Here is a 55,861-nt window from a genome sequence, read left to right as displayed (position 1 = left end):
GCGTCACACTCAGTCCGGCCAGCCACAACGTATTCGTAAAACGCGTGGGGAAGGCCGACGCCTGTGCGTCATCGACGAAATCCCCCGCGCCGCTCAGAAACGCCGTCTGCTGGGCGATCTTGTGCCACGTCGTGGGGGTTTTCGATTCACGGGTAAAGAGGCTGATCGCCAGCGGCGTACCGGCGCGCACGGCGAACGGCACCGGATCGCTCTCGAGCGATGCGCCCGGCGCAATGCGCGCGACTGGCTGGCCGCCGAACGTCAGACTTCGCAGGCTCGCGGCATCGATGCCAGCGCCGCGCGCCGAGACCGCCAGCGTTGCACGCTCGATGACCAGCGGCTGCGTGCCGAAGGTGTTCGAGAAACGCACGCGCGCTTCGTTACCGGATAGCGTCGGGAAAACGATTTGACGGACGGTGCGCCCGCCGGCGGCCGGGGCACGATTGAACGACGGCGCAGCGGGATGTTGTGCGACTGCCTGCGGCGCCGTCGCCCAGGCACCGACCCGGGCGTTCCCGGCAACCGCAGGCGTCGCCCCATTGGGCGCGCCCTGTGCGAACGCCGACGATGCCGCACCTGCGACCCCGGCAACGGCGCAAGCCGCGACGATATGCGTCAGCGTGGTCATCGTGAAGCGCGCGACGGTGCGCAGCGCAGCATGCCGGGCACGATGCCTTTGCGGCAAGCCCTCGGTAGCGGAAAACCGCTGGAACCGGTGGTTCAGGAACGTCGGGAACATCGAAAGCATCAGGGACAGCGGAGGCGATCCGCGAGTCGGGGCAGCAGCCGCCATTGTGCCTCATTGTGGTCGCTGGCAAGGGCTTACGTTGCCTTTCGGGTCATTCGCGCCGTCCCGGCGGTGTTTTGCTTTATTGCGCGAAACACCGCACGAGGCAGAGGAGACTGCCTGCAATGCCTAGCGCGTCGAAATGACGATGGCGACACGCCGGTTCTGCGCCCGTCCGGCCGGTGTGCCGTTATCGGCCACCGGGTTGCGCTTGCCTGCACCGATCGTCTGAATGCCGGCCCGCTGCATGCCGGCGTCCACCAGCACGCCGGCGACGGCATCGGCACGGCGCGCGGAGAGTTGCTCGTTATAGGTGTCGCTGCCGACCGAGTCGGTGTAACCGTAGACACGCACGGCATCCAGTCCGACTTTCACGAGCGTGTGACCGATGCGCGACACGGTGTCGCGGGCCGTATCGCGCACCACGAACTTGTCCGTGTCGAACAGTACCGTGTCCGAGAGCCCGAACTCCCAGCCTTCGTCCGTCTGCTTGAAGCCTTCGGCCTTGAGCGCGGCGATCTGCTCGGGCGTGAGGCCGTGCACCGGCGCGGTCTGGCAGCCGGCCAGCGCGCCGACGCCGAGCAGGCAGACCAGCAGGAGCATCCGGCGAACGGACGCTTTCAATGATGTCACCGTGCGCGCCAGCGTGGCGGCGAAACCTTCGAATGCTTCGCACCCTTCGTCGAGGCGACGGGCGTGGAGGATGAAAGCGCCAGTCGAAGCGCGTTCACGTGTGTGATGAGTGCTCAAAACCAATCCCCATTGCGGTGTGAAATCCGGTCGTCGTTTCTGGTTGTCGTTTGTTCAGCTTAGGTGTTGCCAGCCGCCTTATCTCTTGGGGCTTTCCGCAACATGCCAGGTGCCCTGGCCGGCACGCTTGGCCTGATACATCGCCGCGTCCGCCGCACGCAACAGCGCGGGCGCGTCGTCGGCATGCGTCGGGTACAACGCGATACCGATGCTCATCGAGGTGACGAGTTCGCCGCCATTGATGCCATCAGGCAGTGCGATCGGTCGTTCCATCGAGGCGAGCAGCGTCTGCGCGAGGCGCACGGCATTGGAGGTCTGACGCACGCCGCGCAGCATCACGGCAAACTCGTCGCCACCGAGACGCGCCACCAGATCCCCCTCACGCAACGGCTGACGCAGCCGCCCCGCGATGGCCACCAGCACGGCGTCGCCGGCGTCGTGTCCGAGCCGGTCGTTGATGTCCTTGAAACGATTGCCGTCGAGATACAGGAGTGCGACGTGGGTGCCCAGCTCCCCCGCCTCTGCGAGCGCCTGCGCCAGACGCGACTCGAAGTACGCGCGGTTCGGCAGGCCCGTCAACGGATCGTGATTCGCCTGATGGGCGAGCGTAGCGTTCTGGGCGCGCAAGTGGTTCTGCCAGCCTTCGAATTCGTCGAGCAGCGCGTTGAAGTCGTCGCCCAGCTCTTTGAGCTCGGCAATCGGCGTGGCGGCCACGCGTTGATGGAACGCTCGTTCCTGACGCACCGCGTGGGCGACCTCCGCCAGCGCGCGCAGGGGTTTGACGATATCGCGGTGCATGCGCTTGGCCAGCAGGTTCGCCACCGCAAACGTCACCAGCAGACAGGCGAGCACGCCGCCGACCCCACTCATCAGAAACACGAAGAACTGGTTGCCCTGCCCCTGCACTTCGATCTGCCCGACGACATTGCCGTCGTGACGAATCGGCAGCGTCACGGGCCCCGGCATCGCGACATCGGCGACGGTACGCTCGATCCGCGACCACGTGCCGCCGTCGGGGCGGCGCCACATGGCGAACTGGACGTTGCGCGCATCGAGCACGCGCACTTGCACCACGTCTTCGTCGTTCGCAATCAGGGCAATGGCTTCCTGCGCAGCCACGCGATCACCGAACACGACGGCGGCTTCGGCCGTGTAGGCGAGCGAGCGTCCAATCAGCAGCAGGTTGTTCTCGGCGTAGGCGCGCAGGGCGATCCAGGCGACGATCGAGAGCGAGAGTGCCGCGAGCACCACGGCGGACACCGCCAGACGCAGGTGCGTGCGCCGCAGCACCCGTTGCAGCGAAGGTCGGCGACGACGCACCGGGGGAGATGCCGCCGATGCCTCGGCGCCCATATTGGGCGCTGCATCAGGTGCGGCGGTCTGCGCCTCATGCGTCGCCGCGCCAAACGCCTTGTCGACGGCACTTTGCGGCGGCATCAATCCGGCAACGGGCGCACCCGGTCCGTTCGGTGGGGGATGGGCTGGGGGGAATTGGGTTGTCATGGTGTCCCCGGCTTTCGTGCCAGCTTCAGCACGTTCGGGTGGACGCGTACGCCGCTGCGCGCGACGGTGTCGAGGTTGATATCGAAGGTCACCCGGTCGGCATCGACGTTCAGGCAGAACATCGTGCCGAGCGTGCAGGAGTCGTTGCGCTCGCTGATCGTGAGCACGGGGTGACCGGCGAGTGCGGCCAGGACCGCACGGCGTTCGGTGTCGCTCACCGCACCGAGATACAACGCATCGCACAACGAACCAATGGCGGGTTCTGCCGCGGACACGCGCTGCACATCGACGGGCGGCGTATTACTTGAAGGTTGCTCGGCAGGCGGTGCGAGCAGGTCGCGCGCGTAGTCGGTGTTGCCGACCACGCACAGGCGCACCTTCGCAGGCGGCGTGGGCCAGCGGGTGAAGCTGACGATACCCAGCACGACCTGTCGCACGTTGGCTTCGCGGGTACCCGCCGGCGAGGGCGCTGCGCCCGCACCGCTACTGGCGGACGTCTGCGCCATCGCGTCGCCAGGCATCAGCATGCACAACATCAGCGAACACAGCATCAGACGCGCGCGCCAATGCAGAACCGCGCGGCGCGCTCGCCGCGGGCCCCGTGTCGTGCCGCTCGTCTTGATCGAGACGCTATGCAATGCCGTCTTTCCTCTTTGCTGAAATGTCCGTTCTTCGCCGGAATCAGGCCGCATGATACCGAAGGGCTCTGCGTCGAGCCAGATACAAGGCCAGATGTAGCCCCGGCTCCAGGGCCGGATGCGGCGCCGGAGCCCTGGCCCCCACGCCGGGCCACAAGTTCACAGCATGCGCGTCCCGGCACATTTTCGAAACCCCTTCCGCCCCCGCGTTTTCCCTTGCACGAAAGGGCTTGCATCGTGGCAGAATGGCGCTCATAACCAATTGAAAATCAAAAGGAATCGAGCCATTCGATCGCTCGATCTTCGAGATAAGAATCGCGACGCCAGGGAGGTGTTGCATGACGTTCCTGAATTCCGGCCGGACCGGCTTTCGGGAGGTGCGGACGTGAACGATCCCGTGCCTCGTCGGGTGCCTGACGTACAAGCCGAATTGAGCCGCGCCGCGCTCGATAGCGCGCCCTATGCCATGTTCGTGTGCACGGACGACGGCATGCTCGAACGCATGAACACGGCATTCACGCGCCTGACCGGTTACCAGCCGGACGACCTGCTGGGCAAGCGCAGCTTCCTCTCGCTGCTCGATCCCTCCGAGCTTGCCCGCCGTCGCCTGCCGGCCCTCGCCAGCCTGTCGGCCATCGAACCGGTACCGTACGACGACGAGTGGCACCTGCTCACCCACATCCGCAGCTGGCTGCCGGTCCGTCTTGCACTCTCGTGCGTCGAGCACGCGCCGGGCGAGCGGCGTTGGGTCGGGATCGTGCTGGATCTCTCGCAACAGGTGCAGGTGGCCTCGCGCCTGTGGTACGTCACGCATCACGACCCGGTCACCAACCTTCCCAACCAGACCTTGCTCAACGAGCGGCTGGAACTGGCGATCCACCGCTGCGCGAATCAGCGGGTCGGGTTGACGGTGATGCTCGTCGAACTCGATCACCTGCGCAAACTGCGCAGCACCTTCGGGCCGCCGACCGCCGAACTGGCCCTGCGCATCGCGGCCGAACGCCTGCGCGAAGCCAGCGGGCCGGAAGACGCGCTCGCCTGTCTCGGCGGCAGCCAGTTCGTCATCGTCACCAACGAGACCGGCGACGGCGCCCGGATGCTCGCCGCGCGCATTCAGGCGCGGCTGGCACAGTGGGTGGACGTCGACGACAACACCGTCGCACTCGACGCGAGCATCGGCGCGGTCAGCTACCCCGATCACGGCAACACGCCCCAGACGCTGTTGCGGCGCGCCCATGTCGCGCTCGGCATCGCCAGCGCCGCCGGTGGCGGCTTGCGCTTCTTCAGCAGCGAGATGGATTCGCAGACACGGCGACGCAACGAGCTGGAGAGCCTGTTGCGCGTGGCCGTGCATGAGCAGGCGCACTCGCAGTTGCATCTCGTCTATCAGCCGCAGGTCACGCTTTCGACCGGCGAGATCCGTAACGCGGAGGCGCTGCTTCGCTGGCGTCACCCGACGCTCGGGGCTGTCGGTCCTGCCGAGTTCGTGCCGATTGCCGAGACCTCGGGGCTGATCCTGCCGCTGGGCGAATGGGTCATGCGCGCGGCCTGTCGCGAGGCGAGTCGGTTGTTGCGGCGCTGCGGCCATTTGCCGCGCGTGTCGGTGAACGTCTCGTCGCAGCAGTTCGCGCGGCAGGATGTCGTGGGGATGGTCGAGCGCGCACTGAACGTCAATGCGCTGGAGCCGCGCTATCTCGAGATCGAAATTACGGAAACGGTGCTGCTGGGCGACTCCAGCGCCGCCATCGGATGCCTGCGTTCGCTGCACGATATGGGCGTGGAGATCGCCGTGGACGACTTCGGCACCGGCTATGCCAGCCTCGCGTATCTCACGCGCTTTCCCGTGCATCGCCTGAAGATCGACCAGAGCTTCGTGCGCGACATGCTCACGCATGCGCCGAGCCATGCCATCGTGAGCGCCGTCATCGCCATGGCCCACTCGCTCGGCTTACGGGTGACGGCCGAGGGCGTGGAGACGCAGGCGCAGGCGCAGCGGCTCACCGAACTGGGCTGCGACGAGGCGCAGGGCTACTGGTTCGCCCGCCCCGTCGACGCGCAGGGCTTTTATCACATCGTTGCGCCCCTAGGCAGCGGCGCTCGCCGGTGACAGTGTCCGCTCATGCAGCGGCGCACGTCGCTGACGTCGTTTGATAAAGCAGTGGCGCCCCGCCGCTGACGCCCCGCCACCCCGGCGAATCATGTATCCGGTGCCGCCTTTTTTGTCGACATGGCGTGTCAAGACTCGCGCGTGACTTTAGAACGCGGTATGGTACGTCGCGAAGGGATTCCCCCGAACGACGTAGCAACGAGGAACATCGCCATGAAAACCAAAGCCGCCATTGCCTGGGAAGCGGGCAAACCCCTGACCATCGAAGAAGTCGATCTGGAAGGGCCGCGTGCCGGCGAGGTGCTGATCGAGGTCAAGGCCACCGGCATCTGCCATACGGACTACTACACACTCTCGGGCGCCGATCCGGAAGGCATCTTCCCCGCCATCCTCGGCCATGAAGGCGCGGGCGTGATCGTCGACGTCGGTCCGGGCGTCACCACGCTCAAGAAAGACGACCACGTCATTCCGCTGTACACGCCTGAGTGTCGTCAGTGCAAGTTCTGCCTGTCGCGCAAGACCAACCTGTGTCAGGCGATCCGCAGCACGCAGGGCCGCGGCCTGATGCCGGACGCCACGTCGCGCTTCTCGCTCGACGGCAAGCCCATCTTCCACTACATGGGCACGTCCACCTTCTCGAACTACATCGTCGTGCCGGAAATCGCCGTGGCGAAGGTCCGCTCCGACGCGCCGTTCGACAAGGTCTGCTATATCGGCTGCGGCGTGACGACCGGTGTCGGTGCCGTCGTGTACTCGGCGAAAGTCGAAGCGGGCGCGAACGTCGTCGTCTTCGGTCTGGGCGGTATCGGCCTGAACGTCATTCAGGGCGCGAAGATGGTCGGCGCCGACAAGATCATCGGCGTCGATATCAACCCGGGTCGCGTCGAACTCGCGAAGAAATTCGGCATGACGCACTTCATCAACCCGAAGGAGGTCGAGAACGTCGTCGACACCATCGTGCAGTTGACCGACGGCGGCGCGGACTACTCGTTCGAGTGCATCGGCAACGTGACGACCATGCGTCAGGCGCTGGAGTGCTGCCACAAGGGCTGGGGCCAGTCGTTCATCATCGGCGTGGCGGCTGCCGGTCAGGAAATCAGCACGCGTCCGTTCCAGCTGGTCACGGGTCGCGAGTGGAAGGGCTCCGCCTTCGGTGGCGCGCGTGGCCGGACCGACGTGCCGAAGATCGTCGACTGGTACATGGAAGGCAAGATCAACATCGACGATCTCATCACGCACACGCTGCGCCTCGATCAGATCAACGAAGGTTTCGATCTGATGAAGCGCGGCGAGTCCATCCGTTCGGTCGTGCTGTACTGAGGCTTTCGCCTGTGGTTCTGAGCGTGGGATCGGGTTGTCGATGCTGTAACACGCGGGAATATGGCAGCAACGTTTCGTTACGTGTTACAGCAAACCAACCGGCGCCACGACCGGTCGAACCGGCATGCAGAGGTTTGGGGCTGCACCTCGTCACCACAGGGAGAAGACCATGAACCAACGAACCTTGCCGCTCATTCTGGCGGGGACTGCCGTGCTGACCACGCTCGCGGCCCTGCCCGAAGTCGCGTCGGCGCAGTCGGGGCAAGCCGTCATCAACTCGACGGCCAATGTACGGGCGGGTCCGGCCTCCGATTACCCGATCGTCGCACAGGCGGCGCCCGGCATGCCGGTAACGGTCTACGGCTGCATCGCAGGCTATTCATGGTGCGACATCGGCCTGCCGGGCGCACGCGGATGGATCTATGGCGCGCTGCTCAGCTATCCCTATCAGGGCAATCCGGTGCCCGTGCTCAATTACGGGACGATGATCGGCTTGCCGATCATCACCTTCTCCATCGGCAATTACTGGGGCAACTATTACCGTAACCGTCCCTGGTACAACGACCAGCGGTATTGGCATCGTCCGCCGCCGGGTCCTCGCCCGCCGCATTGGGGCCCGGGTCCGGGACCGAGGCCACCGGGCGGTCACTATCCGGGGCCGGGACCGCGACCGCCGGGTGGTCACTATCCGGGACCGGGACCGAGGCCGCCGGGGCACGGCGCTGGGCCGGGTCCGCGCCCCCCGGGACATGGCGCCGGACCGGGTCCGGGCCCGAAGCCGCCGGGGCATGGGGGTCCGGGGGGACGTCCGCCGGGTGGAGGCGACGGGCACGGGGGTGGTCATGGCGGAGGTCATGGCGGGGGGCATGGCGGGGGTCATGGCGGGGGTCGTCCGCCGGGCGGTGGCCCGGGGGGTCCTGGAGGACCGAATCGCTGACATCGCAGAGGGTTTTCATTCGGGCAATGGTGTGGCGGGGTTATCGGTGCCGTGACGGAGCGACTTTCAGGTGGAGCGTAGTCAGGGCATCGGTAACCCCGCTGCCCGGAAGTCAGACAGAACGAAGCGGCAATCCCGGGATGTGGTGTGAATTAAGTTGATTTGAGTTGAGCCAAGCCCCAATATCCGCCCCTAATTCAGCACCCCCTGCACCCACTTCGCAAAAAACGCTTAAAATGTGAGCAATTCCGGCCAGGCGGAGGTGCCGAACTGGCGCTGATGGCCGGACCGCAGGACAGCGAGCCCTTGCACACATGACGTCGAACGACGTCGCCGTGCACCAACGTAGCAGACCCTTCAGCAGACCTATCTCCGGTGTGCCGCCGTGATGCCGAGCCATCGCGACGGTCACGGCAGTCCGGCAGGATCCTCAGTAAGTCTCGATCGTGTTCGTCCCGCTTCGATGCGCCCAACGGCGCGTCGTGGCATGCCTATCGCCCTGCCGCATCCGGCGCGTGCCATCCACGCTCGCCGGTGGCGGCCGATTTGCCCGGCTTCGCGCGGGGGCAGCGTTAGCGCATCGACGTGGTTCGTCAAACCCTGCGGGTGTCCGCCACGCATGGGGGACGAGCGGCCACAAGCCCGGGGCGCCCTTGCAGCCAGGTCGCGGGACACGTCTCCCGTGGATTCCCCGATGGCGCGTGACGCGCAGGCCAGGGGCACACGTTGCAGGAACCTTTTGCAGGCAATGAGTCTTTTTCGAACCAAAAACATCGAGAACATGCTGGCGGCTGGCCGCAGTGGCAGTCTCAAGAAAGTGCTGGGCCCGGTCGACCTCGTGCTAATGGGCATCGGCGCCATCATCGGCACCGGCATCTTCGTTCTCACCGGCACCGGCGCCTTGACGGCCGGTCCGGCGCTCACGCTCTCCTTCATCATCGCGGCCATGGCCTGCGGCTTTGCCGCGCTGTGCTACGCCGAGTTCGCGTCCACCATCCCCGTCTCCGGCTCCATCTACACCTACAGCTATGCCACGCTCGGCGAAATCGTCGCGTGGATCATCGGCTGGGATCTGATGCTCGAATACGGGCTGGCGTCGTCCGCCGTGTCCGTCGGCTGGTCCGGGTACTTCCAGTCGCTCGCCGCCGGCTTCGGTCTGCACCTGCCCGCGGCCATCACCGCAGCCCCCGGCAGCGTGCCGGGCGTGACGACCTTCGTCAACCTGCCGGCCGTCGTCATCATGCTGCTCATTACGTGGGTGCTGTCGTACGGCGTGCGCGAGTCCGCGCGCATCAACAACCTGATGGTCGCCATCAAGATCGGCGTCGTGCTGCTGTTCATCGCCGTCGGCGTCTGGCACGTCAAACCCGCCAACTGGACGCCGTTCATGCCCTTCGGCACCAGCGGCATGTTCAATGCAGCAGCGCTCGTCTTCTTCGCATTCATCGGCTTCGACGCCGTGACGTCCGCCGCCGAAGAAGTCCGCAATCCGGGACGCGATCTGCCCATCGGCATCATCGGTTCGCTCATCGTGTGCACGCTGCTGTACGTGGCCGTGGCCGCCATCATGACCGGCATCGTGCCGTTTGCGCAATTCGCCGGTGTGGATCACCCCGTCTCGCTCGCGCTGCAATACGCCGGGCAGAACTGGGTCGCAGGGTTCGTCGATCTCGGCGGCGCCATTCTCGGCATGACCACCGTCATCCTCGTGATGACCTACGGCCAGACCCGCATCACTTACGCCATGTCGCGTGACGGTCTGCTGCCGCCGCTGCTCTCGCGCATCCATCCGACGCACAAGACGCCGTTCGCGGGCACCTGGATCATCGGCGTGGTGTTCGCCGTCATCGCAGGTTTCGTGCCGCTGGGCGTGCTCGCCGAGCTGATCAACATCGGCACGCTGTCGGCGTTCGCGCTCGTGTCCGTCGCGGTACTCGTGCTGCGCCGCACGCGCCCCGACCTGCCGCGTGCGTTCCGCGTGCCGGGCGCACCGGTCGTGCCGCTGATTTCCGCCGGGCTGTGCCTGTTCCTGATGGCGCATCTGCAAGCCGCCACATGGATCGCCTTCGTGGTGTGGCTCGCCATCGGCATGGTGATCTACTTCACCTACGCGCGCCGCAACGCGCTGCTGCACAAGCACGGCGACACGCCACAGGTCTGATCTTCCGGACACGGGGCAAACCGACTAGCCCACCCGCACTCACTCGCGCCCCGGCGCGAGTGCGCGTATAGTCCGGTTCAGGAAACGCAGGGCCCGGAGAACACACGATGTTCTCCGGGCCCTTTGCCCATCCGCCGCATCATCTGTATCGCCAACACCCTTTGCATCACTCGCATCAAGCACCACGCATCACGTATTCCGCATCACGCAAATCGTTCGTCCGAGCTTCCGTTTGTCGTCGTCTCACTACGTCTTTGCCGAGGAAATAAGAACATGCGCCGTTATGTCCTGCTTGCCGCCGTACCCGCCGCCTTCGCTGCCGGCATTATTGCTCCCCATCTCGTGCCCAGCGCCATGGCGCAGGCCGCCCCGCTCACCCCGCAGATCATCGACGTCGGCGCCATGACCGACGAGCAGATCGGCAAGCTCGTGCCGAACGTGGGCACGCTGCGCAGCCGCACGCTGGTCGCGACACAGAACGGCACCGTCGCCGTGCAGAGCGGCAACGTGCCGCGCCACACCCATCAGGATGCCGATGAAATTCAGTATGTGATTTCCGGCAGCGGCACCTTCTGGCTGGGCGACCAGCAACGCGAAGTGCATCCGGGCGATCTGATCATCATTCCGCGCGGCACCGTGCACGCCGGGTCGCAGAACACCAGCGGTGAATTCAAGGTGCTCGCGATCAAGCTGCCGCCGCAAGCGCCGAACGATATCCAGTTCGTGAAGTGACGGACATGCCGGGATAGCCAGTCATGGCGGGCGCACGTCCCGCCATGCGGCCTATGTGGACATTGGTGAATCGGTAGACGTGGACCGCCGTCAGCCGAAATTGCGGTTCAGCCAGACTGCGCCGTAACCGAGCGCGAACATCGTCAGCAGCAGCGGCACCGAGATGCGGATGATCTGGATGACGAGCGGACGCGGCGGCAGGTCTTCGTCCTGCGGCGCACGCGCAGCCTCATGCAACGCCCCTGTGCACAGCGCCGCCGCCACCGCGCTGGCGAACACCCAGAACGTCTGGTTGTAGAGCAGCGCAACGAGCAGCAACGTGAGCGCCACGTTGCGTCCGTGATAGATCAGATTGACGGTATTGCGAAAGGCTTGCGGCGACATGTCGGAAAAGCACTGACGTGTGCATGGAGGCACCGCCTGCGCGAAAGGTCTTGTTATTTGTCTTTTGACCGGCAACACGCCTCACGGCGCATCGCGGCCCTCGAAAGCTGAGCAAAGCTTATCCACACTTAACGGCTTTTGCCACCGGAGTCTTTAACGTCCTGCATGACGTCCTGCATAACGTGCCGCGTTGAACAGGCCGTTGCACGGTACCGTCCACGCCACCACGCCCCGACGCCCGGCGTCATATGAATGGGGTATCCTCCCCCGCATGACAGCCCCCGCCTCTACCCGTATCCAGCACGCCGCGCCGGACACCCCCGACGGTGCGCCACAGCGCGCCGTCTATGTCATCGTGGCGCATCCGCGCTGGCGCGATTCACGCGTCAACCGGCGCCTGCTCGAAGCCGCGCGCGGCATCGACGGCGTCGACGTCAATGACCTTTACTCGACCTATCCCGACTTCAGTATCGACGTGGCCACCGAGCAGCAACGTGTCGCGCGCGCCGACCTGATCGTGCTCGTCCATCCGATCTACTGGTACAGCATGCCGCCGCTGCAAAAGCTCTGGTTCGACGAAGTGCTGTCGTGGGGCTGGGCCTATGGTCAGGACGGACACGCACTCGCGAACAAGGATCTCTGGCTGGTCGCCAGCACCGGCGGGCCGCTGGAGAGCTATCGTCCCGAGGGCTACAACCAGCACGAGTTCGCCGCGTTCCTGCCCGGCTACGAACAGACAGCACACCTGTGCGGCATGCGCTTCCTGCCGCCGCACGTGCTCTACGGCGCGCGACGCTGCGACGCCGCCGCCCTCGACGCCCACGTCGGCGAATTCGCCGGGCGTCTGGCCACGTACCCGCAATGGCCGGAATTGATCTCGATGGCCGACGCGCCGGAGTGTCAGGCGATCCCATCGACCGACCGTCCGCGCTGTGCGACAGGCGACATCTCCGAGGCCCCCGCCAACGCCGGCGACGCAGGCATCGACACCACCGCCGGGAGGGCCGTCTGATGGAACATGTCCCGTCGTGGCTACTCGCCAGTCTGATTTATCTGGCAGCCGCCGTCATCGTCGTGCCGCTCTCGCGCGCACTGGGTCTCGGCGCGATCATCGGCTACCTCGCGGCCGGCATTGCGATCGGCCCGTGGGGTCTCGGTCTCGTCTCCCGCGTGGAAGACGTGCTGCACTTCGCCGAGTTCGGCGTCGTGCTCATGCTGTTTCTCGTCGGCCTCGAACTGGAGCCGCGACGGCTATGGAGTTTGCGACGACCGATCTTCGGCTGGGGCTCGGCGCAGGTCATCGGCTGCGCGGTGCTCCTCTTCGCCGCCGGCGTGGCACTCGGCGCGCCGTGGCGCATCGCCCTCGTCGCGGCGCTGGGTCTGGCGCTGTCGTCCACCGCCATTGCCTTGCAGGTGATGGCCGAGCGCAACATGCTCGCCACCGCGAGCGGTCAGGCCGGTTTCTCGATCCTGCTGTTTCAGGACGTCGCGGCCATTCCGATTCTCGCGTTGCTGCCGCTGCTCGCAAACTCGTTCGACAGCCACACGATGACGGGCACGACGCGCGCGCTCGAAGCGTTGAAGATCGTCGGCGTGATCGCGGCCATCATCCTCGGCGGCCGACTCGCGTTGCGCCCGCTGCTGCGCTGGATCGCCAACAGCAAGACGCCGGAAATCTTCACGGCGGCGTCGCTGCTGCTCGTCGTGTCGATTGCGACGTTGATGCAACTGGTCGGTCTGTCGATGGCGCTCGGCGCATTCCTCGCGGGCGTGCTGCTCGCCGAGAGCGAATACCGTCGCGAACTCGAAACCGACATCGAACCGTTCAAGGGTTTGCTGCTCGGCCTGTTCTTCATCGCCGTGGGCATGAGCATCGATTTCGGCGTGCTGCTCGCACAACCACTGCGCATGCTCGCAGTCGTGGTCGGCTTCATGGCGCTCAAGGGGCTGGCAATCTACAGCCTGTCGCGGTTGATGCAACTGCCCTATCAGGAGCGGCCCATCTTCACGCTGCTGCTCGCGCAAGGCGGCGAATTCGCTTTCGTGGTGTTCCAGTCGGCAGGCCCGCAAGTGTTGCCGCCGGCGGTGTCGTCATTCCTGATCGGTGCGGTGGCGCTGTCGATGCTGCTCTCGCCGCTGCTGCTCGTGGCCATCGACAAGTGGCTGCTGCCGCGCTACAGCGTGAAGGGATCACCGCGCATGGAGGAGATATCCGAGCCGCAGTCGGCGAATGTGGTGATCTGCGGCTTCGGCCGTTACGGACAGATCGTCGGCCGTGCGCTCGTGCCGCAAGGGGTGTCGGTCACGGTGCTCGACCATGACCCCGATACCATCGAGAGCCTGCGTCAGTTCGGTTTTCGTGTGTTCTACGGGGACGCGACGCGTCTGGACTTGCTGCGCATCGCCGGCGTGGCGAATGCGCGGGCGGTGGTCGTCGCCGTGGACGACATCGATCAGTCGCTGGAAATCGTCGATCTGATGCGCGAGCACTTCCCCGACGTGCCGGTCGTGGCCAGAGCGCGCAACGTCGGACACTTGTTCCAGTTGCGCGACCGCGGCGTGCAGCACGTCGAGCGCGAACTCTTCGACGCCTCGCTGCGCAGCGCGCGCTCGGTGCTCGAAACGCTCGGGTGGCCGGCTGCCGAAGCCCGCGAGGCGACCATGGCGTTCAGACGCGCCAATGTGCAGTTGACGGACGAAATGTATCCCTCCTACCAGGATCGCAACAAGATGATCGCCACCGCGAAGGAAGGGCGTCGTCAGTTCGAGGAGCAGATGGCGCGCGAGCGTGCCACGCGCCGGGCACAGCATCAGGTCACCTTCGGCTGGGATGGCGACCGTGCGCCCGACAAGACACCTGCGCCTGCCGACGCCGACCCAGCGGCAGCGCAAGCGCAGACAGATCAGCACAACGGCGCGGCGCACGAGCCCCGCCCCTGAGCGTCAGACAGGCATCGACGTTCCCTATCGCGCCGATAGGGAACGCTTCCCTCATGCCAACGGTGTATGCGGATCGTGCGATCCGTGCGTGATCAGTCGAACGGCTTGAAATGGCCGTCGGCCGGCACACGGGCATCGGCGCGCAGACGCGTCTCTGCGTCCACACCGGCCAGACCGCGATAGTAGAGATGCACGGCAATGGCTGCCGAATACCGGCGGATTTCGACGAGCGTGAGATGCGCATGCTCGGCCGACGTGAACATCAGATACGGCGATTCTTCTTCGATCAGCCCGGCGACCTGATGCAGGCCGTGACGGTGCAGCACTTCCGTGAGTTCGTCGCGGCTGCGGTGCGTATTCGCATCGGTGGCCGGGTACATCATGCGAAGCAATGCGAGCGGATGATCGGCGACCGCGAGCGAGAGTGCCTGTACGACAGCATGACTGTCGAGCGCCGTAGCCACGGCTTCACCTTCGGGACGATGCTGCGGAAAAAGTTGCTCAAGGGTCAGCGACATGATGAGTCCATTGCAGAGTAGCTGCAAAAACTGCGGCAGCGGTTCTACAGTCTAGTCACGTCTGCGCACGCGATATAGCGCGTCGCGCGAATACCTGCGTTGCACGCGCCGCAACAATTACCAAATATTTCAAACGCCTCTCGCTTCCTGCCACAACTTCCGACGCATTGCCATTACGCAGTTTTACGTCATGCCCGCACGACTGTGCGATGACACAATGCATCGATTAATAAGTTAACAATGGAAGAGACAGTCGTGGTTAAAAGTATTTCCCGTTTTTTCACGCAGGTCGTGCACCGCTTTTTGCCCGACCCGCTCATCTTCGCCATCTTCCTGACGGTCATTACCTTTGCACTGGCGCTGGGCTTCACGCCCAAGACGCCGGGCGATCTCGTGCTGCTCTGGGGGTCGGGCTTCTGGAATCTGCTGGCGTTCTCGATGCAGATGGCGATGATTCTCGTGACGGGGCACGCCCTCGCCAGCTCCGGGCCGATGAAGCGTGCGATGGCCGCACTTGCCGGTGCCGCACGCTCCCCGGCGCAAGCCACGATGATGGTCGCGTTGCTCGCCGGTGTGGCCTGCGCGATCAACTGGGGCTTCGGTCTCGTGCTCGGCGCGATGTTCGCGCGTGAAGTCGCACGCCGCGTGAAGGGCACCGACTATCGTCTGCTCGTCGCCTGCGCGTACATGGGCTTTCTGACGTGGCACGGCGGCTTGTCCGGCTCGGTGCCGCTCGTCGCGGCCACGCACGGCAATCCGATGGAAAAGGTCGTCGGCCTGATCCCCGTCTCGCAGACGCTGTTTACCGGCTACAACGCTTTCATCACGGTGGGCCTGATCGTGATGTTGCCATTGCTCGCCCGCGCGATGATGCCGCGTCCGAACGAAGTGGTGACGGTCGATCCGAAGCTGCTCGTCGACGAACCGACGCATGAGCGCGTGCTCGGGCCGAACGCGACGTTCGCCGAGAAACTCGAAGAAAGCCGTCTGCTGTCGTTGCTGGTGTTCGCGCTGATCGCAGGCTTTCTCGTGTTGCGCACCGTCACGAAGGGCTTCACGCTCGACATCGATACCGTGAACATTGCGTTCCTCGGCATCGGCATTTTGCTGCATCGCACGCCGATGGCCTATGCCCGGGCCATCGCGAATGCCGCTCGTGGCGCGTCGAGCATCATGATCCAGTTTCCGTTCTACGCCGGTATTCAGGCGACGATGGATCACTCGGGGCTCGCCGGCGTCATCACGAACTGGTTCATCGAAATCGCCAACGCGCACACGTTCCCGCTGCTCGCCTTCCTCAGCTCGGCCGTGATCAACTTCGCGGTGCCGTCGGGCGGCGGTCACTGGGTCGTGCAGGGGCCGTTCGTCATGCCCGCCGCGCAGGCGCTGCACGCCGACCTTGGCAAGGCGGCCATGGCCATCGCTTACGGCGAAGCCTGGACCAACATGGCACAGCCGTTCTGGGCGCTGCCCGCCCTCGCGATTGCCGGGCTCGGCGTGCGCGACATCATGGGGTATTGCGTGACGGCGCTGCTGTTCTCCGGCGTCATCTTCGTCGCCGGGATGTATTTGTTCTGACGTTTCGCCCCTCGCGCGCCATGCAGGCAGACCGGACATTCGCCGGTCTGCACGGCGCGCGCGCAACGCCAATGGTATGATTTTTGCCGACGACGACATGACTCATACCGTATGCGATATCCCGATCAGATGTCCGACACGCTAGCGGCAGCCGTTGCGCAGGCCGACCATGTCATGCGCCATTGGCAATACGATGTCGATGGCCCCGTGAAAATTGGTTCGGACTCCCACAAACGCATGTTCTGCCGCATGCTGCTGGAGTCGCACAATCCCTACAAGCCGTCCGTCATCGAGTGGCCGACGCTGCCGCCCGATGCCCTCAAGCGTCTAACCGCACTGCCCATCTGGGACATTGCCGTGCAGACGGAAGGCCGTGCGTCCATTCGCGTGGCCACGTACGCCGCCACGATTCACGACCCGCTGCTGCGTGAAGCGCTCGTCATGGACGGCAACGAAGAAGCCCGCCACAAGGTCGTGCTCTCGAAGCTGGTGGAGGCCTACGGCATCGAACTCGCCGAGGAGCCCCCTTACCCGCCGCCCAAGGACGCCGAATGGGCGTGGATGAAAACGGGCTTCAGCGAATGCATCGACAGCTTTGTCGCCTTCGGTCTGTTCCGTTCGGCGCAGCGCTCGGGCTATTTCCCCGAGGCGCTGGTGGAAACGTTCGAGCCGGTGATTCAGGAAGAAGCGCGCCACATCCTGTTCTTCGCGAACTGGGTCGCGTGGTACCGGCGCACGCTGCCGTTCTGGAAACGTCCGTGGTTCTATGCGCGCGTGGCGGCCGTGTGGGTCACGCTGATCTGGGATCGCATGGCGATCGCGCGTGGCATCGACACCGACGGCGTGGCGCGCGACGCCAACTTTCCGGCGACCGGCACCGCCGACATCGGCGAGTCGCTCAAGCCGCGCGACCTGATTCTGCTCTGTCTCGAAGAGGACGCACGGCGCATGGACGGCTACGACAAGCGGCTGTTGCGCCCGACGTTCGTGCCGAGACTCGCCCGCATCGCGCTGCGCTTCATGAAGGCATGACGAGCAACGTCGTCGTCGCGCAAACGTGACGACACATGACGACAAACGAAAAAGCCGCCCCGGGGTTTCGCACCCGGGGCGGCTTTTTCTATCTTGCTACAACGACTTGTACTGCGACGGTGGCGACGATGTCGTCAGCCGTGTGGCGATCAGCTGCCCTGGAATTCGTCGAGTTGACCGGCAGCGCGAGCGCGGGCCAGTTCTTGCTTGACGTCGGCGCGCGACACGTTCGAGCTTTGCGCCACGGCGGCAACCGGGTAGTCGGTGTCGTTTTCGGCCAGCAGACCTTCAGCACGTGCCTGAGCCAGTTCCGTCTTCACTTCGACGCGGGTCTTGCTCGCACCCGAGGCGACGTACACCGGATAGTCGGCATCCCCTTGGGGGATCAGGCCGTTGGCGCGGGCCTGGGCCAGATCGGCCAGCACGGCAGCACGCGTGAGCGGTTGGCCTTGCGAGGCGACGTCGGGGTAGTTGTTAGCGTTTTCGGCAGCGTTGCTGGCAACAGCACCCAGCGAGGCAACAGCAGCGATAAGGGCGATAGCGATGTTCTTGCGGTTCATTTTGATAACTCCTGTCAGTTGCGACGACTTTGTTTTGAATTGCGCCGTCGATGGAAGGAAGTCTAGAACTCGCCATCGCGATGAAAAACGCGATATTTGTCGACGAACTATTGTGTGTTTTGATGAGAATCGAATGCACAACATTGGTGCGATCAAAATGCAAAACGCCGCAGTGACCGGAAAGACCGGCGAACTGCGGCGTCTGAAGCCACGGGAATCGGGGGACGGATGCTTAGTCGGTGAGCGATGCGCCAAGCGCGTCGAGCAGGAAATTCGTGCCGCGCTCGCGCGAACCGGCATCGTCGTACCCATCCAGGAATGCGCCCTGTTCGGTCATGACGAGATGCGTGCCGCCATCGCGTGCCTTGAGGTCGATGGTGGCCAGCGACACCGAAATCTTGCGCGTGTCGAGATGCATCTCGTAGGCGTAGACCACGCGCGTGTCCTTGACGACATCGTAGTAAAGCGCATCGAACGTCGACACCATGCCGCTTTCCCACTTGCCCTTCGCGACCTCACGTCCGCCGGGACGCACATCCATCGTGCGCTCGATAAGCGTCAGCCCATCGCTGCGCGCGAACCATCGGTCCTTCGCCTCGCGTTCGACCAACGCGCGAAACACGCGTGCGGGCGACGCCGGGTACTGACGTTCGATGCGAAACGTTCCGTGCACGACACTGCGGGCCGTCGGCGCCTCAGCTTCGCGCATGACTTCGCGCCCCAGCTTGTCTAGCGTTTGCGTCCAGCCCTGTCCGGCACCTTCCGGCATCCAGGCGAACGCAGGATCGAGCACCGTGTAGCGCTGTTCGACGTCCAGTTGCGTGCCTTGCGCCACGTCGGTGAAATTCGCCGTCGTCAACGCGCCGAACAGTGCATGCCCCTTCGCATCGGTCACGGTCATGTCGATGACGAGACGCGCGGGGGCATCGACTTCCACGAAACGCCCGCGAATCCAGTGCGACTCACCTTCGGGCGACTGCATGCGCAACGCGAATACGCCGCCCTCGTGCGCCTCGATCTGCGCCTCGGGAATCGTGTAACCGGCCGGGCAGAACCAGCGTTTGACCGCTTCGGTCGAGGTCCATGCCGAGAACACCACCTCGCGCGCCACGGCGTAAGTGCGGCCGACGGTCAGCGGTCGGGGTTGTCCTGTTGCTTTTGCTTCACTTGCGGTCGTCATGAAGGTCTCCTTCGGGCGGCAGGCTGGCCAGATACTCGCCCAATCGGTCGAGGTGGCCTTCCCACTCGTGACGGCGCTGGTTGATCCATCGCTCGGCAAGGCTCAGCGCCTGGGGTTCGATCCGGCACGTGCGCACACGTCCGGCCTTTTCGGTACGCACCAGTCCGGCGTTTTCCAGCACGGACAGATGCTGCATGACCGCCTGCAACGACATCGACAGCGGTTGCGCCAGTGCGCTCACCGACGCCGGCCCCTGTGCCAGCCGCACGAGCATGGCCCGGCGCGAAGCGTCGGCCAGTGCCTGAAAAGTCAGATCGAGGGTGTTGTCATGGTCAAGCATGTGCTTGAGTATAGTCGCGCCAGAAACTAAAGCAAGTACTTTAGTATTAAAAACGTCAGGTAATGATGTGGTGTTCGCGGGCGCGCACCTTCGCCGTATGCTGGCGATGCAGAATTTCCCGCAGCGACTGCTCGATGGTCTCGGACATGGCGTCGAGCGCCAGATCGTTCGGCTCCAGCCCGAACGGCTCTTCGATCTCGGCGCTCACCGCTTCCAGCGCGAAGAACGTGTACGAGATGAACGCGACGATCACCGGCGTCATCGGGCCGATGGAGTCGACCAGCCCGAACGGCAGCAACAGGCTGTAGAGATACGTCACCCGGTGCAGGATGACGCCGTAGGTGAAGGGAATCGGCGTCGTGGCGATACGCTCGCAGCCGCCGATGGCTTCACCGAGACGGTCCAGATGCATCTCCATCACCTGCGCCAGCGGGGCGTCGAGCTGACCGCGCATGCGGCGCTCGCGCAGCCACTCACCGGCCATCAGGAGAAGGGTGATCGGCTTGAACTGCTTGCGCTTGAGGCACGCCACGTCTTCCTTATCGAGCAGACGTTCGAAGTCTGCCTTCGGGTCGGTGCCGCGCAATTGATGGCGCATGCCGTGCACGAAGGCAATCAGATAGGCGACGAAGCGCGGCGAATCGGAGGTGTCCGAGACCAGCGTCATCGACTGACGCGACAGCGCACGCGTCTCGTTGAGCACACTGCCCCAGAGCATGCGCGCTTCCCAGTAACGGGCGTAGCTGGTGGTGTTACGGAAGCCGAGGAAGATCGCGAGCGTAATGCCGATCAGCGAAAACGGGATGAACGTGAGCGGGATCTTCCATTCGAAGATGCGCCCGTGCGCGAGCGTGACGGCAATCGAGATGATCGTGGTGAAAACGAGCTGCGGAGCGATCTTGGGCAAGATCGAGCCGCGCACGACGAATAGCATGCGCAGCCAATGCAGGTTGGGACGGACGATCATGGTGACGAAGGCGCTCGCAAGCGCTGTAAAACCGGCTGTGGGGGTAGCCGTTGGGGCCGGATGATACGCCGATATTCACGGCATTGAAACGGCTTCGACGCCCCGGACAGGTGGACCGCGTCAAATCGTCGCAATGGGCGGGAGGACCAGAGGGCGGGATAGCGGGATAGCGGGACAGCGACGCGCCATGAAACGACGAACGCCCGACGGCGGCGAGCCGACGGGCGTCCGGACACGGGGTTGCGGACAACGCCCGCGATCGGCTTACTTCACCTCCAGCGCCTGCGCGAGCGTGACCGGGTCCTGGAAGATGCTGGAAAAGTCGAGCCCGCCATGACCGTTCGCACGATGCACTTCGAAGATCCGGCGCGCCAGATCGCCCAGCGGCGTCACCACGTCACTCGACTCGGCCGCCCCGTGCGCCAGGCGCAGATCCTTGGCCATCAGATCCGTGGCGAACCCGCCGGTGTACCCCCGCGACGACGCCGCATTCTCCATCACGCCCGGACACGGGTTGTACACCTCCAGCGTCCAGTTGCGCCCGGAGCTTTGCTGCATCACGGCCGAGAGCACCTTCGGGTCGAGCCCGTTGGCGATGCCCAGACGCAGCGCCTCGCTCGTGCCCGCCATCAGAATGCCGAGCAGCATGTTGTTGCATAGCTTGAGCGTCTGACCGGCGCCGAGCGGGCCGCCGTGGTGAATCGCCCGTCCCATGTTGCTCAGCAGCGAACGCACGCGCTCGACCAGCGCCGCGTCGCCACCCACCATGAACGTCAGCGTGCCGGCCGCCGCGCCCGCCGTGCCGCCCGAGACCGGCGCGTCGAGCAACAGCGTGCCCGGGCGGGCGATCTTCGCCAGTTGACGCGGGATCTCCGGCGGCACCGTGCTGCTGTCGATGAGCACAGCCTCCGGTGTCGCGTTCGCAAGCACGCCGTCGGGGCCGTCGTAGGCGGCGAGCACATGTTCACCGGCAGGCAGCATCGTAATGACGACCTGTGCATCGCGCACGGCATCGGCAATCGACTTCGCGGCCTTGCCGCCCGCCGCCGCGAGCCGTTCCACCGCCGAGTCCGAGAGGTCGAAGCCGCGCACCGCGTGCCCCGCCTTCACGAGATTCGCCGCCATCGGCCCGCCCATGTTGCCCAGGCCGATGAAGCCAATGCGCAGCGTCCCTTGTTGAGTTTCCGTAGCCATCGTCTGTCTCCGAAATCTGCGATCTGAGGTAAGCGGGACGCGCTTACTTCAGCGTAATGGTCGTATTCACGCCCGCCGGGCCGGTGCCACGCGCTTGCCAGCGTGCGGTCACGGTCTTCGTCTGCGTCCAGAACAGAATCGCCTGCTTGCCGTTCGGTCCCAGATCGCCAAGCTTCGACGCGCGCGAACCGGTGAAGCTGAACCACGCGACCGGCACCGGAATCGGCAGGTTGATGCCGACCTGACCGACGTCGATCTCGTTCTGGAACTGGCGCGCCGCGCCGCCATCCTGCGTGAACAGCGCCACGCCGTTGCCATTCGGATTCGCGTTGACGAAAGCGATCGCCTCGTCGAGCGTCTCGGCGCCTGCCATGCACAGCACCGGTCCGAAGATTTCATCGCGATAGATGGACATCTCGGCCGTCACGCCGTCGAAGATGGTCGGGCCGACGAAGTTGCCGTCCGGCGCTTCCTTCACCGCGTGACCGCGCCCGTCGAGCAGCAGCTTCGCGCCCTCTTCCACCCCGGCGCCGATGAGCTTCTCCACACGTGCTCGCGCCTGTTTCGACACGAGCGGCCCGACGTCCGCCTTGCGGTCCGTGCCCGGACCGACCTTCAGCGCACGCGCACGCTCGACCAGCTCCGGCACCCACTCGCGCGCTTCGCCCACCAGCACGGCCACCGACGTCGCCATACAGCGCTGCCCTGCCGCGCCGAACGCCGCGCCGAGCAGATGGTTGATGGCCTGTTCGCGGTCGGCATCCGGCAGGATCACGCAGTGGTTCTTCGCGCCCATCATCGCCTGACAGCGCTTGCCCGCTTCCGAAGCGCGACGATAGATATGCGTGCCGACGTGCGTCGAGCCGATGAACGACACCGCCTTGATGTCAGGGTGATCGCAGATGCCGTTGGCCGTGTCCGGCCCGCCGTGCACGACGTTGAGCACGCCCGGGGGCAGGCCCGCTTCGAGCGCGAGTTCCGCGAGACGCAGCGAGGCGCTCGGGTCCTGCTCCGACGGCTTGAGCACGAACGTATTGCCGGTCGCCACGGCCAGCGGGAACATGAAGCACGGCAACATCACCGGGAAGTTGAATGCCGTGATGCCCGCGCACACACCGAGCGGCTCGATGAGGGTGTAGACGTCGACGCCACCAGCCGCGTTTTGCGCGTACTCACCGAGTTGCAGCGACGCGATCGAACACGCATGTTCAACGACTTCGAGGCCGCGTCCGACTTCCCCTTCGGCGTCGGGCAGCGTCTTGCCGTGCTCGCGCGTAATCAGCTCGGCAAGCTCACCCGTGTGATCGCGCAACAATTGCTGGAAGCGCAGCATCACGCGCATGCGATTGGCTTGCGACGTGTTGCGCCACGACTTGTAAGCGGCCTTCGCCGACGCCACGGCGGCGTCGAGTTCTTCAGCGGTGGCAAACGGCACGCGCGCGACGACTTCCTGCGTGGCAGGGTTCACGACATCGCGCCACTGCGACGTCTTCGATTCAACACGCTTGCCGTCGATGAGCAGCGGAATGGTAGGTAGGGACATGACACGCTCTCCAGATCGAAACGAATACGGATGAAAGAATTCGGGGCTGAAAACTGGCTGAAACTTACTTCGCTGCCGTGTTCGTCTTCACGAGCGAACAGGTCGATTTCGACAGCGGCTGGAAGGCTTCCGTCGCGGGGACGGTGGCCACTTTAGTGTAGTAATCCCACGGGCCTTTGGACTCGGCGGGCGACTTCACGCGGAACAGATACATGTCGTGAATCACGCGTCCGTCCGGGCGAATCGACGCGTTATGCATGATCGGATCGCGAATCGGCAATTCACGCATTTTTTGCGCAACGACCTTGGCGTCGACCGATTTCGCGGCCGCTACCGAGCGCAGGTAGTGCAGCACGCTCGAATACACGCCCGCCTGCACCATCGTCGGCTTCAGGTTCTTGTACTTTTTCTGGAAGCGGTCGGACCATTGGCGTGAGGCGTCGTCGTAGTCCCAATAGAAACCGTCGGTAAAGAGCAGTCCCTGCGCGGTATTCAGCCCCAGCGCGTGAACGTCCGAGAGGAACACCAGCAGCGCCGCCAGCTTCTGCCCGCGTTGCACGATGCCGAACTCGCGCGCCTGCTTGAGAACGTTGACCGTGTCCTGCCCGCCGTTGGCGAGCGCCACGACCTGCGCTTTCGAGCTTTGCGCCTGCAACAGGAACGACGCGTAATCGGACGCATTGAGCGGGTGCCGCGACTGACCGACGACCGTGCCGCCGAGCGTCTTCACGATATCGGCAGCGTCTTTTTCCAGCGAGTGCCCGAAGGCGTAATCGACGGTGATGAAGTACCAGGATTTCCCGCCGTCACCCACGACGGCGCGCGCCGTGGCGGCCGATTGCGAGTACGTGTCGAACATCCAGTGAAAGCCGGTGGGGGAGCAGTCCTCGTTCGTCAGACGTGTCGTTGCCGGGCCGGAGAACAGCACGACTCGCTGCTTGTCCATGGCGAGCTTCTGCACGGCGAGCGCGGCGGCGGAATTCGTCAGGTCGGCAATCGCGTCGACGTTATCGCGATCGAACCATTCGCGCGCCTTGTTGGCGGCAACGTCGGCCTTGTTCTGGTTGTCGGCCGACACCAGTTCGACCTTCATGCCCTTGCATTCGGCGGCCAGACAGTCGTCGATGGCCATTTGGGCCGCCACGACCGACCCTGCACCGCCCATGGCCGAATACGTCCCCGACATATCGGTGAGCACGGCCACCTTCACAGGACGATCCGGCAACTGCGCCAATGCGCCCGCAGACGACAATCCCAAACCCGCACCGAGTCCCAGCGCGAGCAGCCACGGCTTGATCTTCATCGCTTTTGTCTCCTTGAGGTCTAATCGATCTCTTCTTGTCTTATGTTTGCGCTGCCGCCGTCTATGCGCGGCGCTCATAAATTGTATTTGTGCGAATTTGCTTTACATAGCGCATCTCTGCATCTACTTTGTGCAGAAATGCACATAGGAGACAGCGCATGGCACGCACCGGCGCAGCACGTCCGATCGGGTCCGCGGGCGCGGCAGTCCGCAGTCAAGGCACGGAACCGAGGCCCGACTGGGACGATCTTCGGTACTTCCTGGAAGTGGCGAGAACGCAGCGGGTGAGTGCTGCAGCGCTGCGTCTGGGGGTCGATCACACGACCGTCTCGCGGCGCGTGCGGGCGCTGGAGCAGGCGCTCGGCACGCTGCTGTTCGACAAGTCGCGCAACGCGGGCTTTGCGCTCACCCCGGAAGGCCAGCAGTTGCTCGTTCACGCCGAGCAGATGGAAACGGCCCTGCAATCGGCCTGCGAACAGGTCGCGGGCCTCGGGCAGACGCTTTCCGGCCACGTGCGCATCGGTTCGACCGAAGCGTTCGGCACTTACTTCGTGACGCCGGTGCTCTCACACTTCCAGCGCGAATACCCCGCCATCGATTTCGACGTGCTGCCGGTGCCGCGCTTCGTAAGCCTGTCCAAGCGCGAGGCCGATCTGGCCATCACCATCGAGCGCCCGCAGCGCGGGCCTTATGTATGCAGCAAGTTGTGCGATTACCGCTTGCAGTTGTACGCGACGCCCGGCTACCTCGCCCGATATGGCGACGTGCAGACGTTCGCCGATCTCGCCGGACGCCGCTTCATCAGCTATGTCGACGAACTCTCCTTCAGCAACGAACTGCGGTATCTGGAGGACATCGTGCCCGGGTGCAACGTCGTGCTGCGCAGCACCAGCGTGATCGCGCAATATCAGGCGGCGTTGCAGGGCGAGGCGCTGGCCATCCTGCCGTGCTTCATGGCCGCGCAGGATGCCCGGCTGGTGCCGCTGCTGGTCGACGACGTGGTCGTCACGCGCAGCTTCTGGATCTACTGCCACGAGGAACTGCGCACGCTCAAGCGCATTACGGTGCTGTGGGATTACCTGCGCGACGCGGCGCAGCGCAACGACACCCTGCTGCAAGGCAAGGCCGGGCGGTTGCAGTTGACCTGACGGGCGGGTCGGATGGCGGGTCTCAGGTATCGGCTACGTCGTGCGGCCTCACCGGATCTTGCGCTGCTCTTCGTCGATGACGGCAGGAATTGCGGTGCGCATCGCTTCGATGAAGCGACGCAGACGCGCGGGGTAATACTTGGCGTACGGGTAGATGATGTACATCGGCAGCGCCGTCGAACGCCATTGCGGCACCAGCTGAATCAGACGCCCTTGCGCGATGTCCTCGGCCATCACCCAGGCCGACGCCACGCCCACCCCCAGCCCGCGCAATGCGGCACTGCGCAATGCGAACAGATTGTCGGTACTCATGCGCGGGTCGAATGTGATGCGCTCGGACGCATGTGTCTGCCGGTGCGTGAGCGTGAGTTCGGTGCGATAGAACGTGGTGAGCGCGAGCCACGGCAGGGCAAGCAGGTCCGAGGGGTTCTCGGGCATCGTGCGCCCGCGAAGCAGATCGGGAGATGCGACGACGATACGCGGCACGTCCGTGAGCAGGATCGCTACGTTCGACGGGTCTTGCAGCTCGCCCACGTGAATCGCGCAATCGACGCCTTCGGCAATGAAGTCCGGCTCCCGGTCCTGCAAGAACCAATGCACCTTCATTCCCGTGTAGCGCTCCAGAAAATCGGCGAGCGGCCCGATCATCATGTCCTGTCCGAACGCGTGCGGCACGTGCACCCGCAGCGTGCCTTCCGGCTCGTCGCCCGTGCCTCGCAGATCAGCTTCGAACGCCTCCCAGCTTGTCACGAGTTCCTTGGCCCGTGCGAAGCAGCGCTCGCCGTCTTCGGTGAGTTTCATGCGATGGGTCGAGCGCTGAAGCAGGCGCAAGCCGAGCGAGCGCTCCAGCATTTGCAGCCGGCGGCTGACGGTCGGCTGCGTGGTGCCGAGCAGCGCCGCTGCCGCCGACAGACTGCCGGATTCGACGATGCGCACGAAGGTCTGCATCAGCTCGACGCGGTCGGCGCCGGTCGACCGGGCAGCGGGCGTGCCAAGGGCCGATTGAGGGGGATCGAGGGGCTCTGTCATACGTCACGCGTATAAAGGTTGTACGGATTATAGGTCTACCGCTGCACCGCACCAAGCGAGACACTACGCGCCGTACTTCGCTACTGGAGCCTCACCCCATGAGTTCCGCACAACTTTCCAATTCCGCCGCGCCTGCGCGGCCTCAGCCCGAGCTATCCGCCCGGCTGATTCTGCTGCTGGCCACCGGCACCGGCCTTACGGTCGCCTCGCTGTATTACGCGCAGCCGATGCTCGGCATCATGACCGACGACATCCACGCGGCCAACACGACCGTCGGCTGGGTGCCCACGCTGACGCAACTCGGCTACGCGCTGGGCATTCTGCTGCTCGTGCCGATGGGCGACATCATCGACCGTCGCCGCATCGTGCTGGTCAAGGGCGCGATCCTGACGCTCGCGCTGCTGCTCGCGGCCTTCGCGCCGGGCATCGGGACCTTGCTCGTCGCGAGTCTCGCCATCGGCCTCACGGCGACGATGGCGCAGGACATCGTGCCGGCGGCCGCCACACTCGCCCCCGAGTCGATCCGGGGACGCGTCGTGGGCACCGTCATGACCGGTCTGCTGCTGGGCATTCTGCTCTCGCGGGTCGTGTCCGGCTTCGTCGCGCAGAACTTCGGCTGGCGGGCGATGTACGTTGTCGCCGCCGTCAGCGTGGCCGGTTTCGGCGTGGTGGCGTGGCGCAGCCTGCCGTCCTTCCACCCGACGACGCAGATGACCTACCGTCAGTTGATCGGCTCGGTGGCGAGTCTGTGGCGTCGTCATCCGGCATTGCGCCGCGCGGCGTTCGCGCAAGGGTTGCTGTCGGTCGGATTCAGCGCGTTCTGGTCGACGTTGGCCGTGATGCTGCACGACGCACCGTTCCATCTGGGGGCCGCCGCTGCGGGCGCCTTCGGTCTGGCAGGGGCCGCGGGTGCGCTGGGCGCGCCGATTGCCGGGCGTATCGCCGACAAGAAAGGCCCGCAAGTGGTGACACGTCTGGGCGCCGCGATGGTGGCCGTCTCGTTCGCGGCGATGCTCTTCGCCCCGATGTTGAGCCCTCATGCGCAACTGTGGCTGATCGGGCTGGGCGCCATCGGCTTCGATCTCGGTGTGCAGGTCGCGCTGATCTCGCACCAGACCATCGTGTACGGCATCGAGCCCGCCGCACGCAGCCGCCTGAACGCCGTGCTGTTCGTTTGCGTGTTCATCGGGATGTCGCTCGGCTCGGTGCTCGGCTCTCAGGCGCTGGCTCACTGGGGCTGGACCGGGGTCGCCGCGCTCTCCACACTGGCCGCGCTCGGCGCACTGGCCGTACGGATGTGGCCGGGAACGACGTCGGCACACTGAGTATTGACGAAACAAGGGCCTTGCAGACAGTCGGCCGTCTGCAAGGCCCTTTCTCTTTTGGGGCAACGACGTTCAGCGAACGACAGGCTTCGCCGCACCGGCCAGCGCCCGCTCGAACAATTCGTGGGCGTCGATGGCAGCGAGATTCAGGCCGAAACGCCCTTCGAGCACGTCCACTAACGCAGATGCCGACGCGATCTCCGTCTGCGCCGTCACATCACCCTTCGGCCCGCGCTCGATGAGATTGGTATCGAGCAATGCCAGACGCCCTTGCGCTTGCGGCAACACGCGGCAGGCCATCAGATGATTGGTGAAGATCGACTCCGGCGCACTGGACGTATACCAGTTCCCCAGCTTGTAATCGATCCACTCGGCGGGCCGGGGCGTGAAACGGTAGGTCGGCAGCCATGTCTGCGCCGACTTCACGCTCAGGCGGTATTCGCCAATCGTTTCGCCATCGCTTGCGCGCACGGGTTCCAGTTGGAAGACTTCTAGCGGCGTCGTCTGCTCTCGCGACGTGCCCAAGCGCAGCGGCGCAGTCAGCGTCACCGAACCGAAACCGACATCGGCGAGCCACGATTCGCCGCCCAGCTCGACACGCAGCAGCATGTGCGTGAGTGGCGCTTCGTCCGTGAAGGCGCGGCCCCAGGCGACGCGTCCGATCAACGGCGTGACGTGGAAACCGAGATACGTGAGCGCGCTGGCGAACAGCGCGTTCTGCTCGAAACAATACCCGCCGCGCCCGGCGTCGACCAGCTTGCCGACGACCGACGGCAGATCGACGTTGACGGGCTTGCCGCGAATGGGATCGAGGTTTTCGAAGGGAATCGCCAGCGGATGCAGCGCATGCACCGCGCGCAACACGTCGAGCGTGGCTTCATGCGGACCGGAGTAGCCGATGCGCCGGAAATAGCGCGCCGGATCGAACGATTGGGACATGCCGGACTTCCTCTCAGGAGATGCGGACATACGCAGAGCACATACGTTAGCGCATCCGCCGCCGCCGTGCGTAAAGTCCCGGCGGAAGCGGGGGGACAAGCGGGGGACATCGCCCCTATCGCGATCAGTCGTTCGATTCGCAGAAGCGAATGCGGTTATTGAACGGATCGGTCACCGTCATTTGCTTGCCCCAATCGAGCATCTCGATCCCGGGATTCATATTGGGATAACGCTTGCCGGACAAATCGCGCTGGTACGCTTCGACACCTCGCATGAAAACGAAGGTCGTCGCCCCAGGGCTGGCGTCGCCGAAATGGCCCGACAAGTGCAACGTCATGCCGGCGCGCGAGACCTGACAGTAGAGCGGCATGCCCTCGGCGAAGCGATGCTCCCAGTCGAGTTTGAAGCCGAGAAAGTCCACATAGAATTCACGCGCCTTCGCTTCGTCGAAGATCCGGTGAATCGGGGCGACGGTGTCGAAGACGATACCGTCGCTGGCCGCAGAAGCGACCTTGGCGGCGAGCACGTTCCAATCCGCGAAGCCGAATTGCGCGGCGACGGATTCGAGTGCCTGAGCGTGGGAGATGTCGATGCCCTCGCGCGCGAGACGTTCGCGCAGGGACTTTGCCATGATTTTGGCGTCGAGATAGGTTCGCATGTTGGCCATCCTGGATAGCGTTCGTCGGCGACGCATTCGATCAGTGCCCGCGTTGCTGATGCGCGTCGCCTGATGAACGGGACGGACATGCGCTTGCCTGCGATGCTTTCACCATCCCCCGGCAGCGTTTGACGAGGGGCGAGCGGCAGGCAGCATCGGCCTTCGCCGGATTCTAGCAGCATTGCCTTGCTGCGACATCACACGTCGTGGGCCGTGGATCATGAGTCAAGGGCCGGGACGCTCGCCCGGCGCCCGCGCAATGCCGAAACGCGATGGGTACCTTCGGAATTCCATATTGGCGAGCGTGTCGCCACGCCGGTATAGTGGCGCTCGTTGGCCGCACGCCTGTGACGGCCGAAGCCATCCGGAGTGCCTTTCATGATCGATGCTGCGCGAGTGATGCAAGCGCTGGCCGAGCGCCCCATAGCCCCCGACGCGCGCCAACGCGACGCCATCGCCATACTCGCGCGCCTCGGCGCATCCGCCAACGCCACGACCGTCACCTATGACGGCGTGTATTGCTACGGATTGCCCGGGCGCGGCAAGAGTCTGGTCGTCGATGCGGCCTTCGCCGTGGCGGCATGCGAAAAGCGCCGCGTGCACTTCCACGAATTCCTGCGCGACATCCACCGGCAACTCGTGCGCGAACCGAAGTGCGACGACCGTCTCGCTGCGGTGGCGAATCGCTGGCTCGATGGCGTCGAACTGCTCTGCTTCGACGAATTCCACGTCCACGATATCGCCGATGCGTTCCTCATCGGCCGCTTCCTCGACATCGCGCTCGCACGCCGCGTGCGGCTGGTGCTCACGTCGAACTATGCACCGCAGCAGTTGCTGCCCGACCCGGAGTTTCACGAACGCTTCGAGCCGACCATCGCGGTGATTCTGCAACGCTTCGCCATCGTCCATTTCGACGGCGCGACCGATTACCGGATGGGTGGCGAGAGCGCATTGATTCCCCGCTGGATCTCGCCGTTGACTGATGCACACGAGACCCTGTCGGCCCGCTACGCCGAGCTGGAAGGACTGCCCCCGACCGGAGCGTCGGAAGTGACGGTCGCAGGGCGCGCGCTGGCGGTTCGCAGCGCAGGAGATCGTGTGTTGTGGGCGGACTTCGACGCGCTGTGCGTGGCGCACCGCTCCCATCTCGATTACCTCGGACTGGCCGAGCGATGGCAGACGCTGATCGTCGACGCGTTGCACGTCGAGCAGCTTCGTCGACCGGACACGTTGCAGCGCTTTCTCTGGCTCGTCGATATCGCCTACGACCGGCAGCGCACGCTGCTGATCGCCTCCGATGCCCCGCTCATCCCCGCACTCGATGCGCTGAGCGACTGGCGTGACCTGTCGCGCACGATCAGCCGTCTGGCCGAGATGGGCTCGCGCGATTACGAACGCCGCACGCTCATTCGTCCTCGCTGAAGATCTCCTCGATGCGCAGACCGAACACGCGCGCGATGGTGAACGCCAGCGGCAGGCTCGGATCGTAGCGCTCGTTCTCGATGGCGTTGACCGTCTGACGCGAGACGCCGAGCGCTGTTCCCAGATCACTTTGCGACCAGCCGCGCGCCAGACGCAATGCCTTGATCTCGTTTTTCATCGATAACGTCGCGCGCAAAGGAAACCGGAGACGACCCACAGCGTGCACATCAGCGGCCACACGACAAACAGCGACAGCTTGGGGAAACCCACGCCTTCGAGAAAACCGTAACCGAACGTGATCAGCCCCGTGCCCGCGAACGAGACGGAAAACGATTCCAGTTGAATGCGTCGCTGCAATTCATCCATACGACGAAGATTACGCACGATGGCCCAGCACATCGCAAAGCCCGGCAACATCGGCAGCAGCGCGATCGGCACCCGGGCACTCAGGGGCAGATCGGGCATCGCCTGCAACACGCGAATCGATCCCGCCAGCACCACCACGTAGGCGAGCAACGCTCCGCCCATCTCTTTCACATAACGCGTCATCGTGCCTCCTCATGTAAAGCGTGCTTTACACAATAAGTGAAACCGATCCATGTGTAAAGTTTCTTTTACATGACTCAGATCACGCTTGCGATGCACTCCCGCAGCCAGCGATGCGCGGGGTCGCGATGCACGCGCTCGTGCCAGTACATCGAGATCTCGAAACCGGGCAGATCGACGGGAGCCGCCGTGATCTGCAATGCCGGGTCGTCGCGCACGAGGCGTTCCGGGGTCATGGCGACGAGATCGGTCTGCGCCAGCGCCGCGCGCAGGAACAGGAAGTGCGGCACGGAGAACACCACGCGACGCGACATGCCGAGTGCGGCCAGCGCGTCGTCGGTGCTGGCGTGGAAACCCCCGCCGTCCTGCGAGACGATCGTGTGATCGAGGTCGCAAAACTGCCTGAGCGTGGGACGCCGCTTCAACTTCGGATGCCCGCGCCGTCCGACCAGCACATAGCGCTCGGTGAACAGTGCCTTGCGATGCAGTGCCTCGGGCGCGTTTTCTGTCGTATGAAAAATGACGTCGACCGCGCCTTGCTCCGCCTGCCGCTCCAGCCGCGACGGTTCGAGATCGAGCACCGCCAGACGCGCCTTTGGCGCCTGCGCCCGCAACACCTGAAGCAGCGGCAGCACGATGGTCGATTCGGTGTAGTCGGTCGCGGCGATTCGCCACGTCAGCTCGGCGCTGCCCGGATCGAATGGTGCTGCGGGGGCCACCGCGCGGGAGAGCGATTCGAGCGCCTCGCGCAGCGGTTCGCGCAACGACTCCGCGCGCGCGGTCGGTCGCATGCCGCGCGGCCCGGGTAGCAGCAACGGATCGTTCAGCAGATCCCGCAGTTTCGCCAGATGCACGCTCACCGCCGGCTGGGAGATGTGCAACCGCTCGGCAGCGCGTGTGACGTTCAGCTCCGAAAGCAGCACGTCGAGCGTGACGAGCAGATTCAGATCGATGCGGCGCAGATTAACCATCGCAATAATCCATTGTTATACCTGACATATTAGGAATTCATTTCCAATATACCTGTGCCGCACCTAAGCTGCATTCGTTCTCTTCTTTTGCCGCATCTTTCACCATACTTTTCGCCTCACCGAATCGAATGCGCCGACTGGCGCCGGAGTTTGACCATGAATGTCCTGATCGTCTACGCCCACCCGCAACCGCGCTCGCTCAATGGCGCGCTTCGCGATTTCACCGTGCAGCATCTGGAAGCTGCCGGTCATCACGTGCAGGTCTCGGATCTGTACGCCATGCAATGGAAGACCACCATTGACGAGCTGGACGCGCCGCAACGCGACCCGAGCGAGCCGTTCCACGCATCGCTCGATTCGAAGAAGGCGTTTCAGAGCGGCACGCAGCGCGCCGACATTGCACGCGAACAAGACAAGCTGCGCTGGGCCGACACGGTGATTTTCCAGTTCCCGCTCTGGTGGTTCTCCATGCCCGCGATCATGAAGGGCTGGTTCGACCGCGTGTATGCGTTTGGTTTCGCTTACGGCGTGGGTGAGCACTCGGACTCGCATTGGGGCGATCGCTACGGCGAAGGCAGCATGGCCGGCAAGCGCGCCATGCTGATGGTGACGACGGGCGGCTGGGATTCGCATTACAGTGCGCGCGGCATCAACGGCCCGATCGAAGACGTGCTGTTCCCGATCCAGCACGGCATGCTGTTCTACCCCGGCTTCGACGTGCTGCCGCCGTTCGTCGCTTACCGCACGTCGCGCGTGGATGCCGAGGGCTTCGCCGCGCTCACGCACGCACTCGGCGAACGTCTCGATACGCTCGCCACCACGCCGCCGATTCCCTATCGTCGGCAAAACCATGGGGAGTACGACATTCCGGCACTCACGCTCAAGCCCGAAATCGCTGAAGGCCGGACCGGGTACGCCGCTCACGTCGCCTGACGACGCGATGCCGATCGGCGCGGTAGCGAAGCCCCAAGGCACCAGCGTTTGCCGGGGGTTTCGCCGGTCGGCTTGTCGCGCGTGACGGTATCTGCAAGACTGACGGCTTCGCGCTGTCGGCGCGCCAACACCGGTCTCTCGTCATGCACCTCTCCACGCTCGCGATTTACGCGACGGCCGCCCTGATCGGCGGCCTGATCCCCGGCCCCACGACACTGCTCGCGCTCGCGAACGGCATCTCCGGTAACTGGCGTGTGGTACTGGTCGGGATGTGTGGCGCCGCGCTGTCGGACCTGCTCGTGGTGGTGGCCGTCGGCGCCGGGCTCGGGGCGTTGCTGATGGCGTCTGCGACGCTGTTCGCGACGGTCAAATGGGTCGGCGTGGTGTATCTCGTGTGGCTGGCGATCCAGTTGTGGCGCAGCCATCCGCAGGATCTGAGTCAGGTCCGGATCAAGTCCGATCTGAGCGCCGGGCGCGTGTTCCTGCGCAGCTTCGGCGTCGGCCTGACCAATCCGAAGATTCTGCTGTTCTTCTCGGCGTTCCTGCCGCAGTTCGTCGATACGTCGATGCCGCTCGCGCCGCAGTACGCCGTGTTGGCCGTCGTGTCGGCCGGCGTCGATATTCTCGTGATGACGCTCTATGCGACCGGCGGCGTGCAAGCCGCCCGTCTGATGACGGCGCGCAGTCTCAAGCAGTTGAATCGTGTCTGCGCGGTCGTGATGTTCTCGCTGGCCGGCGGCCTGGCGTTGTATCGCAAGACCGGCAACTGAAGCGTTTAGGACGTTAAGGAACGCATCAGGGAATCACAGGAAAAACTACAGGTGAAGCGCGGTGCGCCAGCCGCCCCGCGCCTCACCTTTCCCCCTCTCTACTGCCTCTCTACCACCTCTCTCCTGCTTCTCCGGCCTCTCCTGCCTATCTGGCCTATCCGGCCTCTCTCCTGCTTGCTGCTCCCCCGCTGACTTCCTCAAACCGTCGTCGGATCCAGCTTCTCCGGATCGATGCCGTACTTGCGGATCGCCGCACCCACGCGCTCGCGCGGCAGCACGCCGGCATCGGCCAACGCGCCCAGCGCGGCAAGCACGATGAAGTGACGGTCCACCTCGAAGTACTTACGCAGCGACTCACGCGTATCCGAACAGCCGAAGCCATCGGTGCCGAGCGTCACGAAGCGGCGATCGTGCACGAACGGGCGAATCTGATCGCCGACGATCTTCATGTAATCCGTGGCAACCACGACCGGGCCCTTACGGTCTGCGAGACATTGCTGGACATACGGCACGCGCGGCGTCTGCTCCGGATGCAGCAGGTTCCAGCGCTCGACCGCCAGCCCTTCGCGACGCACTTCCGTCAGGCTCGTCGCACTCCAGATGTCGCTCTGCACGCCGAAGTCGTCGCGCAGCAATTCGCTCGCCGCAATCACTTCGCGCAGGATCGAACCACTCCCCATGAGTTGAACGCTCGGGGCATCGGCGTCCGATGCCTGCGCTTCACGTAGCAGATATAGGCCCTTCAGAATGCCCGCCTCTGCGCCCTCGGGCATCGCCGGGTGCGAATAGTTTTCGTTGAGCAGCGTGACGTAGTAGTAGACGTCTTCGTTGTCGACGTACATGCGCTGCATGCCGTTCTGAAGAATCACGGCCAGTTCGTACTGGAACGTCGGGTCGTAGGCCACGCAGTTCGGGATGACGGACGCGAGCACATGGCTGTGGCCGTCGTCGTGTTGCAGGCCCTCGCCCATGAGCGTCGTGCGCCCGGACGTCGCGCCCAGCATGAAGCCACGCGTTCGTGCGTCGCCCGCCGCCCAGGCGAGGTCGCCCACGCGTTGCAGTCCGAACATCGAATAGAAGATGTAGAACGGAATCGTGGCGTAGTTGTGCGTGCTGTACGACGTACCCGCTGCGATCCACGACGCCATGGCCCCCGACTCGTTGATCCCTTCCTGAAGAATCTGACCGTCGAGTGCTTCCTTGTAGAAGCTCAGTTGACCGGCGTCCTGCGGCGTGTAGCGCTGCCCCTGGAACGAGTGAATCCCGATCTGGCGGAACAGCGGCTCCATGCCGAAGGTGCGCGACTCATCGGGCACGATGGGCACCACGCGCTTGCCGATCTCCTTGTCCTTGAGCAGCGCCGTGAGAATGCGAACGAACGCCATCGTCGTCGACATTTCACGCTCGCCCGTGTCCTTCATCTGTGCAGCGAACGTGCTCAACGGAGGAATCGCCAGCGGTGCGCTCAGGCCGAAGCGCGCCGGCTGATGGCCACCCATCGCCGCGCGACGTGCCGCGAAGTAACGTCCTTCCGGGCTGTCCGGATCGGGGCGCAGGTACGGCATCTCTGCGAGTTGATCGTCCCGCACCGGCAGGTCGAAGCGATCGCGGAACGCGCGCACGGCGTCGGCGCTCATCTTCTTCAACTGGTGATTGACGTTCTGCCCTTCGCCCGCTTCCCCCATACCGAAGCCCTTCACGGTCTTGGCGAGAATCACAGTCGGACGCCCTTCGGTTTTCATCGCCTGCGCGTAGGCCGCATAGACCTTGAGCGCATCGTGGCCGCCGCGGGCGAGTTGCCAGATGTCGTCGTCGCTCAGATGCGCGACCATCGCCAGCAATTCGGGCGACGCGCCGAAGAAATGCTCGCGCACGTAAGCACCGTTCTGCGACTTGAACGTCTGATAGTCACCGTCGACGCACGCCATCATGCGCTCGCGCAGCAGGCCGTGGACGTCCTTTTCCAGCAGCGCATCCCAGCCGCTGCCCCAGATCACCTTGATGACGTTCCAGCCCGCCGCACGGAAGGTGCCTTCCAGTTCCTGAATGACCTTGCCGTTGCCGCGCACCGGGCCATCCAGCCGTTGCAGGTTGCAGTTGACGACGAAAACCAGATTGTCCAGACGCTCGCGCCCGCCCAGCGAAATCGCGGCCAGCGACTCCGGCTGATCCATCTCGCCGTCGCCAAGGAACGCCCACACTTTGCGCCCCTGGTGCTGCTTCAGGCCACGGTATTCCAGATACCGCATGAAGCGCGCCTGATACGCCGCGGTGATCGGACCGAGGCCCATCGATACGGTGGGGAATTGCCAGAAATCGGGCATCAGTCGCGGATGCGGATACGACGAAATGCCCTCGCGACCGGCTTCACGGCGGTAGTTGTCGAGTTGCGCTTCCGTGATGCGTCCCTCGACATAGGCACGCGCGTAGATACCCGGCGCGGAGTGGCCCTGCACGTAGATCATGTCGCCGTCGAAGGTATCCGTACGGCCACGGAAGAAGTGATCGAAACCCACGTCGTAGAGCACGGCTGCCGACTGATACGTCGCGATGTGGCCGCCAACGTTCGAGTGCTTGCCTGCGCGCAGCACCGTCACCATCGCATTCCAGCGGATGAACGCGTTCAGACGGCGTTCGATGGCCAGATCGCCCGGGTAAGCCGGCTGGCGCGACGGCGTGATCGTGTTGACGTAATCGGTCGTCACGCGGGTGTGGAAGTCGCCGTGCTGCGCAAAGTCCCATGCTGCAAGGCGGTCGATCAGGAAGTGCGCGCGCGAGCGGCCCTCGACAGCGGTGACGCCTTCGAGCGCGTCGAGCCACTCGCGCGTTTCCTGGATATCGGTGTCGGCGCTCGCCACCACAGGCAATTGGGTCATGACATCTCTCCTTGAGATCACGGAACGGGGCGATTGCCAAAATGCATCGAATGAATTGCAAATGCAATCGTATTGCCGGTCATTCTAGCGATGTACAATTGCATCTGCAACTCACACATGAAAACGACAAGGACATTCATGAGCACGACCGATCCCGATCTCTGGTTCTCCTTCGTGCGCGCACATCGCACGATGATTCGCGAGATCGAGCGCCGTCTGGCGCAGGCCGGGCTGCCCGCCTACGCGTGGTACGACGCGCTGTGGGGGCTGGAAAGCGGCCCGCAGGGCACGCGTCGCATGCACGAACTGGCCGACGTGCTGGCCATCGAGCGCTACAACCTGACGCGTCTGATCGATCGCCTCGAACAGGAGGAACTCGTCACGCGCATGCGCGATCCGGACGACGGCCGCGCGGCCTACGCGACCATCACCGACAAGGGGCGCGCGCTTCGCAAGAAGATGTGGAAGGTCTACCAGTCCACCGTCGCCGAGCTTTTCCTCAGTCAGTTCCGCGAGAAAGACATCGCCCCCGTGGCCGAAGCGCTCGACCGCGCCAGCACGGCGGCACGAGCGTTTCTGGTGGAGACGAAGCCGCGCTGAAGCAGGTGGCGCTGACGGCATTCGCCGCCACGTCGGGCATCAGATCACGCCGTAACGACGCGTGGCATCTGCGATGCGCGAGCGCGGCAGCATGCCATCGTTCACCAGCAGGCGCAGCGCGTTCAGGACAATCCAGCGCACGCCCGGCGCATCGCCCGTCTTCAGGCTCTCGCCGTTTTCGTCCTTCCCGCCTTGTACGTCCGTGTCGTCGCTGCCCAATGCGGCGAAACGCGCCGGAATGAACGCACCGATCTGATTCGCGATGTGGCGCGCATAGCCGGTCACGGCGAGCACCGGTGCGCGTCCGTCTCCGAGACACCGAACCAGATGCGGTACGTCGGCGGGTGCATCTGCGCGCAGCATCGACATCCGCTCGGCTTCGCCGGCCTCGCGCGCGAGACGCGTATAGCTCGGACAACTCCATACCTCGCAGGCCACGCCCCAATCCAGTTGCAGCCATCGCGCCGCTTCGAGCACGTTCGCGAGCGCCCGGCCCGCACCGCACAGCCGGATGACGTAGGGCGGATTCGTGTCAGGGAGCGTGCGCAGACGGTACATGCCCCGGTAGGCGTCGTGAGCATCGCCCGGTCCCAGCGCCGGTGAAGGGGTGGACGGCATGTCGTGCGCGCTCAGATAGCAAAAACCGAATTCGCCTCGAACGTACAACGCGTCGAGCGCCGCACATAGCAGCGCTTGCAGTTCCTGTGCCGATGCCGGGTCGTAAGGCAGCCATTCGGACTGGGCCGCCAGCCATAGCGGCAGTTCGGGACGTACGCGTTGCAACCGGTCCGGCGACCAGACGGAGGCGTCGTTGAGGAAGATGCCGCGCCTTAACGGATCGGTCTGCTGCGGCGCGCGCAGGCCCGACGCTTCGACACCCGCCATCAGCACCCCGCGCAATGTCGGCGAATGCAGCAAATACAGCAGCGGACGCTCGCGTGCCGTCGCCGAGCGGAACCAGGTCGCAATGGCGCTGGGCAAGCTGGACGACGACGCAGCCTTGCCGCGCGACTTGCGGCCCGGGGTCTCCTGCGCCGGTGTCGCCGAATCCACGATCCACACCTGCTCGGACGTGTCGCCCTGAGCCAGCACATCGGCGATATGGGCCAGCGCCCCCGATGGCGACGTCGCCGTCCCGCCGCCGTCCTCGCGCACCCCGCCATCACGAAAAGCCATCAGCTTGCCGATACAAGCCAGCGCCGCCTGTCGCGTTGCGCTCTCGACCGCCGAACGGCCCCGTCCCGACATCCCCATCATGGCCTCTCCCTCATGCGCCGTCACGATTCGGTACGGCTTGTGATTCGTCTCGGAAACACATACGATTGACGTACGATTGCAATTGCAATCATTGTATTTGCAATTGAAAGACAAGACAACGTTCCGAGGAAATCCATGACACCGACGCATTTGCCCCTCACCTTCTACACGGCTGACACACCGAACGGCCTCAAAGTCAGCCTGTATCTGCACGAATGTGGGTTGCCGCATCGACAGATCAATGTCGATCTCTCTGCTGGAGAACAGAAGCAACCGGCCTTCCTCGCGTTGAATCCAAACGGCAAGATTCCGGTCATCGTGGATCATGAGCGGGCGCTGACGGTCTTCGAGTCGGGCGCGATCCTGTCGTATCTCGCGACAAAGACCGGCGTGCTGCAACCGATGACGAAAGCGAAGGCGATTGCCGTCAATCAATGGCTTCACTTTCAGATTGGCGGCATCGGCCCGATGCTCGGGCAGTTGTGGTGGTTCCTCCACGGCTCGAAGACGACCAACACCGAGGCCATCGAGCGCTATCGCAAGGAGTCGATGCGGCTGATCGGCGTGGTGGACGACAGGCTGGCGACGTCGGCCTATCTCGCGACCGACGAGTACTCGATCGCCGACATCGCCGCGTTCGCGTGGCTACGGACGTATCACGAACTGAACGTGGACATCTCGTCGTTCGCCAACGTGCAACGCTGGCTGGCGCAGATCGAGGCGCGTCCGGCGGTGAAGGCCGCGATTGTGGCCAATCGGGGGACACGGGAAAAGCAGGAGGCGTGAGGCCATGGCCTGGATCTATCTGTTGCTGGCCGCCGCGCTGGAAATCGGGATGGGGCTGGCCCTGAAGCTCAATCAAGGCTGGACTCGCGTGGTGCCCAGCGGCCTTGCCGTTGCCGCGGCGCTGGCCAGCATCTACCTGCTCGCGCTGGCATTGCGCGCCCTGCCCGTGGGCATGGCGTATGCGATCTGGACGGGCATCGGCTCGGTCGGTCTGGTAGTCGTCGGTGTGCTCTGGTTCGGCGAATCGCTGCCGTGGACCCGCGTCGGCTTTCTGGCGCTGACGATCGTCGGTATCGCGGGGCTGCGATTCTCCGAAGGCGGCGCGGCCTGATGGGCACGAGGTCGATGTGATGTCGATGCGATGTCGATGTGATGTCGACACCGCGCACCGGGAGGCGCCACCGGGACAGCGCGATTTACGCCTGTGACGACCGAATCTATACTGCCCGCAGCGAATCGCCGAAGCTCGCCGGACATCCCCGGCATCGGCATGAACAAAGGCAGGGGCACGACATGAATCATGAAGTCACGAGCGTGGATCAACTGGAGGCCATTTACGGCGAGCCGAGCGAGCGCGCGCTCTGGAAGGAACTGACTTATCTCAACGAGGACTATCAGGCCTTCGTCAAAGCCTGCCCCTTCGTGGTGCTGGCGTCCGTGGGTGAAGAAGGCACCGACTGTTCGCCGAAGGGCGACCCTGCCGGATTCGTCCGAATTCTGGATGAGCGCACGGTTGTCGTGCCCGATCGTCCTGGCAACAACCGGATCGACAATCTGCGCAACATCCTTGCCGATCCACGGGTGTCGTTGTTGTTTCTGATTCCGGGCGTGGGCGAGACGCTGCGCATCAACGGCCGCGCCCGTATCTCGGTCGACCCGGAGCTGCTCGCGTCATTCGAAGTCAATGGCAAGTCGCCGAAAACCGCCATCGTCGTGTCCATCGATCGCGTGTATTACCACTGCGCGAAAGCGATCGTTCGCTCGGGACTTTGGGACGCGCAGACGCAAATTCCTCGCGAATGCCTGCCAAGCCCCGGCGCGATGCATCGACGCCTGAGCGGCGGTCATTTCGACGCCGAAACGTATGACCGGGATTTGCAGAAGAACACGCAGGCCGGTCTGTATTGACGGCCGACATCGATTGCGCGAGCTGCATTCGAATGGCCCGATGAAGCGCCGACCGGCTTCGCGGGCCATTTTTTTGTGCCGTCCATTCGCCTCCTCATCTGTTGCGCTCATCTGTCCCATTTACCGTCAATTTGACGACCTTTCGTTTCCTTTCATGAATTCGTCATGACGCCCTCCAATACTTGGCGACTTCGAACAAGTTCCAAAGAGGACATCGGGGTTTATGAAACCTATCGCCATTCTTGCGGGCGTCATCGCGCTTTTCGCCGAACAAAACGCCTTCGCCGCTAACTTCCAGATCGTCAACGGGCAAACGCTCACGACCGCACAGACGCTGTCGAGCGGCCAGACCGGCACCATCAATCAGGGCGGCACGCTGTCGCTCGGTGGCAGCGCGGTCGGGATCACCATGACGGGCAACGCCACCCTCGTCAACAACGGCACGATCAACATGACCGGCACCGGTCGCGCGATTCGCGACAACACCGGGGGCCTGACGCTGACCATCACGAACGGTGTCGGTGCGAGCATGACCACGTTCGACGCCGACGTGATCCAGATGAACAAGGCGAACAGCAATATCGTCTTCAACAACTACGGCACGCTCACGTCGACCAACACGTCGGCCGGTGGCAGTCAGGCCATCGACTTCAACGCCATTACCACCGGCACCAACGTCCTGAACAACTTCGCGGGCGGCATCATTCAGGCGAACGAAGCCGATGCGGTTCGTCCCGGGGTGAACGGCGTGGTGAACAACGCGGGCATCATCCGCTCGACCAACAATCCGGGCAGCACGAGCAGCAGCGACGGTGTCGACGCGCAGTCCAACAGCGGTGTGACCATCGTCAACGCCGGTACCGGCGTGATTCAGGGCGCGCGTCACGGCATTACCGGTGGCGTCGATACCACGACCGACGGCACGTTCAAGCTGTCGGTGACGAACAATGCCGGCGGCACGATTCAGGGCATGAACGGGTCCGGCATCAACATCGACGGCTTCAACGCCAAGGAAGTCGTCACCATCGTCAACGCGGGCACCATCATCGGAAACGGCGTGACGGCTGACGGCGACGGGGTGGACGTCGACGGCATCGTCAACATCACGAACTCCGGCGTGATTCGCGGCGCGAGAGCGAACAACGATGTGAGCGAAGGTGTCACGGTCGGCGGCGGCACCATCGTCAACAGCGGCACGATCGTCGGCGAGAACACGCCCGGCGGTATCGGACGCGGCATTACGCTCGCCGGCGTCGACAAGGATCCGGTCTCGGGGTTGCCCATTGCGCCGCAAGGCATCTACACGAACACGACCATCGTCAACAGCGGTCTCATTCGCGGCCAGAGCGATTCGGCCATTGCGGTGACGGGCGCACGCAACGCCTTCACGGTGACCATCGTCAACCAGGCCGGCGGCACGCTGGAAGGCGGTGGTGCAACGGCCGCAGCGGTCAATACCGGCGCGAACGATGCCACGGTGATCAACTACGGCACGATTACCGCCGACCAGAGCGGCAAGGCCGTGGATCTGGGCAGCGGCAACAGCAACCTCCAGATTCTGGGCGGCTCGGCGGTGGTGAACGGCGACATCTCGGGCGGCACGGGCGCCAGCACGCTGACGATCACGCCGGGGGCGGGCAACGCATTCAGCTATAACGGCGCCATCTCGAATTTCTCGTCCGTCTCGCTGGGCGCCGGCACGACCACGCTTAATGGTGCGAGCACGTACGCAGGGCCGACGTCGCTCGCGAGCGGCGCCACGGTGATCGTCGGCGATGCGTCGCATCGGAGCGCCACGCTCGGCAGCGGCATGACGACCGTGGCCAGTGGCGCGACGCTGGCAGGCTACGGCGGCACGCTGGGCAGCGTGACGAACGCGGGCATCATCGCGGTCGGCAGTGCGTCGCCAGGCGCGGTGGCAGGCACCCTCGGGACGTTCACGATTGCGGGCAATTACGTCGGCAACAACGGCACGGCGCTCATGGGCGCGACGATCAGCCCTGACGGCTCGGTCGCGTCGGACAAACTGGTCATCAACGGCAACGCGAGCGGCACGACCTTCCTGAAACTCAAGGTGTCCGGTGCGGGCGTACCGACCTCGGGCAACGGGCTTGAACTGGTGCAGGTCAATGGCACGGCGTCGGACGGCGCGTTCAAGCTCGACTCGCCGGTGCAGGCGGGCGCGTATCAGTATCTGCTTCGCAAGGTCGGCCCGGTCGGTGGCGATCCGAGCTGGTTCCTGTCGACGTCGTACGCGTCGGGCGAGACGGCGTACCGTGCTGCGACGGTCGCGTACGCCATGACGCCGCAGTTGAACGCCGACTTCGGCTTCACGATGCTGGGCCGGATGCAGGAGCGTCTGGGCAGCGTGCGCACGAACGGCGGTGTGGGCGACGATGCATCGAACAGTGTCTGGGGACGTGTGTACGGCAAGACGATGGACAGCACGATGTCGGGCCGATTCGGGGCGGATGAGCGCCTGTTCGCAGCGCAGTTCGGGCGTGACTGGCGTCTGAATACCGACGCCTCGGGCATGGGCGGCAGTGCGCTGGCTGGGTTGACGGCGACGTTCGGTGCGGCGTCGGCGTCGTTCTCCGACAGTGCGCGCACGCAGGACCCGACGCTCACATCGGCGACCGGTTCGGTGTCGATGCAGGCGCAATCGGTCGGGGCGTACTGGACGCGCATCTTGCCGCAGGGCGCATTCATCGACGTGACGACGCAGTTCTCGCACTATCGCAACAAGTACAGCGACGTGTCGGGCGTGGGCGCGACGCAAAACGGTTTCGGTGCGGCGTTGTCGGGCGAGATCGGGCATAAGTTCTCGATCCTGGGTTCGGGCTTCACCATCGAGCCGCAGATGCAGTTGGCCTATCAGTACCTGCATCTGAACGGGTTCAGCGACAGCGTTTCGTCGGTGTCGGGCAACACGACGAATGCTTTGCGAGGACGCGTCGGTTTCAAGCTCAACACGCCGGATCTGGGCAATTCGGTCGGTGTCGGGTCGGCTGCGCCGTACCTGACGGTCGATGTGGTGCACGACTTCCTGTCGCCGGGCGCGACGAACGTCGGCGGTGCAACGTTCGACAGCAGTCTGTCAAAGACCTGGTATGAAATCGGCGCCGGCGTCGAAGCCACACTGGGACGCGCCTCATCGCTGTACGCCGGCGCGAAGTACGCCCGCAACATGGGCGGCGATTACCGTCGCAATGTTTACGGACAGGTGGGGTATCGGTATCGGTGGTGATGGGGGCGGCATACCCACGGCAGGCGATTGGCGCTCGTCAGGGTGACGGCCAAAACGAAAAAGTCACCCTCGGGCGTCATGCGGGATGCCGTTCAGTTAAGCCACTGAACGGCATCCGACTGCATCAGACCGCTTTTCCGGGCCTGAATTTCGTCAGTAGCTGGGTGGCTGTGTGACGAAGCAGCAGCGTATCGACGCCGACCGCGACGAATTGGGCGCCGGCCTCTAGCCACCGGTTCGCCTGCGTCTCGTCCGTAGCCAGAATGCCGGCCGCCTTACCCGCTCGCCGGATGCTCGCAATGCCGTCGGCGATGGCGGCCTGCACCTCCGGATGACTCGCAGCACCGACGAAGCCCATCGACGCTGCAAGGTCTGCCGGTCCGATGAAGACGCCATTGACACCGGGTGTGGCCGCGATGGCATCGAGGTTGCGCATGGCCTCAACCGTTTCCGCCTGTACCAGCAGGCACGTCTGTCCGTTCGCTTCGTGCAGGTAGTTCGAATATGTCTGCCAACGCGAAGCGCGAGCCAGCGCACTGCCCAGACCGCGAATGCCCTCAGGGGGGTAGCGCATGGCACGAACCAGCGCTGCAGCCTGTTCGGCGGTATCGACCATCGGCACCAATATCGTCTGCGCGCCGATATCGAGATACTGAGCGATCAGCTTTGCATCGCCAACCGGCACGCGCACGATGGGGTGCGAGCGGGGGGCATCCGATGCCAGCGCGGCGCTCGCGCTGGCAATGCCTTGCAACTGCGCGAGCACGGAGCGTAAATCGTTCGGGGCGTGCTCACCATCGATGAGCAGCCAGTCGTAACCCACACTGGCCAGTAGCTCGGCGACGTACCCGTCTCCCAGTCCGACCCAAAGACCGATTTGCCGGGGATGGCCGGTGGCGAGCGCTTGCTTGAAAGGATTCTGCGGCGTATTCATGATTGCGTTGGGCCGACCTAGACGAAAGAGAACGTGAGGCGACCGAGGCGACCATAGTCGGCCTCGAAATGATCGCCTCGCTGTGCGGCGACGGGACGCGTAAAGGAGCCGGCCAGCACCACATGGCCCGGCAAGAGTGCATCGCCCCACGGGGCAAGCTTTTCGGCAAGCCATGCCACACCGATGGCGGGATGTCCCTGCACGCCGGCGGCAAGGCCGGTTTCCTCGACGATATGGTTTTGTCGCAAAACGGCCCCGCACCACGGCAAATCGATGTCGTGCGGGCTGACCTTCTCGCCACCGAGAATCACGCCGGCATTCGCGGCGTTGTCCGAGATGGTGTCGAACACCCGGCGCATAACGCCCGTATGCCTGTCGCGCTGCTCGATGCGGGCATCGATGATCTCGATGGCCGGCTGGACATAGTCGGTAGCATTGAGCACATCCGCCACGCTGAGCGGCCCCGCAGGCAGACGCTGCTTGAGCACGAACGCAAGTTCCACCTCGACTCGGGGGGAGATGAAGCGCTCGAACGGAATATCGCCCGGCGCGAAGAGCATGTCGTCGAGCAAGGTGCCAAAATCGGGCTCGGTGATCTGACTCGCCTGCTGCATGGCGCGCGACGTGAGGCCGATCTTGTGCCCCACGACGTAACGCCCCTCCGCCTGCTTGATCTTCATCCACTCGCGCGAGATGGCATAACCGTCCGCGATGGTCATCTCCGGAAATTGCCGCGAGAAGTGCTCGATCTGCACCCTCGTCTTCTCGCTGGCGTGAAGTGCCGCCGCGAGCCGTTTGACGTCTTCCTTCGAAAGCATTGTCTTCTCCCGCATCATTGTTCGTCGCTTCCATGCGACGTCTTGGTGTCCTGCCACGCCTGAACGGACGGGGTCACCAACTTGAACGGATCGGCCACTCGCATGTACCAGCCGGGGTTATGCAGACGTGCGACCAGATCCAGCGCCATCGGATCGAAATACATGTTCTCGAGACTCACGATCGCGCGATCGTCGATGTGCGCGCTGACGATATCCGCCACGACGAGTAGTCGACGACCGTCAATATCAAGGGCATGACGCGTCTTGCACTCGAACGACGCCGGACTTTCCTTGATGCGCGGGACCTTGACCAGCCGCGAGGGCACGGTTTCGAGCTTGGCTTCAGTGGATTCGTCGATTTCGGGGTCGAACTCGATCGACGTGATATTCATGCGCTCGATCGACGCGTAGGAGACCAGGTTGACGACGAACTCCCCGGTATCGGCGATGTTTCTGGCGGTATCCTTCAGGCGTCCCTGCCGCGATCCGATGCAGACGCTCAGCAGCGGCGGGTCTCCCGACATCAGGTTGAAGAACGAGAACGGCGCGACATTCAGGCGGCCCTCGCTCGAATACGAAGAGATCCACGCAATCGGGCGCGGCACGACAGTGGAGTGAAGCAACTTGTTGCGCTGCTCACCATTCAATTCGGACATGGGAAAGTACATGGCGCGCAGCTCAGTTGGCCCCTCGTGCTACCCGGGCCGGAGAATGCGCGCGGTGACGCTTCGAAATCGTGTGCAACATCCCTCTTCTCCTTCAAATTCATTCGCCTGACGGATAGTGAGTCAAGCGTAGTAATATGGCGGACGCAGGTGCTATTGCCCTTGTGCAAAACCGACGCTGCGACCGATGCAGATATCGACGAAACATCAACGCTAAACTTCAGCCCGGATGGCGCTGCCCTGACGTAGTGGTCGAGCGTCGCGAGGCTGGCTCAGTTGTGATTACGAATGACGGCCAACTCCAAAATCTCAAAAACATCAAAACCTGCGCAAACTTCCCTGACGGTTGCCACGCCGCATACGATGCGTAGCGCCGAAGCCGCCACAGCGCCCCATCTCGAACTGCTGAATCAGACGGGGTCCGCCGCGCTTCGACACAAATCGGCGTCCGTAGGACTGCTGATGCTGTGGCTGAGCGACGACGTCGCCGCACATCTCAACAAGACGCTCTTGCCGCACGGGGTGACGGAGAAGAAATTCGACATCCTGATGCTCTTCGGTCTGGCCGAACGCGGGTTGCTGGATATCGAGACCCTCACACCGACCTACATCTCCGAGTATTTCGACGTGACGCGATCAAGCGTCACCGGTCTGCTGGATTGGCTCGAAGTTCGAAAGCTGCTGGCAAGAAAGTCGCATAAGCAGGATCGCCGTAGTTTCGTGCTTGAACTCACGCCGAAGGGCCGGCAGTTGCTCAATGACGCCCTGCCGGATTTCTGGAGCTCTTGCGAATCGCTGGTCTCCGTTCTGAGCGATGAAGAGGCATCGGTGCTGCAAACGCTGCTCTCCAAGATATGGGGACACTTGAAGGGCCATCACGCGGACACGCCTGCCTCCGCCGCTCCCTCTCCTAAAGTCAAATCCGGACGCTGACGAGCTCCTCGGGTGCCGCCCCCTTACTTCGTCATATGACGAAGTAAGGGGGAGCGCGCTCAGGCACTCAGCAATCCAGGGTTCTCCAAATGGCGATACTTCCCTGCGTAGTGAATCAACGGCGCTTGTTGCGCCGGCTCGCTTGCAGCGTGAAGCACCCGGCCGACGAACAGCGTGTGATCTCCGCACTCGAACCGCGCTTCCATACTTGCCGACACGACGGCGAGCGCGGTCTCCAGCAGCGGCGCGCCGTGGATCTGCACAAATGTCGGCGGATCTTGCACCGACGCCTGTCGTGAGAAATGCCCGCTCACCGATTGCTGATCGTCGCGCAGCACGCTTACGCCAAAGCGATCGGTGCGACCGAGCACATCGTGAAGGCGACTCTTACGGCCGATGCAGATGACGATCAGTGGCGGCGAGAGCGAGCCCGACATGAAAGCGCTGGCGGTCATCGCGTGAACGTCGTCACCGTCGTTCGCTGCGACGATGGTGACGCCCGTCGCAAAACTGCTCATCGCGCGGCGGAATTCGCTTTCCGTTAATGCGGAGAGTGCGGAGAGGTTGGAGATTTCGGTAATCATGGTTCGGCACCTCGAATCTGATCCTTGGGCGCTCAAGCGCGCAGATCGGCGACCGTCCAGCCGTTGAGGTCGTATTCGGACATGCAGATATCCGCAAACCCCTTCATACGGTCGGCGAGCCCATTGTGTTCGGCGACCATCAGCGGATCGAGACGACTCTGCTCGTAGCTGCCCGAATAGTTCATCTCGTAAAGCTCGTGGCGCGAGGCGAACTCCGAGCCGACGGCGTCCCACAACAGCTTGAGGACCTTCACGCGCTCCACCGAATCGATGCCGTTCGATCCGCGAACATATTTGTCGAGGTAAGCGCGGATTTCCGGGTGCTTGAAGTCTGCGGCATGCGATGGCAGGTAGATCAGGCCGCTGGCGACCGTCTTCTGAATGAGATTTCGAATGCGCGAATAGGCGTCGGACTGAATGGTGCGGTAGCCGAGCGCACTATTGACGTTGGGTGCGACGAATCCGTCACCCCATTTATCGTCCGACTTCGCCATGGCGTCTGACAATCCCCAGATGACGTTGCGCAGACCGATGGCTTCACCGACTGCTGCCTGCACGCCGCGAAAATCCTTTGAGCCGGTGATTTCGACCGCTTTGAGGAAGAGGCCGATGATGAAGTCCAGCTTGATGGCCAGACGCGTGCAGCCGTGAAGCAGCGTGCGGCCCAGGAATCCGGACTGGCGGATGAAGGTGTTGGAGAGGTCGACGCCGTACATCAGCACGTCTTCCCAGGGCACGAACACCTTGTCCAGAATCAGGATGGAGTCGTTTTCGTCCAGACGGCTCGACAGCGGGGCGTCGAATGGGGAGCCGAGAACGGCGGACGACTTCTCGTACGAGTTACGGCAGATCAGCTTTACGCCGGGTGCGCCGGTGGGCACGATGAAGATGGGCGAGAAGCGAATGTCCTTGTGCACCACGCCGTAGTGGCCGACGAAGGTCCACTGCGTGAGTGCTGCACCGGTCGCAACGACCTTCGCCCCGCTCACGACAATGCCGGCGTCGGTCTCTTTCTCGACGCGCACGAAGACATCCGACTGCTCCACTGGAATCGAGCGATCCACGGGCGGATTGACGATCGCGTGGTTGATGTACGGGACGCGGCGGCGTGCGTAGTCGTACCACTGGTCCGCGTGCGCCTGATACTCGCCGTACGCGCCCTTGTTCGCACCCAGCGTGCCGATCCACGACGCCTTGTAGTCCGGCGTGCGGCCCATCCACCCGAACGTCATGCGGGACCATTCGGCGATGGCGTCGCGGCTTGCGATCTGCTCCTCCACGCTGCGTGGCGCCTGAAAGAAGCGATGCGTGACGTAGCCGTCCTGACCTTCGATGGGAACGGTCATCAAGTCGCGCTTGGCCGGGTCGTGCAGTGCGTCGTAGAGGCGGGCCGTCATGCGGGCCGAATTGCGAAACGCGATGTGGTCGACGACCTTGTTCACGCGTTCTCCGTTGATCCACACCTCACGGCCGTCGTCGAGGCTATCGAGATATTCCTGCCCGGTGTAAATCCCTTCGGTGCCGTTGCCTTTCAGGAACTGCGTCAGATCTCCGGGGGCGTCTCCCAGGCTTTGCGCTGCTGTATTCATGATGTCTTCCTCCTTATGCAATCGGGGTTGCGTGACGGCGCTGGCGCGTCATGTATCCCGATGGCTCCTCTGTCTTATGGGAACGCGCGCGTGGCATGTCGCGTTGGCGACGCCCGCGCGTTGTATCGATCAGCCTTCGGTCTGGCGCTTCGGCTCGACACCGGCCCGGCGTGCGTCCTTCTGATGGATTTCCACCATGTTGCCGGCCGGGTCGTGGATGAAAAGCTGCTTGAGGCTGGGTGACGCAACGTTATCGAGCTGGAAATACTCGATGCCGCGACGAACAAGTTCGACTTCGGCGGCCAGCACGTCCTCGACAGCCACCGCGATGTGATTGCTCACGGGATCCTGATTCGGTCCTTTCGCATAGGGGGAGGGACCGTCGCTACCGAGAATGTGAACCTGAGTGCCGTTGGGCAGATTGATCCAGTAGCCGTGAATGCCGGGAATGTTCCAGCGCGTTTCGTCCTGCGGCAGCTGAAGCAGATCGGTGTAGAAGTCCCGCATTTCATCCGCTACCGCATTGGTAACGCCGAATCCGACGTGATGAAGTTCCAGAATCTTGATGGGCATGTTGTCTCCTTTCTGTGGGTGATATGGCTGGGGCGACGCTCGGCGTCAATTGATACGTTAAGTTGATAATACGGTAAACGTACTAAATTGACGAAGCAGGGGATTCCCTAGGTGAAGGGCGAGTTGTTTCAGGTGTATTTGAGGAGATTTACCGCGGGGGAGGGACGTTTTGACGGTCGTAGCGCCGTGCGCTCACAGCGGGCGCAATGCCACTCCCGCACTGACGCTTGCGGGGGATTACCTTGTTGCGCTCTTCTGCGGAAGGGGCGACTCTGGCGCCCTGGCTGTTGCATCGTTCGGACATCGATTCTTTTTCATGTGAAATACCGTTGACACGTCTTAAACCAGCCTCATATCCTTTCTCAGCATTACAAATAAAGTATTAGATCAGCTACGACGCAACGTCAGAGTAGCGAGGCATTCACACGTCATTCGGGGATTTCCATGTTTAAGAGAATCGGGGTTGTACTCGCGGTGTCCTGCGCCGCGTTGCTCGGCGCGTGCTCAACGACGGCACCGACCTACAACGCTTCGCTGGATAACGTCGACAAGTTGAAAGCAGGCGGTGATTACAAGGTCGCCGTTGGCAAATTTGCACCGACATCGGGCCTGAAAACCGAATCGGAAATCGCGCTGCGCACGACATCCATGTCTTCACCCTATGGCAACTCTTACAGCCAGTATCTTGCAGAAGCGATAAGGCAGGAGTTGTCACTGGCCGGCAAGCTCGCACCTTCGTCGCCAGTTCAGATTACCGGCACGTTGCTGGAGAATGACGTCGACACGGGTATCGCGACGGGTAAGGGCGTCATCAAGGCACGCATCGTCGTGACAAGCGGCAACACAACGCGCTATGACCAAGTGAAATCTGCCGAGACGGAGTGGTCATCGAACTTCGTGGCGGCCATCGCCATTCCGCGCGCCACCGAGGCGTATCCCAAGCTTGTTCAGAAGCTCTTGACGGCATTGCTCGATGACGACGCATTCCTGAAAGCACTTCAATAAACGCCATCCGTCGCGGAGAAAAAATGCGAGTTTTCAAACTACTCTGCGCCATGTTCATCGTGGCGCTGGCGTCGGGCTGTGCGCATCAGGTCAGCATGAGCCCGGACATTGCGGCAGTGAATGCACCGGAAGGCGCCACGCGCGTCGATAAGCACGTGGGTTTTGTTATCACGGATCAGTTGCGTGAATTGACTGTTACGACACCAGGTGGAGGAGGTGACAAAATAAGTTACAAGCCGTATGCCGATACCGAAACTGCGTTCTACAAGATGTTTTCGAACGTCTTCACAAACGTATCGCGCCTGAAATCTTCAGACGATGCCTCGACGCAGAAAAACGCGCTTGCCTATGTCGTGGTCCCTACGATAACGACGGATTCCTCGTCGACGAGTTTGGTCACCTGGCCAGCAACGGATTTCACGGTCAATCTCAAGTGCGAGATTCGGAATCTGGATGGCACGATTTTCGCCACAAAGACCGTGACCGGCACCGGCCACGCAGACTTTAGCGAATTCAAGAGCGACTTTTCGCTCTCCGGTCGCCGGGCTGCTGCAGACGCCATGATCAAGCTGCAAGACACCCTACTGAAAATGCCGGAACTGCGCTAAACACGCCGAGGGGCCGCGGTGATCGATGTCTCGAACGTCGATCACCGCGATCAGATCACGATTGCCAAACACCCCTAACCCCGCGTAAAATAGCCCTCTTCGCGGGCGTCGTATAATGGTAATACCCTAGCTTCCCAAGCTAGAGCCGTGGGTTCGATTCCCATCGCCCGCTCCAGAACGCTTCACGCCCCTCGGGCGATCTCTCGATACGTTCTGTTCTGCAAGTCTTCTACTTCCCAGCAGGTTTCCGCTAGCGCCCTGACGCACAACGTCACAGCGATCTGTTGCTTCGCCTATTCGCAATCACTCCAGCGCCGCGCGATGGGGCGCCGGAGCAGGTACATCTCGACTTCACCGCTTCAGAGGCCCAGTTCCGTCAGCCCGGGATGATCGTCGGGACGTCGTCCGAGCGGCCAGTGGTACTTGCGCTCGCTTTCCTTGATCGGCATGTCGTTGATGCTCGCGTAGCGACGCTGCATCAGCCCGTTCTCCGCAAACTCCCAATTCTCATTGCCGTACGACCGGAACCAGTTGCCCGCGTCGTCGTGCCATTCGTAGGCGTAACGCACCGCAATCCGGTTGCCGTCGAATGCCCAAAGCTCCTTGATGAGACGGTAGTCCAGTTCCTTGCGCCACTTGCGCTCCAGAAAGGCCTGCGCCTCGGCACGGTTGCTCGCAAACTCCGCCCGATTACGCCATTTCGTATCCAGCGTGTACGCCAGCGCGACCTTGGCCGCATCGCGCGTGTTCCAGCCATCTTCGGCCAAACGGATTTTCTCGATCGCGGTTTCTCGCGTGAACGGCGGCAGAGGGGGACGTGTTTCCATGACGACTCCTGACAATGAGATAAGGTGAGACAAGTAGACAGATCTGTCTACATGACGGAGTGTAGACGCGGTAGACCGATCTGTCTACAATTCCCCTATGAATCCTACTCATGACTCCCCTGCCCAATCATCGCCGCGCGATCGCATCCTCGTCGCGGCGCACGATCTGTTCTATCGTGACGGCGTCCGGGCGACGGGAATCGACAAGATCATCGAGCAGTCGAAGGTCGCCAAGGTCACGTTCTATCGCCAGTACCCCAGCAAGGACGATCTCATCCGCGCCTATCTGGATTATCGGCATGTGCGCTGGATCCACTGGTTTCGCACGACGCTGGACGCGCAGGTAGCCACCGGCCAATCACCGGCCGACGCGCTCGTCGCCACGCTCGCGCAATGGTTCTCGCGGGACGATTTCAGAGGCTGCGCCTTCCTGAACTCGTCGGCCGAACTCGGGACCGCCGATCCCCAGATTCTGGAAATCGTGCGAGAGCATAAGGACGACATGACGTCCGCCATCGAAACGCTCGTCGCTCCGGGCAACACTCGTGCCGCGAAAGCGCGGGCCCTCGCCCTGGCCGTCGACGGCGCCATCGTGCACGTGCAGATGGGACATCCGCTGCCCCTCGTGCTCGATAGCCTCAGAACGCTCATCTCTCCCATGTTCGCCAAGTAGCACCAAGTCCCCGCGAACGGATGCGGCCCCCGCCGAAGCCGTCCTGTGACGGCTTCGCTGCATTTTGCGAGGCACTCCGATCCCGGCACGCGCCAAACCCACATCTCACGTCCGGTTATTTGAACGATGAGTCAAAAATAGCCTATAGTCACGCCATCCACCGTTGCGTCTTGCGCACCGGCCATTTCCCATCCTCACGATTCGACGAGGCCCATCATGAGCGGCAGACCCAGAGAATTCGACGACGCGGCCGTCATCGACGCCGCCATGGACGTCTTCTGGACGAACGGCTATGAAGGCACGTCCGCGCAGGCACTCGTCGAATGCACAGGGCTCGGACGCGGCAGTCTTTATAACGCCTTCGGCAGCAAGCTCCACCTCTATCACGAAGCGCTCGAACGCTATCAGACGCTCGGCCTTCAGAAGCAAGCCGACATTCTCAACGCCCCCGGCTCCGTCAAGGATCGGCTGCGCGCCATGATGCAGTGGGGCATCGACGAAGACCTCGATCCCGACAAGCAACGCGGCTGCATGGCCCTTTTCGCCGCATTCGAACGCGGCGCAAAGGACGAGAAGGTTCGTAGAATCAGTCAGGCTTACTTCACCCGCATCGAACAAGTGCTCGTGCACCTGATCGCGATCGGCCAGCACAACGGCGAACTCTCCACCCAGCGCTCGCCCGTCGTCGTCGCCCGTACGTTCATGTCGAGCTACTACGGTCTGCGCGCCCTCGGACGCACCGTCCACGACCGCGCCTTTCTCGAAGGCGTCATGCAGGGCACGCTCGATCAATTGTGACGTTCGGCACCGCCCGTCACCTCACCGCTGACTTTCTCGCGCAACACACCATCCAAAACACCTGACACCCTAAATCCCCCCTCGCGGACGCCATTCACATCCGCGATTATGGAATGATCGTTAAAATTATGACGCAAAAATCGACAATGCCGCCTGTCGTCTACCTGTTAGGACTCACCGTCTTCGCGATGACGACCGCGGAATTCATGGTCGCCGGCATGATGCCTGCGCTCGCCCACGCAATGAACGTCGGTATCGGCGACATTGGCAATCTGATCTCGCTCTACGCCCTCGGCATGACCATCGGCGGCCCGGTCCTCACGGCCCTGCTGCTCGCGCTGCGCACCCCGCACAAACGTGCGCTCATCTGGTTGCTGAGCATCAACGTGGCCGGCGGCGTGCTGGCTGCCGTTTCGACCCGTTATGAAGTGATGGCCCTCGCCCGGATCATCATGGGGGTAGCCAGCTCGGCAACGTTCGGGGTCGCGCTGACCCTCTGCGCGGATCTCGTCGCGCCGTCGGTTCGCGGGCGCGCGGCGTCCTTCGTGCTGGGCGGGCTGATGTTCTCGCCGGTCGTCGGCGTGCCGCTCACGGCCTTCATCGAACAGCACTATGGCTGGCGCGCCAGCTTCTGGCTCGTCGCCGTGCTCGCCGCGCTTTGCACGGTGGCGGTTGCGCTCTGGGCACCCAGGAGTGAAAAGCAGGAAGAGGAAGTCGTCAGCCTGGCGGCGGAATTTCGCTCGCTGCTGAATCGTCCGCTGTGGGCCGCGTTTGCGACCAGCGGTCTGATCATCGGCGCGACGTTCGCCGCGTTCAGCTACTTCTCGCCGATCTTTCTGAATGTCGCCGGCGTGTCGGCCACGTCGATTCCGAATCTGCTCGCGATGTACGGTATCGCAAACATCATCGGCAACGCCGTCGTCGGGCGCTTCGCCGACCGTCATACGCTCACCGTACTGATTGCGGGTTTGTCAGTGCTCGCACTCGCGTTGATCAGCTTTGCGCTTTGGGCCGAGTTGACGCCGGTCGGTATCGCCGCGTTCGCCGCCATCGGGCTGACGGGCGTCTCGCTCAATCCGGCGATGGTCGCTCGTGTGATGCGGGCCGCAGCACCGGGGCCGCTCGTCAATACGATGCATACGTCAGTGATTACGGCCGGTCTCGCCTTCGGGACGTGGGCAGGTGGTGCCGCCATCGACGCCGGGTATAGCATGCGCGCACCGCTTTGGATCGGTGCCGCGATGGCGGCCCTCGGGCTCGCCAGTTTGTTGCCTTACCTCCGCTCGGGTCTCGCTCAGGCGCCCGAAACGGTGTGCTCCGCTTCCTGATGCTGTCTTAGATGAGGGGGCAGCCAGGTCCGGGAAGCACTCGCTTACCGCATCGGAATGGCTGCCTCACCCGATGGATCCCCAACGCATCTCGCACCTTCAGACGTTCAGCGCGCACCGATCAGAACAGTGCCAGCACATCGTTGAAGAACTTCGCTACCGGTGCTGCACGGCTTGCCCACGTGCCTACGGTTACCAGTGCGTCGCAGATCGGTCCAATTGCAGCCATGTCACACCTCCAGTCGATTCGGTTCGGTTTGCGCTTCGTCGCGCGTTAATCAGAACAGCGCCAGCACGTCGTTGAAGAACTTCGCTACCGGTGCTGCACGGCTTGCCCACGTGCCTACGGTTACCAGTGCGTCGCAGATCGGTCCAATTGCAGCCATGTCACACCTCCAGTCGATTCGGTTCGGTTTG

At 63.6% G+C, this 55,861-nt stretch carries 53 protein-coding genes and 1 tRNA gene (1 of these 54 cut by a window edge); 26 read left to right on the top strand and 28 right to left on the bottom strand.

The window, feature by feature from the left end; translation table 11 throughout:
- The 4 genes from C5N93_RS14005 to C5N93_RS13990 form a co-directional block, all read right to left on the bottom strand.
- Positions 1 to 748: the 5' portion of an SGNH/GDSL hydrolase family protein gene (locus tag C5N93_RS14005; protein WP_242559737.1), read on the bottom strand. It extends 674 nt beyond the left edge of the window; 748 of the gene's 1,422 nt are visible here — the first part of the coding sequence; its start codon is at positions 746 to 748; the stop codon falls past the left edge of the window.
- A gap of 168 nt (positions 749 to 916) precedes the next feature.
- Positions 917 to 1,537, bottom strand: a complete 621-nt coding sequence (locus tag C5N93_RS14000) for an OmpA family protein (protein WP_347403306.1) — start codon at positions 1,535 to 1,537, stop codon at positions 917 to 919.
- Positions 1,538 to 1,615: 78 nt separating this feature from the next.
- Positions 1,616 to 2,890: a diguanylate cyclase gene (locus C5N93_RS13995; RefSeq protein WP_242559767.1), complete on the bottom strand. Its 1,275-nt coding sequence runs from the start codon at positions 2,888 to 2,890 to the stop codon at positions 1,616 to 1,618.
- Positions 2,891 to 3,036: 146 nt separating this feature from the next.
- A complete protein-coding gene (locus C5N93_RS13990) occupies positions 3,037 to 3,567 on the bottom strand; it encodes a YfiR family protein (RefSeq protein WP_242559736.1) in 531 nt (176 codons plus the stop codon).
- A gap of 496 nt (positions 3,568 to 4,063) precedes the next feature.
- Here C5N93_RS13990 and C5N93_RS13985 point away from each other — a divergent pair, with 496 nt between their 5' ends.
- From C5N93_RS13985 to C5N93_RS13965, 5 genes are all read left to right on the top strand, one after another.
- Positions 4,064 to 5,785 (top strand): EAL domain-containing protein, encoded by a 1,722-nt coding sequence (locus C5N93_RS13985; RefSeq protein WP_242559735.1) that lies wholly within the window; start codon positions 4,064 to 4,066, stop codon positions 5,783 to 5,785.
- 213 nt (positions 5,786 to 5,998) lie between these two features.
- On the top strand, positions 5,999 to 7,105 hold the full coding sequence (locus C5N93_RS13980; protein WP_010805175.1) for an S-(hydroxymethyl)glutathione dehydrogenase/class III alcohol dehydrogenase: 1,107 nt from the start codon (positions 5,999 to 6,001) through the stop codon (positions 7,103 to 7,105).
- A 169-nt stretch (positions 7,106 to 7,274) separates the two neighbouring features.
- Positions 7,275 to 8,042, top strand: coding sequence for an SH3 domain-containing protein (locus tag C5N93_RS13975; RefSeq protein WP_242559734.1), 768 nt, complete (start codon positions 7,275 to 7,277; stop codon positions 8,040 to 8,042).
- A gap of 748 nt (positions 8,043 to 8,790) precedes the next feature.
- Positions 8,791 to 10,203 carry an amino acid permease gene (locus C5N93_RS13970; protein ID WP_242559733.1) on the top strand — a complete coding sequence of 471 codons (1,413 nt, stop codon included), beginning with the start codon at positions 8,791 to 8,793 and terminating at the stop codon, positions 10,201 to 10,203.
- A 273-nt stretch (positions 10,204 to 10,476) separates the two neighbouring features.
- Positions 10,477 to 10,935 carry a cupin domain-containing protein gene (locus C5N93_RS13965; RefSeq protein ID WP_242559732.1) on the top strand — a complete coding sequence of 153 codons (459 nt, stop codon included), beginning with the start codon at positions 10,477 to 10,479 and terminating at the stop codon, positions 10,933 to 10,935.
- A gap of 90 nt (positions 10,936 to 11,025) precedes the next feature.
- Here C5N93_RS13965 and C5N93_RS13960 read toward each other — a convergent pair whose 3' ends face one another.
- Positions 11,026 to 11,319 (bottom strand): hypothetical protein, encoded by a 294-nt coding sequence (locus tag C5N93_RS13960; protein WP_150719784.1) that lies wholly within the window; start codon positions 11,317 to 11,319, stop codon positions 11,026 to 11,028.
- A 271-nt stretch (positions 11,320 to 11,590) separates the two neighbouring features.
- Between C5N93_RS13960 and C5N93_RS13955 the strand changes: the two genes are divergently transcribed.
- Entirely contained in the window at positions 11,591 to 12,331 is a 741-nt protein-coding gene (locus C5N93_RS13955) for an NAD(P)H-dependent oxidoreductase (protein ID WP_242559731.1), read from the top strand.
- Positions 12,331 to 14,259 carry a glutathione-regulated potassium-efflux system protein KefC gene (gene kefC, locus C5N93_RS13950; RefSeq protein WP_242559730.1) on the top strand — a complete coding sequence of 643 codons (1,929 nt, stop codon included), beginning with the start codon at positions 12,331 to 12,333 and terminating at the stop codon, positions 14,257 to 14,259. The genes C5N93_RS13955 and kefC overlap by 1 nt, the downstream gene beginning before the upstream one ends.
- A gap of 92 nt (positions 14,260 to 14,351) precedes the next feature.
- Here the strand turns inward: kefC and C5N93_RS13945 are convergent, their stop codons facing one another.
- Entirely contained in the window at positions 14,352 to 14,777 is a 426-nt protein-coding gene (locus C5N93_RS13945) for a hypothetical protein (RefSeq protein WP_233327581.1), read from the bottom strand.
- A gap of 255 nt (positions 14,778 to 15,032) precedes the next feature.
- On the opposite strand from C5N93_RS13945, the gene C5N93_RS13940 reads away from it, so the two are divergent.
- A complete protein-coding gene (locus C5N93_RS13940; protein WP_069344283.1) occupies positions 15,033 to 16,355 on the top strand; it encodes a TIGR00366 family protein in 1,323 nt (440 codons plus the stop codon).
- A 129-nt stretch (positions 16,356 to 16,484) separates the two neighbouring features.
- A complete protein-coding gene (locus C5N93_RS13935; protein ID WP_242559729.1) occupies positions 16,485 to 17,387 on the top strand; it encodes a ferritin-like domain-containing protein in 903 nt (300 codons plus the stop codon).
- Positions 17,388 to 17,536: 149 nt separating this feature from the next.
- Here the strand turns inward: C5N93_RS13935 and C5N93_RS13930 are convergent, their stop codons facing one another.
- From C5N93_RS13930 to C5N93_RS13900, 7 genes are all read right to left on the bottom strand, one after another.
- Positions 17,537 to 17,947, bottom strand: a complete 411-nt coding sequence (locus tag C5N93_RS13930; protein ID WP_242559728.1) for a DUF4148 domain-containing protein — start codon at positions 17,945 to 17,947, stop codon at positions 17,537 to 17,539.
- 232 nt (positions 17,948 to 18,179) lie between these two features.
- Positions 18,180 to 19,127 (bottom strand): SRPBCC family protein, encoded by a 948-nt coding sequence (locus C5N93_RS13925; RefSeq protein WP_150719790.1) that lies wholly within the window; start codon positions 19,125 to 19,127, stop codon positions 18,180 to 18,182.
- On the bottom strand, positions 19,111 to 19,467 hold the full coding sequence (locus tag C5N93_RS13920) for a metalloregulator ArsR/SmtB family transcription factor (RefSeq protein ID WP_069344280.1): 357 nt from the start codon (positions 19,465 to 19,467) through the stop codon (positions 19,111 to 19,113). Before C5N93_RS13920 ends, C5N93_RS13925 begins: the two co-directional genes overlap by 17 nt.
- 55 nt (positions 19,468 to 19,522) lie before the next feature.
- Positions 19,523 to 20,434, bottom strand: a complete 912-nt coding sequence (locus C5N93_RS13915; protein ID WP_242559727.1) for a bestrophin family ion channel — start codon at positions 20,432 to 20,434, stop codon at positions 19,523 to 19,525.
- A 264-nt stretch (positions 20,435 to 20,698) separates the two neighbouring features.
- Positions 20,699 to 21,628: a 3-hydroxyisobutyrate dehydrogenase gene (gene mmsB, locus C5N93_RS13910; RefSeq protein ID WP_242559726.1), complete on the bottom strand. Its 930-nt coding sequence runs from the start codon at positions 21,626 to 21,628 to the stop codon at positions 20,699 to 20,701.
- 43 nt (positions 21,629 to 21,671) lie between these two features.
- Positions 21,672 to 23,171, bottom strand: coding sequence for a CoA-acylating methylmalonate-semialdehyde dehydrogenase (locus tag C5N93_RS13905; RefSeq protein ID WP_150719794.1), 1,500 nt, complete (start codon positions 23,169 to 23,171; stop codon positions 21,672 to 21,674).
- Between the two features lie 64 nt (positions 23,172 to 23,235).
- Positions 23,236 to 24,474 (bottom strand): ABC transporter substrate-binding protein, encoded by a 1,239-nt coding sequence (locus C5N93_RS13900; protein ID WP_242559725.1) that lies wholly within the window; start codon positions 24,472 to 24,474, stop codon positions 23,236 to 23,238.
- Positions 24,475 to 24,632: 158 nt separating this feature from the next.
- Here C5N93_RS13900 and C5N93_RS13895 point away from each other — a divergent pair, with 158 nt between their 5' ends.
- Positions 24,633 to 25,622, top strand: a complete 990-nt coding sequence (locus C5N93_RS13895; protein WP_242559724.1) for a LysR family transcriptional regulator — start codon at positions 24,633 to 24,635, stop codon at positions 25,620 to 25,622.
- Positions 25,623 to 25,670: 48 nt separating this feature from the next.
- Here the strand turns inward: C5N93_RS13895 and C5N93_RS13890 are convergent, their stop codons facing one another.
- Complete coding sequence (locus tag C5N93_RS13890; protein ID WP_242559723.1) at positions 25,671 to 26,651, bottom strand: LysR family transcriptional regulator; 981 nt, start codon at positions 26,649 to 26,651, stop codon at positions 25,671 to 25,673.
- A gap of 98 nt (positions 26,652 to 26,749) precedes the next feature.
- On the opposite strand from C5N93_RS13890, the gene C5N93_RS13885 reads away from it, so the two are divergent.
- Positions 26,750 to 27,976 carry an MFS transporter gene (locus C5N93_RS13885; RefSeq protein WP_150719797.1) on the top strand — a complete coding sequence of 409 codons (1,227 nt, stop codon included), beginning with the start codon at positions 26,750 to 26,752 and terminating at the stop codon, positions 27,974 to 27,976.
- A gap of 72 nt (positions 27,977 to 28,048) precedes the next feature.
- On the opposite strand, the gene C5N93_RS13880 is transcribed toward C5N93_RS13885, so the two are convergent.
- Entirely contained in the window at positions 28,049 to 28,915 is an 867-nt protein-coding gene (locus C5N93_RS13880) for an arylamine N-acetyltransferase (protein WP_242559722.1), read from the bottom strand.
- Positions 28,916 to 29,039: 124 nt separating this feature from the next.
- On the bottom strand, positions 29,040 to 29,573 hold the full coding sequence (locus C5N93_RS13875; protein WP_347403305.1) for a glyoxalase superfamily protein: 534 nt from the start codon (positions 29,571 to 29,573) through the stop codon (positions 29,040 to 29,042).
- A gap of 378 nt (positions 29,574 to 29,951) precedes the next feature.
- On the opposite strand from C5N93_RS13875, the gene zapE reads away from it, so the two are divergent.
- Entirely contained in the window at positions 29,952 to 30,995 is a 1,044-nt protein-coding gene (gene zapE, locus C5N93_RS13865) for a cell division protein ZapE (RefSeq protein WP_242559721.1), read from the top strand.
- Here zapE and C5N93_RS13860 read toward each other — a convergent pair.
- The 3 genes from C5N93_RS13860 to C5N93_RS13850 form a co-directional block, all read right to left on the bottom strand.
- A complete protein-coding gene (locus C5N93_RS13860; RefSeq protein ID WP_069344272.1) occupies positions 30,979 to 31,173 on the bottom strand; it encodes a helix-turn-helix transcriptional regulator in 195 nt (64 codons plus the stop codon). The genes zapE and C5N93_RS13860 overlap by 17 nt on opposite strands.
- Entirely contained in the window at positions 31,170 to 31,544 is a 375-nt protein-coding gene (locus C5N93_RS13855) for a hypothetical protein (RefSeq protein ID WP_150719802.1), read from the bottom strand. Before C5N93_RS13855 ends, C5N93_RS13860 begins: the two co-directional genes overlap by 4 nt.
- 74 nt (positions 31,545 to 31,618) lie before the next feature.
- A complete protein-coding gene (locus tag C5N93_RS13850) occupies positions 31,619 to 32,512 on the bottom strand; it encodes a LysR family transcriptional regulator (RefSeq protein WP_242559720.1) in 894 nt (297 codons plus the stop codon).
- Between the two features lie 156 nt (positions 32,513 to 32,668).
- Between C5N93_RS13850 and C5N93_RS13845 the strand changes: the two genes are divergently transcribed.
- Together C5N93_RS13845 and C5N93_RS13840 are read left to right on the top strand one after the other, a co-directional pair.
- Entirely contained in the window at positions 32,669 to 33,445 is a 777-nt protein-coding gene (locus tag C5N93_RS13845) for an NAD(P)H-dependent oxidoreductase (protein WP_242559719.1), read from the top strand.
- Positions 33,446 to 33,588: 143 nt separating this feature from the next.
- Entirely contained in the window at positions 33,589 to 34,215 is a 627-nt protein-coding gene (locus C5N93_RS13840) for a LysE family translocator (RefSeq protein WP_242559718.1), read from the top strand.
- A gap of 197 nt (positions 34,216 to 34,412) precedes the next feature.
- Here C5N93_RS13840 and aceE read toward each other — a convergent pair whose 3' ends face one another.
- The gene (gene aceE / locus C5N93_RS13835; RefSeq protein WP_242559717.1) at positions 34,413 to 37,091 is read right to left on the bottom strand and encodes a pyruvate dehydrogenase (acetyl-transferring), homodimeric type; all 2,679 of its coding nucleotides are present in this window, start codon (positions 37,089 to 37,091) and stop codon (positions 34,413 to 34,415) included.
- Positions 37,092 to 37,229: 138 nt separating this feature from the next.
- Between aceE and C5N93_RS13830 the strand changes: the two genes are divergently transcribed.
- A complete protein-coding gene (locus tag C5N93_RS13830; protein ID WP_150719807.1) occupies positions 37,230 to 37,691 on the top strand; it encodes a MarR family transcriptional regulator in 462 nt (153 codons plus the stop codon).
- 39 nt (positions 37,692 to 37,730) lie between these two features.
- Here C5N93_RS13830 and C5N93_RS13825 read toward each other — a convergent pair whose 3' ends face one another.
- On the bottom strand, positions 37,731 to 38,948 hold the full coding sequence (locus C5N93_RS13825) for a pyruvate dehydrogenase (RefSeq protein WP_242559716.1): 1,218 nt from the start codon (positions 38,946 to 38,948) through the stop codon (positions 37,731 to 37,733).
- Between the two features lie 135 nt (positions 38,949 to 39,083).
- On the opposite strand from C5N93_RS13825, the gene C5N93_RS13820 reads away from it, so the two are divergent.
- The 4 genes from C5N93_RS13820 to C5N93_RS13805 all read left to right on the top strand — a co-directional run bounded on the left by C5N93_RS13820 (position 39,084) and on the right by C5N93_RS13805 (position 44,109).
- Positions 39,084 to 39,734 carry a glutathione binding-like protein gene (locus C5N93_RS13820; protein WP_242559715.1) on the top strand — a complete coding sequence of 217 codons (651 nt, stop codon included), beginning with the start codon at positions 39,084 to 39,086 and terminating at the stop codon, positions 39,732 to 39,734.
- A 4-nt stretch (positions 39,735 to 39,738) separates the two neighbouring features.
- The gene (locus tag C5N93_RS13815) at positions 39,739 to 40,065 is read left to right on the top strand and encodes an SMR family transporter (RefSeq protein WP_242559714.1); all 327 of its coding nucleotides are present in this window, start codon (positions 39,739 to 39,741) and stop codon (positions 40,063 to 40,065) included.
- A 182-nt stretch (positions 40,066 to 40,247) separates the two neighbouring features.
- Positions 40,248 to 40,862: a pyridoxamine 5'-phosphate oxidase family protein gene (locus tag C5N93_RS13810; protein ID WP_242559713.1), complete on the top strand. Its 615-nt coding sequence runs from the start codon at positions 40,248 to 40,250 to the stop codon at positions 40,860 to 40,862.
- A gap of 223 nt (positions 40,863 to 41,085) precedes the next feature.
- Positions 41,086 to 44,109, top strand: coding sequence for an autotransporter outer membrane beta-barrel domain-containing protein (locus tag C5N93_RS13805; protein WP_242559712.1), 3,024 nt, complete (start codon positions 41,086 to 41,088; stop codon positions 44,107 to 44,109).
- 124 nt (positions 44,110 to 44,233) lie between these two features.
- Here the strand turns inward: C5N93_RS13805 and C5N93_RS13800 are convergent, their stop codons facing one another.
- Genes C5N93_RS13800 through C5N93_RS13790 form a run of 3 tightly spaced genes read right to left on the bottom strand, consistent with a single transcriptional unit; the run spans position 44,234 to position 46,517 of the window.
- Entirely contained in the window at positions 44,234 to 45,043 is an 810-nt protein-coding gene (locus tag C5N93_RS13800) for an HpcH/HpaI aldolase/citrate lyase family protein (RefSeq protein ID WP_242559711.1), read from the bottom strand.
- A 17-nt stretch (positions 45,044 to 45,060) separates the two neighbouring features.
- Positions 45,061 to 45,861, bottom strand: coding sequence for a 2-oxo-hept-4-ene-1,7-dioate hydratase (gene hpaH / locus C5N93_RS13795; RefSeq protein ID WP_242559710.1), 801 nt, complete (start codon positions 45,859 to 45,861; stop codon positions 45,061 to 45,063).
- Positions 45,862 to 45,875: 14 nt separating this feature from the next.
- Complete coding sequence (locus tag C5N93_RS13790) at positions 45,876 to 46,517, bottom strand: flavin reductase family protein (RefSeq protein WP_242559709.1); 642 nt, start codon at positions 46,515 to 46,517, stop codon at positions 45,876 to 45,878.
- Positions 46,518 to 46,814: 297 nt separating this feature from the next.
- Here C5N93_RS13790 and C5N93_RS13785 point away from each other — a divergent pair, with 297 nt between their 5' ends.
- Entirely contained in the window at positions 46,815 to 47,459 is a 645-nt protein-coding gene (locus tag C5N93_RS13785) for a MarR family transcriptional regulator (RefSeq protein ID WP_242559708.1), read from the top strand.
- 59 nt (positions 47,460 to 47,518) lie between these two features.
- Here the strand turns inward: C5N93_RS13785 and C5N93_RS13780 are convergent, their stop codons facing one another.
- The 3 genes from C5N93_RS13780 to C5N93_RS13770 form a co-directional block, all read right to left on the bottom strand.
- Positions 47,519 to 48,043: a flavin reductase family protein gene (locus C5N93_RS13780; RefSeq protein WP_242559707.1), complete on the bottom strand. Its 525-nt coding sequence runs from the start codon at positions 48,041 to 48,043 to the stop codon at positions 47,519 to 47,521.
- 32 nt (positions 48,044 to 48,075) lie between these two features.
- The gene (locus tag C5N93_RS13775) at positions 48,076 to 49,632 is read right to left on the bottom strand and encodes a 4-hydroxyphenylacetate 3-hydroxylase N-terminal domain-containing protein (RefSeq protein WP_242559706.1); all 1,557 of its coding nucleotides are present in this window, start codon (positions 49,630 to 49,632) and stop codon (positions 48,076 to 48,078) included.
- 129 nt (positions 49,633 to 49,761) lie between these two features.
- Positions 49,762 to 50,205: a VOC family protein gene (locus C5N93_RS13770; RefSeq protein ID WP_242559705.1), complete on the bottom strand. Its 444-nt coding sequence runs from the start codon at positions 50,203 to 50,205 to the stop codon at positions 49,762 to 49,764.
- Positions 50,206 to 50,649: 444 nt separating this feature from the next.
- Between C5N93_RS13770 and C5N93_RS13765 the strand changes: the two genes are divergently transcribed.
- The 3 genes from C5N93_RS13765 (at position 50,650) to C5N93_RS13755 (ending at position 51,993) form a co-directional block, all read left to right on the top strand.
- Positions 50,650 to 51,210 carry a hypothetical protein gene (locus C5N93_RS13765; RefSeq protein ID WP_242559704.1) on the top strand — a complete coding sequence of 187 codons (561 nt, stop codon included), beginning with the start codon at positions 50,650 to 50,652 and terminating at the stop codon, positions 51,208 to 51,210.
- Between the two features lie 23 nt (positions 51,211 to 51,233).
- The gene (locus C5N93_RS13760; protein ID WP_242559703.1) at positions 51,234 to 51,818 is read left to right on the top strand and encodes a hypothetical protein; all 585 of its coding nucleotides are present in this window, start codon (positions 51,234 to 51,236) and stop codon (positions 51,816 to 51,818) included.
- A 101-nt stretch (positions 51,819 to 51,919) separates the two neighbouring features.
- Positions 51,920 to 51,993 (top strand) — tRNA-Gly (locus C5N93_RS13755).
- Positions 51,994 to 52,177: 184 nt separating this feature from the next.
- Here C5N93_RS13755 and C5N93_RS13750 read toward each other — a convergent pair.
- Positions 52,178 to 52,645, bottom strand: a complete 468-nt coding sequence (locus C5N93_RS13750) for a nuclear transport factor 2 family protein (protein ID WP_069344679.1) — start codon at positions 52,643 to 52,645, stop codon at positions 52,178 to 52,180.
- Between the two features lie 97 nt (positions 52,646 to 52,742).
- Between C5N93_RS13750 and C5N93_RS13745 the strand changes: the two genes are divergently transcribed.
- The 3 genes from C5N93_RS13745 to C5N93_RS13735 all read left to right on the top strand — a co-directional run bounded on the left by C5N93_RS13745 (position 52,743) and on the right by C5N93_RS13735 (position 55,444).
- Positions 52,743 to 53,318 carry a TetR/AcrR family transcriptional regulator gene (locus C5N93_RS13745; protein ID WP_242559702.1) on the top strand — a complete coding sequence of 192 codons (576 nt, stop codon included), beginning with the start codon at positions 52,743 to 52,745 and terminating at the stop codon, positions 53,316 to 53,318.
- Between the two features lie 216 nt (positions 53,319 to 53,534).
- Entirely contained in the window at positions 53,535 to 54,116 is a 582-nt protein-coding gene (locus tag C5N93_RS13740) for a TetR/AcrR family transcriptional regulator (RefSeq protein WP_069344681.1), read from the top strand.
- Positions 54,117 to 54,229: 113 nt separating this feature from the next.
- Positions 54,230 to 55,444: an MFS transporter gene (locus tag C5N93_RS13735; protein WP_242559701.1), complete on the top strand. Its 1,215-nt coding sequence runs from the start codon at positions 54,230 to 54,232 to the stop codon at positions 55,442 to 55,444.
- Positions 55,445 to 55,861: the final 417 nt, after the last annotated feature.

The sequence above is a fragment of the Pandoraea sp. LA3 genome (assembly GCF_022696215.1).
Classification (GTDB): domain Bacteria; phylum Pseudomonadota; class Gammaproteobacteria; order Burkholderiales; family Burkholderiaceae; genus Pandoraea; species Pandoraea capi.
Note: the sequence above shows the minus strand (reverse complement) of the source record. Positions and strands in the feature narration are given on the sequence as shown.

What these genes read in the sequence shown, in the direction of transcription:
- C5N93_RS13995 (WP_242559767.1), bottom strand. Translation starts at nt 2,890, where the DNA reads ATGGGCGCCGAGGCATCGGCGGCATCTCCCCCGGTGCGTCGTCGCCGA.
- C5N93_RS13990 (WP_242559736.1), bottom strand. Translation starts at nt 3,567, where the DNA reads ATGCTGATGCCTGGCGACGCGATGGCGCAGACGTCCGCCAGTAGCGGT.
- C5N93_RS13980 (WP_010805175.1), top strand. Translation starts at nt 5,999, where the DNA reads ATGAAAACCAAAGCCGCCATTGCCTGGGAAGCGGGCAAACCCCTGACC.
- C5N93_RS13975 (WP_242559734.1), top strand. Translation starts at nt 7,275, where the DNA reads ATGAACCAACGAACCTTGCCGCTCATTCTGGCGGGGACTGCCGTGCTG.
- C5N93_RS13970 (WP_242559733.1), top strand. Translation starts at nt 8,791, where the DNA reads ATGAGTCTTTTTCGAACCAAAAACATCGAGAACATGCTGGCGGCTGGC.
- C5N93_RS13965 (WP_242559732.1), top strand. Translation starts at nt 10,477, where the DNA reads ATGCGCCGTTATGTCCTGCTTGCCGCCGTACCCGCCGCCTTCGCTGCC.
- C5N93_RS13960 (WP_150719784.1), bottom strand. Translation starts at nt 11,319, where the DNA reads ATGTCGCCGCAAGCCTTTCGCAATACCGTCAATCTGATCTATCACGGA.
- C5N93_RS13955 (WP_242559731.1), top strand. Translation starts at nt 11,591, where the DNA reads ATGACAGCCCCCGCCTCTACCCGTATCCAGCACGCCGCGCCGGACACC.
- kefC (WP_242559730.1), top strand. Translation starts at nt 12,331, where the DNA reads ATGGAACATGTCCCGTCGTGGCTACTCGCCAGTCTGATTTATCTGGCA.
- C5N93_RS13945 (WP_233327581.1), bottom strand. Translation starts at nt 14,777, where the DNA reads ATGTCGCTGACCCTTGAGCAACTTTTTCCGCAGCATCGTCCCGAAGGT.
- C5N93_RS13935 (WP_242559729.1), top strand. Translation starts at nt 16,485, where the DNA reads ATGTCCGACACGCTAGCGGCAGCCGTTGCGCAGGCCGACCATGTCATG.
- C5N93_RS13930 (WP_242559728.1), bottom strand. Translation starts at nt 17,947, where the DNA reads ATGAACCGCAAGAACATCGCTATCGCCCTTATCGCTGCTGTTGCCTCG.
- C5N93_RS13925 (WP_150719790.1), bottom strand. Translation starts at nt 19,127, where the DNA reads ATGACGACCGCAAGTGAAGCAAAAGCAACAGGACAACCCCGACCGCTG.
- C5N93_RS13920 (WP_069344280.1), bottom strand. Translation starts at nt 19,467, where the DNA reads ATGCTTGACCATGACAACACCCTCGATCTGACTTTTCAGGCACTGGCC.
- C5N93_RS13915 (WP_242559727.1), bottom strand. Translation starts at nt 20,434, where the DNA reads ATGATCGTCCGTCCCAACCTGCATTGGCTGCGCATGCTATTCGTCGTG.
- mmsB (WP_242559726.1), bottom strand. Translation starts at nt 21,628, where the DNA reads ATGGCTACGGAAACTCAACAAGGGACGCTGCGCATTGGCTTCATCGGC.
- C5N93_RS13905 (WP_150719794.1), bottom strand. Translation starts at nt 23,171, where the DNA reads ATGTCCCTACCTACCATTCCGCTGCTCATCGACGGCAAGCGTGTTGAA.
- C5N93_RS13900 (WP_242559725.1), bottom strand. Translation starts at nt 24,474, where the DNA reads ATGAAGATCAAGCCGTGGCTGCTCGCGCTGGGACTCGGTGCGGGTTTG.
- C5N93_RS13895 (WP_242559724.1), top strand. Translation starts at nt 24,633, where the DNA reads ATGGCACGCACCGGCGCAGCACGTCCGATCGGGTCCGCGGGCGCGGCA.
- C5N93_RS13890 (WP_242559723.1), bottom strand. Translation starts at nt 26,651, where the DNA reads ATGACAGAGCCCCTCGATCCCCCTCAATCGGCCCTTGGCACGCCCGCT.
- C5N93_RS13885 (WP_150719797.1), top strand. Translation starts at nt 26,750, where the DNA reads ATGAGTTCCGCACAACTTTCCAATTCCGCCGCGCCTGCGCGGCCTCAG.
- C5N93_RS13880 (WP_242559722.1), bottom strand. Translation starts at nt 28,915, where the DNA reads ATGTCCCAATCGTTCGATCCGGCGCGCTATTTCCGGCGCATCGGCTAC.
- C5N93_RS13875 (WP_347403305.1), bottom strand. Translation starts at nt 29,573, where the DNA reads ATGCGAACCTATCTCGACGCCAAAATCATGGCAAAGTCCCTGCGCGAA.
- zapE (WP_242559721.1), top strand. Translation starts at nt 29,952, where the DNA reads ATGATCGATGCTGCGCGAGTGATGCAAGCGCTGGCCGAGCGCCCCATA.
- C5N93_RS13860 (WP_069344272.1), bottom strand. Translation starts at nt 31,173, where the DNA reads ATGAAAAACGAGATCAAGGCATTGCGTCTGGCGCGCGGCTGGTCGCAA.
- C5N93_RS13855 (WP_150719802.1), bottom strand. Translation starts at nt 31,544, where the DNA reads ATGACGCGTTATGTGAAAGAGATGGGCGGAGCGTTGCTCGCCTACGTG.
- C5N93_RS13850 (WP_242559720.1), bottom strand. Translation starts at nt 32,512, where the DNA reads ATGGTTAATCTGCGCCGCATCGATCTGAATCTGCTCGTCACGCTCGAC.
- C5N93_RS13845 (WP_242559719.1), top strand. Translation starts at nt 32,669, where the DNA reads ATGAATGTCCTGATCGTCTACGCCCACCCGCAACCGCGCTCGCTCAAT.
- C5N93_RS13840 (WP_242559718.1), top strand. Translation starts at nt 33,589, where the DNA reads ATGCACCTCTCCACGCTCGCGATTTACGCGACGGCCGCCCTGATCGGC.
- aceE (WP_242559717.1), bottom strand. Translation starts at nt 37,091, where the DNA reads ATGACCCAATTGCCTGTGGTGGCGAGCGCCGACACCGATATCCAGGAA.
- C5N93_RS13830 (WP_150719807.1), top strand. Translation starts at nt 37,230, where the DNA reads ATGAGCACGACCGATCCCGATCTCTGGTTCTCCTTCGTGCGCGCACAT.
- C5N93_RS13825 (WP_242559716.1), bottom strand. Translation starts at nt 38,948, where the DNA reads ATGATGGGGATGTCGGGACGGGGCCGTTCGGCGGTCGAGAGCGCAACG.
- C5N93_RS13820 (WP_242559715.1), top strand. Translation starts at nt 39,084, where the DNA reads ATGACACCGACGCATTTGCCCCTCACCTTCTACACGGCTGACACACCG.
- C5N93_RS13815 (WP_242559714.1), top strand. Translation starts at nt 39,739, where the DNA reads ATGGCCTGGATCTATCTGTTGCTGGCCGCCGCGCTGGAAATCGGGATG.
- C5N93_RS13810 (WP_242559713.1), top strand. Translation starts at nt 40,248, where the DNA reads ATGAATCATGAAGTCACGAGCGTGGATCAACTGGAGGCCATTTACGGC.
- C5N93_RS13805 (WP_242559712.1), top strand. Translation starts at nt 41,086, where the DNA reads ATGAAACCTATCGCCATTCTTGCGGGCGTCATCGCGCTTTTCGCCGAA.
- C5N93_RS13800 (WP_242559711.1), bottom strand. Translation starts at nt 45,043, where the DNA reads ATGAATACGCCGCAGAATCCTTTCAAGCAAGCGCTCGCCACCGGCCAT.
- hpaH (WP_242559710.1), bottom strand. Translation starts at nt 45,861, where the DNA reads ATGCTTTCGAAGGAAGACGTCAAACGGCTCGCGGCGGCACTTCACGCC.
- C5N93_RS13790 (WP_242559709.1), bottom strand. Translation starts at nt 46,517, where the DNA reads ATGTCCGAATTGAATGGTGAGCAGCGCAACAAGTTGCTTCACTCCACT.
- C5N93_RS13785 (WP_242559708.1), top strand. Translation starts at nt 46,815, where the DNA reads ATGACGGCCAACTCCAAAATCTCAAAAACATCAAAACCTGCGCAAACT.
- C5N93_RS13780 (WP_242559707.1), bottom strand. Translation starts at nt 48,043, where the DNA reads ATGATTACCGAAATCTCCAACCTCTCCGCACTCTCCGCATTAACGGAA.
- C5N93_RS13775 (WP_242559706.1), bottom strand. Translation starts at nt 49,632, where the DNA reads ATGAATACAGCAGCGCAAAGCCTGGGAGACGCCCCCGGAGATCTGACG.
- C5N93_RS13770 (WP_242559705.1), bottom strand. Translation starts at nt 50,205, where the DNA reads ATGCCCATCAAGATTCTGGAACTTCATCACGTCGGATTCGGCGTTACC.
- C5N93_RS13765 (WP_242559704.1), top strand. Translation starts at nt 50,650, where the DNA reads ATGTTTAAGAGAATCGGGGTTGTACTCGCGGTGTCCTGCGCCGCGTTG.
- C5N93_RS13760 (WP_242559703.1), top strand. Translation starts at nt 51,234, where the DNA reads ATGCGAGTTTTCAAACTACTCTGCGCCATGTTCATCGTGGCGCTGGCG.
- C5N93_RS13750 (WP_069344679.1), bottom strand. Translation starts at nt 52,645, where the DNA reads ATGGAAACACGTCCCCCTCTGCCGCCGTTCACGCGAGAAACCGCGATC.
- C5N93_RS13745 (WP_242559702.1), top strand. Translation starts at nt 52,743, where the DNA reads ATGAATCCTACTCATGACTCCCCTGCCCAATCATCGCCGCGCGATCGC.
- C5N93_RS13740 (WP_069344681.1), top strand. Translation starts at nt 53,535, where the DNA reads ATGAGCGGCAGACCCAGAGAATTCGACGACGCGGCCGTCATCGACGCC.
- C5N93_RS13735 (WP_242559701.1), top strand. Translation starts at nt 54,230, where the DNA reads ATGATCGTTAAAATTATGACGCAAAAATCGACAATGCCGCCTGTCGTC.